A 42,020-nucleotide genomic window follows, 5' to 3' on the forward strand; every position below is an offset into this window, starting at 1 on the left:
CGGGTCACCGGCCAGCGCCGCCTCCGCCACCTCGGCCGCGGCCGCCACGTCGGCCGCGGCGTCCGCGCCGTCCACGTGGATGGCCGCCACCGCGGCGAGCGGCACGGGACCGGTCAGCCGCACGGCGCTGTCGCCCAGCTCGCCTCCGGCCGGGCGGGCCGCGCCGGGCGGCAGGTCGGCCGAGATGACCACCCGACGGCGGGGCGCGCCGGGATCGGCCCGCAGCAGCCGCAGCGCCTCCTGGGCGGCCCGGGTGAAGGCGACGTACTCGAGCTCCTCCTCGTCGCCCTCGGCGTACCACTCGCGCAGCCCGGGCGTGACGGCGTGGCCGGCCGACACCGCCAGCTGCCCGCCGCGCAGCGTGACCAGCAACGGCACCGTGGCCGGCACGTACACCCGGACGGGTTGATCCGTCATCGCCATCGTCTCCGCTCGCCATCTCGGGCGGCCGGGCCGGCCGCACGCCGATCATGCCCGGCCTCGCTCCCGTCATACACCCCGGGGCACCGGAGGGCCCGACCGGCGCGCCGGGGCCGCCATCGCGCCGGTGCCGACATCGCGCCGGGCGCCCGGCGGCGGGCGGCGGTGCTGCGGCGCGCCCGGCGGCTTCCGGTCGGGCCGTGTCATCATCGGAGGCGAACGGTGGCAAACTGAGCCAACGACCACCACCGGGAGAGCGCCAGTGGAGCCGAGGTTCCTGTTGTTGTCCGACGTCGCGGCCGAACTGAACGTCTCGGACTCGCAGGTGTACCACATGGTACGCAGCGGCGAGCTGCCCGCCATCAAGATCGGTGGCCGTGGTCAGTGGCGGGTGGAACGGGCGCGGCTGGAGGAGTACATCCAGCACAAGTACGCCGAGACGGCCGACTGGGTGCGGCACAACCCGCTCACGGAGCGCGAGTCCGAGTAGGCCCCGAACCCCACCCACTCCCCGGCGACGACGGACCGCCGCGCGCAGGGACGAACACGCGACGTCTCCGCCCGCCCGCCGGCCCGCGCCGGGGCATTGACCTAACCGGATCCCCGGGCGAAACTTGATGCTGTCGGAGGCAAACGAAAGCAAACGCAAGATCATGGCTGAGGTGGTCGAGATGGCGCCGGCACGGACGACGACCCGAACCCGAGCGGCCGTACGGGTGCGCCCGGTCCCGCCGCTCGACCCGCCCTTCGAGGACGAGTCCCTGCCGTACGCCTGGTGGCGCGAACCGCCCGGCCAGCTCGCCCTGGACCTCGGCGCGGCCGGACGGAACGCCGGCCCGCGGCCGGGAGCCGGGCGGCCGCGCAACACCGCGTCCGGACAACGGGTCGGCGCGGCCGGTCACCGGGGCGCGACTGCGGCCTCCGCTGGCACGCCGCCGCCGGCAGGCGCGGTGAGCGTCCGCGGGGCCGGGGCGGGGGTCACGACATCCCTGGCCCCCGCCCCCGCCACTGCGGGTGGACCGGCCGCTGCGGGCGGGACGCCCGGCACGGGCGGGTCGCCCGGCGCGGGCACCATGGGGGCGAGCCAGGAGGCGCGCCGGGCGGCCCGGCACGTGCTCGGTTCCTGCCTGGAGATCCTCGACGGCCACCGACCGATCGGGCACGTGCGCCGGCTCTGCGCCCCCACGGCCGTGCTCACCCTGACCGACTGCCTCACCGCGGCGACCCGACGGCTGGCCCACCCGGCCAACCCGTCGGGCCGCCGGTACGCTCCGCTGCGGATTCGCGCGGTACGGGTCTGCGAGCCGGCGCCCGGCGTCGCGGAGGTGGCCGCCGTGCTGGGCCGGGGCGACCGCAGCTGGGCCATGGCCCTGCGGCTGGAGCGGCGCGCCGGGCGGTGGCTCAGCGCCACCATCGACCTGCTCTGAGTCCGGCCGGGATCCTGGCAGCTCCGGTAGCCGGGCCGGCCGAATCGAAGGCGACGCCCCCCGTCCAGCCAGGCCGGCACCGCGGGCCGGACCGGGCCCTCACCCCGGTCCGACACGAAACGGCCCCGGCCCGCTCAAGCCGACACCGGGGGGCCGGATCGTGCCCTCCCGGCCCGGACACCGGAACGGCCCCGGCCCGCTCAAGCCGGCACCGTGGGGCCGGATCGCGCCTTCCCGGCCCGGACCACCAGGACGGCCCCGGCCCGCTCAAGCCGGCACCGTGGGGCCGGATCGTGCGCTCCCGGCCCGGACACCGGAACGGCCCCGGCCCGCTCAGGCGGGTCGGGGCCGTATCGGGGCGTGCGTCAGTTGGGGGTCGGCGCCCCGTGGCAGCGCTTGTACTTGCGGCCGGACCCGCAGGGGCACGGCGCGTTGCGGGACGGGCCGTTGCTGGCCGCGGCCGTACCCACCGGCGCGGGCTGGACGGCCCGCCGGTTGGTGGGCGGCGGCACGGGCGCATCGCCGCCGAGCCCGAGCGCCGGGGCCTGGGGCTGCGGCTCGGCGCGGCGGACACCCGCCCCACCGGGCCCGCCGGCCGGCGCCTCGGGGCCGTCGAGGGTGGGCGCCGAGTATTGCAGGCCCTGGCTGCGCGGGGCCTGGTTCAGGCCCTTGGCCCGGATCTCCACCGGCTGGTCGAGGAGCTTGACCTCCTCGGCCGGCGCCGGCTCCGGCTCCTCCACCTGGACCTCGAGGTTGTAGAGGAAACCGACGGTCTCCTCCTTGATCCCGTCCATCATGGTGGCGAACATGTCGAAGCCCTCGCGCTGGTACTCGACCACCGGGTCGCGCTGGGCGTACGCCCGCAGGCTGATGCCCTCCTGGAGGTAGTCCATCTCGTACAGGTGCTCGCGCCACTTCCGGTCGATCACCTGGAGCAGGACCATCCGCTCGAGCTGGCGCATGGCCTCGCTGCCCAGCTCCTCCTCCCGTCGCGCGTACGCGGCGTGCGCGTCCTCCTTGATGCGCTCCAGCAGGAAGTCGGCGTCCATGCTGTTGCGCTCGCCGCCGGCCTCCTCCTCGACGTCCTCGATGGTCACGCCGATCGGGTACAGCTGCTTGAGGCTGGACCAGAGCTGCTCGAGGTCCCAATCCTCCGGGTATCCCTCCGAGGTGGCGCCGGTGACGTACGCGCCGACCACGTCGTCGATCATGTCCTGGACCTGCCCGTGCAGGTCCTCGCCGTCGAGCACCCGCTTGCGCTCGGCGTAGATCACCTTGCGCTGCTTGTTCATGACCTCGTCGTATTTGAGGACGTTCTTGCGGATCTCGGCGTTCTGGCCCTCGATCTGGGCCTGGGCGCTCTTGATCTGCCGGGTCACCATCTTGGACTCGATGGGGACGTCCTCGGGGATGTTGAACCGCTCCATCACGGCCTCGACGGCGCCGGCCCGGAACCGCCGCATCAGCTCGTCCTGGAGCGACAGGTAGAACCGCGACTCGCCGGGGTCACCCTGCCGGCCGGACCGGCCGCGCAGCTGGTTGTCGATCCGGCGCGACTCGTGCCGCTCGGTGCCCAGCACGTAGAGGCCGCCGACCTCGGTGACCTCGTCGGCCTCGGCGTCGCAGGCCTCCTTCCACTTGGGCAGGACCTCCTCGAGCGCCTTGACGTAGTCGTCGCCGTGCTCGATCGGGTCCAGCCCGCGCTGCCGCAGCTCGCTGGCGGCCAGGAACTCCGGGTTGCCGCCCAGCAGGATGTCCGTACCGCGGCCGGCCATGTTGGTCGCCACCGTGACCGCGCCCTTGCGGCCGGCCTGCGCGACGATCTCGGCCTCCTTGGCGTGGAACTTGGCGTTCAGCACCGAGTGCGGGATGCCGCGGCGGCGCAGCAGCTGCGAGAGCACCTCGGAGTTCTCCACCGACACGGTGCCGACCAGCACCGGCTGGCCCAGGTTGTGCCGCTCGGCGATGTCCTCGACGACCGCGTTGAACTTGGCCTTCTCGGTCTTGTAGATCACGTCGGGCCGGTCGGCCCGGACCATCGGCCGGTGCGTCGGGATGGTCACGACGCCGACGTTGTAGACCTTGTTGAACTCGCCGGCCTCGGTCTGCGCCGTACCGGTCATTCCGGAAAGCTTCTCGTAGAGCCGGAAGTAGTTCTGCAGGGTGATCGTGGCAAGAGTCTGGTTCTCCTGCTTGATCTCCACGCCCTCCTTGGCCTCGATGGCCTGGTGCATGCCCTCGTTGTAGCGGCGGCCGTGCAGGATGCGCCCGGTGAACTCGTCGACGATCAGGACCTCGCCCTCGTTGACGATGTAGTCCTTGTCGCGCTTGTAGAGCTCCTTGGCCTTGATGGCGTTGTTGAGGTAGCCCACCAGCGGGGTGTTCACCGACTCGTAGAGGTTGTCGATGCCCAACCGGTCCTCGACCTTGGTCACGCCGCGTTCGGTGATCGCCACGGTCCGCTTGGAGTAGTCGACCTCGTAGTCGCCCTCGCCGTCCTTGCCGGGCTGGAGCCGGTCGACCACGCGGGCGAACTCGCTGTACCACCGCGCGGAGTGCTCGGCCGGACCGGAGATGATCAGCGGGGTCCGGGCCTCGTCGATGAGGATGGAGTCGACCTCGTCGACCACCGCGAAGTTGTGGCCCCGCTGGACCAGGTCGTCGGCCGACCAGGCCATGTTGTCGCGCAGGTAGTCGAAGCCGAACTCGTTGTTCGTCCCGTAGGTGATGTCGCACTCGTAGGCGGCCCGGTGCTCGGCGGCGGGCCGGTTGGGCAGGATCACCCCGACCGTGAGGCCGAGGAACTCGTGCACCCGGCCCATCCACTCGGCATCGCGCTGGGCCAGGTAGTCGTTGACGGTGACCACGTGCACGCCGTTGCCGGAGAGCGCGTTGAGGTAGACCGCCATGACCGAGGTCAGCGTCTTGCCCTCACCGGTCTTCATCTCGGCGATGTTGCCGAAGTGCAGCGCCGCGCCGCCCATCACCTGGACGTCGTACGGGCGCTGGCCGAGCACCCGGGAGGCCGCCTCGCGGGTCACCGCGAACGCCTCGGGCAGCAGGTCGTCGAGGGTCTCGCCGTCGGCCAGCCGCGCACGGAACTGGTCGGTCATCCCCCGCAGCTCGGCGTCGGTCAGGTCGACATAGTCGTCCTCGATCGAGTTGACGGCAGCCGCGATGGCCTTGAGCCGACGCAACATCCGACCCTCGCCGGCGCGAAGGACCTTTTCCAGAATCGACACGGATCAACGCTCCCTAGAGTCTCTGCCAATCCATCGTAGGCGCTCCGCCGGGGCGGCGGTCAGCCCCGCCGGGCAGTCGGATCCGGCGAACCCGACATTCCGCCCCGATCGGCGCCCCGCACCGGACCATTCGGGTTACGCCCAGCGCGAATCCGCCCCGGTTGATCATCAAGTTGACCGGACGGATGATCTCCATTCCGCCGGTTGACTTCATGATCAACACGGCGACTGGGAATCCGGTACGGGCCGGCGGCGGGTGTGGGTGAGGATGGGCGGATGGAGCCCCCGGAGATCATCGAGGCCGGGCTGACGCTGCGCGGTTGGCTGCCCACGGATGCCCCGGACGTGCTGCGGGCCTGCCAGGATCCGCAGATCCAGCGCTGGACCACCGTTCCTGCGCCGTACCGGCCGGAGGATGCCCACGGGTTCGTCGCCGAGTCCGCGCCCGCGGCCTGGGCGGGCGGGACGGGAGCGCCGTTCGCGGTCTGCGCTGCGGACACCGGCGAATTGCTCGGCGCCTGCTCGATGATGAGCATCAGCCGGCGTGGGCGCTCCGCCGAAGTCGGCTACTGGACCGCGCCCTGGGCGCGGGGTCGGGGCGTGGCGGTCCGGGCCACCCGGGCAATCTCCCGGTGGGCCTTCGAGACGCTCGGCGTCCGTCGGCTGGTCTGGCAGGCCGAGGTGGGCAACCACGCGTCCCGGCTGGTGGCGCTGCGGTCCGGGTTCCGGGTCGACGGCCGGCTCCGGCTGGTGGCGCCGCACGCGGGCGGCACCGACGACGGCTGGGTGGGCTCGCTGCTCCCCGGCGAGGTGCCGCCGCCCGACGCGCCGGCCGACGGCCGGGACGGCCCGTACGGGCCGGGCTCACTGACCGCCCGCCGCGCGGCCGTGTTCGGCCGCTCGCAGCCGGAGCTGTTCGCCGCGGCCCCGGGCGGCGAACTGCGCCTGCGACAGCTCGCCGAGCAGGACCTGGACGGAATCGTTGCCGCCTGCCGGGATGCGGAGACGATCCGCTGGACGACGGTGCCCGATCCATACAGCCGGGCACACGCCGAGGACTTCGTACGTCGAAAGGCTGTTGCCGCCTGGCGCGACGGCACGGCCGCCTACTTCGCGGTGACCGACCGGTGGAACGACTATCTGGGTTCCATCGACCTACGGATCCGCCCGACCGATCCGCAGACGGGCACGGTGGGCTTCATGATGCGGCCCGAGGCGCGCGGCCGGGGCCACCTGCCGGCCGCGCTGGCCGCGCTCGCGGCCTGGGGCTTCACCTCGCTCGACCTGGCCCGCATCGAGTGGCAGGCACACGTCGGGAACGCGGCGTCGCGCCGCGCGGCCGAGAAGGTGGGCTTCCGGTTCGAGGGCACCCAGCGGGCCGCGCTGGCCCACCGGGGACACCGGGTCGACGCCTGGACCGCCAGCCTCCTTCCCGAGGACCTGCTCGACGGGCCGTCCTAGTTAAGAAGGGCCCCTTCCTATACAGAAAGCGATAAGAAGGGGCCCTTCCTTGCACGTCAGGAGGCGAGGGCGATGATGCCGTAGTCGTAGGCCCGGCGCCGGTAGACGACCTTGGGCAGGCCCGATTCCTTGTCCAGGAACAGGTAGAAGTTGTGGCCGACGAGCTCCATGTTGTGCAGCGCGTCGTCGACGGTCATCGGCTCGGCCGGATGCACCTTTTCCCGGGCGATGTGCCACGGCTGGTCGTCGTACTCGTAGTCGGATCCCGGCTCGGCCTCGGCCGTGAGGGTGGCGGTCCCGCCGGACCGGCCGTTGCCGTTCGCCGCGACCGGCGTCGACGTGTCGAAGTCGGCGACCCGCAGGCCGGCCGTGGCGGCCGCGACCGAGACCGGCGCGCGGCGGCCGCGGTGCACCCGCCGCCGATCGGCGGCGCGGCGCAGGCGGGCATCGAGCTTGGCGATGGCGCAGTCCAGCGCCGCGTAGAAGTCCTTGGCGCACGCCTCGGCGCGCACGACGGGGCCGCGGGAGACGCAGGTTATCTCCACGCGCTGGCAGTTGTCCGACTGTCGCGGATTGCGTTCGTGAAAGAGCTCGACATCGATCCGGATGAGCTTGTGGTCGTAACGTTCAATCTTCGCGAGCTTCTCGGCGACGTGCGTCCGGTAGTGATCCGGCACTTCGACGTTGCGACCCTTGACCACGATATCCACGCGTGACCTCCAGACGTGCGGATGGTCTGCAAAGAGAAAATCCGGTCGCCAGAAGACCCCCTGGGCTTCCCATTCGGCGGCGACCGGTCAACTGCGGTTGCGCCTCCTCCCAGCCCCGGGGATGTGGGTTGGGCTCGTCCTTCCCCGGTTGAAAAGACGCTAACCTCTGTTCGCCCCCCAGTCACCCCCAGTTGCCAAGACCCTTTCGAGAACTTTTGCGGGAAGCGCACGATTAGGTGAAATGGGCAGCACGCAGAGTCACGCTCGGCCCCGTCGGACCGTCGCGGCGAGCACCGCCGCGGCATCTACTGTCACGTCGCAATCGTTGAGCAACTTGGCAATTGCCGCGATACTCGACCCGGTGGTGACGATGTCGTCCACCACTACCACGGCGTGACCGGCCACCACCCTCGGTAACCGACTGACGCTCATCGGACGGAGCCGGAAGCCCGCCGCGGCGGCCTCGGCCCGCCCGGCCGCGTCCAGCTCCGCGGAGTCCGGCCGGGGCAGCGCGCGCACCGGCCGGGCCACCGTCACCGGCCAGCCGGCCGCGCGCAGCCGACGCACGGCGGGCCGGACGATCCGGGTCAGGTGGTCGCCGTGCCGGGCCCGCGCCGCGCGCATCGTCGTGGGGACCGGCACCAGCACCGTCGGGCGCGGGCTCCGGACCGCCGCGGCCACCACCTCGGCCAGCAGGAACCCGAGCGGTCTGCCCAGACCGTGCCGCCCCCGTTCCTTGTACGCCAGCAGCACCTCCCGGAGCGCGCCGGCGTACCCGCCCAGCGCCGTGCAGGGCGGCAGGCCGGCCGGCGCCGGGCTGGGACGCACCGGTCCCGGGCGCAGCCCGTCCAGCAGGGCCGCGCAGCCGGCGCAGACGCCGGACCTCAGCGGGGCGCCGGCGGCCCGGCAGCCCGCGCACGCGGCCGGCAGGACGAGATCGGTCAGCGCGCCCAGCAGCTGGTCCGTGCGCATCGGTCCTCCGGGCGGGCGGTCGTGACGCTGGTCGGCGGAAGGGGTCGCCAGCGGCGGTCAGTAGAGGAAGAACGGCGCCCGCGGGACGGCGCCCGCGATGGCGTCGCCCACGACGTCGCCGGCCGGGATGCGGACGTTGTTGGAGAACCGGTTGGCCCAGCCCTGCCCGTTCACCTCGTACATGTACCGGCTCACCAGGGACGAGGACAGCGGGTTCTCCGGGTATGCGGTCATCCGGGTCACCGGGGCGCCGGCCGTGAGCAGCTGGCCGATGCTCACCGCGCCGTCGATCGAAATCTGGTCGATGGTCCCGCTCTGTCCGGCCCGGGTGCCGGCCACCACCAGGTCGTTCTCGCCCACCCAGTCGAGCGCGGTCGGCGAGCTGAGCGAGCTGGGGACCTGGCGGGCGTCGCCGAGGGTCAGCGCGGCGCCGTCGACGGTGAGCGGCACGACGGACACCGCGCCGCCCACGATCACGGCGAGCCGGCGGCCGTCCAGCGCGGCGGCCACCGCGGTCACCGCGCCGCTCGTGGCCGGCACCGGGACGGCGGTGAGCCGCCCGTCGACGCCAAACCGGTACAGCCTGCCGGCCGCCACCACGAGCCCGAGCGGGTGGGCCGGGTCCGGGCCCTTGAGCCAGACCGGGCGGCTCATCGAGGCGTACGTGCTCTGGCTGGTGTGCTTCAGCTCGACCTGACCCGGCCCGAGCCCGGTGGCCAGCCGGTACCGCCCGGCGGTGCCGGTGACCACGGCCACCGCCACCCCGGCGCCGACCCGCAGCACGCCGGCCGAGTCGATGCCCCGGTTCTGCTCGGGCCGAACCGGCACGGCCGGGGGCGGCTGTTCGGCGGGCGCCCCGGACAGCGCCCGGATCTGGCCGTTGTAGACGCAGAACCGCTGTTCGTGTCCGTCCAGGGCGTACAGCGGGAACAGCCGGCGCCGCTCGTCGGCCAGCACGGGCGGCCGGCTCGAGTTGCGGAGCCGGAGCTGGAACTGGCTGGCCCCGAGGTCCCGCATCGACCAGGCCAGCTGGGTCTCCAGCTGGCGCAGCTGGCCCTCCTGGGCGTCGCCGCCGGTGGTGGCCGAGATGTTGATGCTGAGCACGTCGTCGCTCTCGGCCACGTTGCCGGTCAGCCGCAGCCCGTCGGGAAGCGGTTGGGCCGCCGGGCGCAGCCAGTCCGCGGGCCCGTCGTTCAACCAGCCGGCCACCTCGGTGGCCCGCCGCTCGGCCGGGACGGTCCGGGGCAGGTAACGCTGTTCGGGCACCAGCGCGGCGCCGTCGGCGCTCCAGAAGTAGACCGACCGGGCCTGGTAGTAGTTGGACAGCGCCTCGGTGCTCATCACCAGGCCGGGCGGTGGGTTCTCGATGGCCAGTTGCGTCGCGTCGGCCCGGCTCGGATCGTCCCGGGCGACCCGGATGAGCGTGAAGGTGTACGACGTCGGCGCGCCGGCCGGAGGTGGCGCGATGGTCCCGTCGGCGTCCAGCACGCCGACCGGCAGCACCGGCACCTTCACCTGGATGCCGTTGGGGCCACCCTGCACGTCCTCGGGGATCAACTGGGTCGGCCGGACAACCATGATCTTGACCTCGCCGGGCGGCTTGCTGCGGTGCCTCCCCGGGGCCAGGTAACCGTTGACCCGGTCGTACACGGCCGTCGTGCCGGCCTCGCCCGCGGGGGCCAGCAGGAAGTTGTGGACGAACTCCCCCGGCACCGTCGTGTCCTTCGCGCCCGGCGGCTCCGCGTCGTCGCCGCCGGCCGTGCCGGCCAACGGGGGCGGACCCGGGCCGTCCACCTTGACGTCGGTGTCGGCGGGGATGCCGCAGCCCGCGATGCCGGCGCCGAGCGCCAGCGCGGCGACCAGGGCCACCAGCCGCCGGCGCGTCACGGCCGCGCCTCCGCCCGGTCGGGCCTGGGCGCCGGATCCGGCGCCGGGCCGATGGCCAGGGCGCCGCCGCTGCCCGGGCCGACGGCCAGCCGCTGGCTGCCCACCGGCGGCGGGGCCAGCACCTCGGCGTCCACCGGCACGAGCCGCAGCGGCGAGGAGGTCAGCCGGTCGCCGGCCCGGGCCGGCAGGGTGAGCCGGAACTGGGCGCCCTGCCCGGAGCCGCCCCACGCCTCCAGCCAGCCGCCGTGCAGCCGCGCGTCCTCCAGGCTGATCGACAGGCCGAGCCCGGTCCCGCCGGTCTGCCGGGCCCGGGACGGGTCGGCCCGCCAGAAGCGGTTGAAGACCAGCTTCTCCTCGCCGGGCTTCAGCCCGACCCCGCGGTCCCGGACGGTGACCGCCACAGCCGTCTCGTCGGCGCCGAGCACCACGTACACCGGCCGCCCCTCGCCGTGCTCGACCGCGTTGCCGACGAGATTGCGCAGCACCCGCTCCACCCGGCGCGGATCCACCTCGGCGATCACGGGCGCCTCCGGCACGCTCACCTCGACCGGTACGCCCACCCGCTCGGCCAGCCCGGTCAGCTGATCGACCACCCGCAGCACGATCGGGGCCAGATCGGTGGGCTCGACGTCCAGCACCGCGAAGCCGGCGTCGAACCGGCTGATCTCCAGCAGGTCGGTGAGCAGGCTCTCGAACCGGTCCAGCTCGGCCTGGAGCAGCTCGGCGCTGCGCGCCACGGCCGGATCGAACTCCTCGCGCTCGGAGAAGATCAGGTCGGCGGCCATCCGTACGGTGGTCAGCGGCGTCCGCAGCTCGTGCGAGACGTCCGAGGTGAACCGCCGCTGCAACCGGGACATCTCCTCGAGCCGGACGATCTGCCGTTGCAGGTTGGTGGCCATCTGGTTGAACGACGCCGCGAGCAGGGCGAGGTCGTCCTCGCCGTTCACCACCATCCGCTGGTCGAGCAGCCCGGCCGAGAGCCGCTGCGCCGTCCTGGCCGCCACCCGGACCGGCTTGACCACGAGCCGGGTGACCAGCGCGGCCAGCAGGCCGAGCAGCAGCACCAGGGCCGCGCCGGTGGCCAGCACCGTGGTGCGGGCCTGCCCGGCGATCTCGTCCTGCCGGGTCAGCGGGACCAGGTAGTAGAGCTCCAGCTGGCCGAAGCGGGTCCGCACCGGCGAGCCGTAGACGAGGTATTTGGTGGTCGGCCCGCCGCCCAGCGAGCCGGTGCGGATCTGCGACGCGACGTTGCCGGCGTCGACGCTGCGGCGCAGGTCCTGGCTCAGCATCGGCTCGAACCGCACCTGCGGCGAGGACTGCGCGACGATCAACGACGGGAAGCTGTCGGCGGTGATCACCACGACGACGCCGCTCGTACCCTGCGGTCCGCCGAAGGCCAGGTAGTCGACCGTCTCGGCGATCGTGGCGCTCAGCTTCGGCTCGTACGCGCGGGTGTGCACCCCGATCTGGCCGGTGGCGTAGTCCCGGCCGTTGGCCAGCCGGTCCCGTACGTCCGCCGTGGCGTTGTCCAGGAGGATGTTGGTGATCTTGTCGGCCACCAGGTAGGCGAAGCCGCCCACCAGCAGGCTGGACGCCACCAGGGTGATCGTCACCACCCGGAACTGCAACGACCGCCGCCACGTCCCGTGCAGCTGCCCGGCCACGGTCAGGCCGCGCCGCAGCACGCCGCGCCGGAACTCCCGGACGGCCGCCCGGGCTCGGGCGGCCGCCGGCGACATGGTGATCGAGGGCCTGGTCAGCACAGTGCTCCCAGGCTATCCGGTGCCCGCCTTGTAGCCCACGCCCCGAACGGTAAGGATGATCTCGGGTCGCTCGGGATCGGGTTCGATCTTGGCCCGCAGCCGCTGCACGTGCACGTTGACCAGCCGGGTGTCCGCGGCGTGCCGGTAGCCCCAGACCTGCTCGAGCAGCACCTCCCGGGTGAACACCTGCCGAGGCTTGCGGGCCAGCGCCACCAGCAGGTCGAACTCCAGCGGGGTGAGCTTGACCTCCTCGCCGTTGCGGCTCACCGTGTGCGCCGGAACGTCGATGGTGATCTGGTTGCCGGGCGGCCCGATGGCCAGCATCTCCGGCGCGGCGTCCTCGCCCCGGCGCAGCCGGGCGCGCATCCGGGCGACCAGTTCCTTGGGCTTGAACGGCTTGACCACATAGTCGTCGGCGCCGGACTCCAGCCCCAGGACCACGTCGACGGTGTCGCTCTTGGCGGTGAGCATCACGATCGGCACCCCGGACTCGGTGCGGATCGCCCTGGCCACGTCGATGCCGCTCATGCCGGGCAGCATCAGGTCGAGCAGCACGATGTCCGGCCGGCCCTCCCGGAAGGCGGCGAGGGCGCGCTCGCCGTCGGCCACGAACGAGGGTAGGAACCCCTCGCTGCGCAGCACGATGCCAAGCATCTCCGCCAACGCGGGATCATCATCGACCACCAGGACCCGGGCTCTCATGGCTCCAATATTTGCATCCCGGCCGGCCGACCCGCTGACCCGGACCACCGCCCCGCCGCCGCAAGCTCCGCCGAGCCGATCCGGCAGGTCAGCGGAAGAGCGCGGCGCCGAAGAAGTCCGCCGCGTCCCGGACGCCGGGCGGGCAGGCGAAGATGGCGCTGGAGACGTGCCGCAGGTACTCGTTCATGGCGTCATTGCGGGACAACCGGGTCTGGATGGGCACGAACTGCCGCCGCGGGTCCCGCTGGTACGCCATGAAGAACAGGCCGGCGTCGAGCCGCCCCAACCCGTCCGAGCCGTCCACGAAGTTGTAGCCCCGCCGCAGCAGCCGGGCCCCGCCGTTGGTGTCCGGGTGGGCCAGCCGGACGTGCGAGTCGACCGGGATCACCGGCTGCCCGTCGTCCCCGGTCGCCGCGAAGTCCGGCTCGTCGAACTCGGCGGTCCGCCCCAGCGGCGCGCCGGCGCCCTTCGTACGGCCGACCACCGCCTCCTGCTCGGCCAGCGAGCTGCGGTCCCAGGTCTCCACCGTCATCCGGATCTTGCGGGTGACCAGGTACGAGCCGCCGGTCATCCAGTCCGGCCCGTCGCCCGGCAAGACCCAGAGGTGGTCGCGGAGCAGGTCGGTGTCCTCGGCCTTGAGGTTGGCCGTGCCGTCCTTGAAGCCGAAGAGGTTGCGCGGGGTGGCCTGGTCCCGGGAGGTGGAGGAGGTGCGCCCGAAGCCCAGCTGGGACCAGCGCACCGAGACCACACCCATCCCGATCCGGGCCAGGTTGCGGATGGCGTGCACGGCCACCTGGGGGTCGTTGGCGCACGCCTGCACGCACAGGTCGCCGCCGGAGATCTCCGGCCGCAACGCGTCGCCGGCGAACCGGGGCAGCTCGGCCAGCGCCGCCGGCCGCCGGGCGGCGAGCCCGAACCGGTCCCGCCCGGACGCGTCCCGGAACAGGGTCGGCCCGAAGCCGACCGTGATGGTGAGCCCGGACGGCGGCAGGCCCAGCGCCTCCCCGGTGTCGTCCGGGGGCGCCTCGGGGATGCCGTTGACCGCGCCGATCGTTCCGGCGTCACGGCCGGCGGTCATCCGGGCCGCGGCGGCGGTCCACTGCCGCAACATCTCCACCAGCCGGTCGCGGTCCCTGGTCAGCACGTCGAACGCCACGAAGTGCAGCCGGTCCTGCGCCGGGGTCACGATGCCGGCCTGGTTGGCGCCGTGGAACGGCACCGCGCCGGTGGCCGCGCCGTCCTCCCGGTCGTGGGTCTGCGCGTACGCCATCGCGCCGACCCCGCCGGCCGCGCCGGCCACCCCGGCCGCGCCGACGCCGGCCAGGGCGATGGCCCGGCGCCGGGTGATCCTCCGGATGCCCATCCCGACCCTCCCGTCCGGCCCGCTACTTTCCGGCCACCGCGCCGGCGATCCGGCTGATCGGCTCGGCCAGCGCGTTCACCGCGTCGGAGAGATCCTTGAGCTCGGCCTGGGACAGCTTGTTCTGCGGCTGCCAGCCGTCGCCCACGCGGTGCTTGTCGAGCGCCGCGGCCACGTTCGCGAACTCCTGGTCCAGCGTCTTCACCAGCTCCGGAGCGCGCCGTTCCAGGGCGGGCCGGAGCGCCGCGACGGCCGCCTTGGACCCCTCGACGTTGGCGTGGAAGTCCCACAGGTCGGTGTGCGAGTAGCGCTCCTCCTCACCGGTGATCTTGCTGCTGGCCACCTCGTCGAGCAGCTCCTTGGCGCCGTTGGCCAGCTGCAGCGGGGTGAGCTTCTCGGCGTTGGCCCGGGCCACGATCTCCTTGACGTCCGCGAGCAGCCGGTCGGCGATCGGGCCGGCCTTGCTGATGTCCCCGGTGGTCCACAGGTCCTTCTCCAGCCGGTGGAAGCCGGTGAACTCCATCCCCTCATCCACCACGTCGGCCCGACCGTCGATCTTCGGGTCGAGGTCGCCGAAGACCTCCGCCACCGGCTCGATCCGCTCCCAGTAGGTGCGGGCCACCGGGTAGAGCGCCTTGGCCTTTGCCGCGTCGCCGGCCTTGACGGCGGCCACGAACTCGGCGGTCTTGTCGAGCAGGGCGGCCGTCTGGCTGCGCACGTACCGCTGGTAGTCCGCCGCGGCCCCGGCCAGCGCGGCGTCCGCCGCAACCGGCGCGGCCGAGCCGGTCACCGTGAAGGCCGCCCGGATGCCGTCGCCGGCCATCCCCGGCTTGCAGGCCGTCTGGTACGTCCCGGACGACAGCTCGACCTTGAGCTCGCGGCTCAGGCCCGGTGCCACGTTCTCCACCTCGCCCATCACCCGGTCGCCGGCGCCGTAGAGATAGAACTCGGTGACCTTGCCGCCGGAGTTGCGCACCGTGAAGGTGTGGGTGCCGGCCGGCACTTCGGTGCGGGACACCTCGCAGGCGGTGTCGCTGGCCTTGACCGTGATCGCGCTGCCCGACGACGAGCCGGCCTGCTCCGGCTTGTCGTCGGCGCAGCCGGTCAGGCCGGCCGCGGCCAGGGCGCCGGCCACGCCGAGCACGGTGATTCTCAGAGTACGCATCGAGTGGCTCCCGGGAGATCAGACGTTCTGCGGCGCGGAGGCCGGACGGTCGGTGGACGCGCTGTCGGTGGCCGGGCTGTCCGTCGCCGGACTCCCGGCGGCCGGGCTGTCGGTCGCCGGACTCCCGGCGGCCGGGCTGTCGGTCGCCGGACTCCCGGTGGCCGGGACGGTGGCGGCGGGCTGCGGCCGGCTGGGCCGGAGGAACAGGATCAGCACCGGGATCCCGTACGCGATCCAGGCGATCACCTCGAGCACGGTGGGCGCCGGCGTGATGTTGAACATCCCGGACAGCAGCGCCGCGTACCACGAGCTCGGGTCGAGCCAGGAGGAGGCGTCGTACGCCAGGTCGCGCAGCCCGGGCAGCACCCCGGCCTCCTGGAAGTCGTGCACGCCGTACTTGAAGATGCCCGCGGCCACCAGGATGAGCAGCGCCCCGGTCCAGGTGAAGAACGTGCTCAGGTTGATCCGCACGGCGCTGGCGTAGAGCAGCACGCCGAGCACCACGGCGGTCAGGATGCCGCCGACGAGGGCGAGCAGCGGGCCGAGGTCGCCGCCCACGGTCTGGGCGGCGGAGAAGAAGATCAGCGCGGTCTCCAGCCCCTCCCGGACGACCGCCAGGAAGGCCATGCCGAGCACGGCCCAGCCGCCGAGGGCGAGCGCGTCGGTCAGCCTGCCCCGCAGCTCCCCGGCGATCGAGCGGGCCGCCCGGCGCATCCAGAAGATCATCCAGGTGACGAACGCCACGGCCAGCACCGAGGTGACGGCGTCGAACAGCTCCCGCTGGGCCGAGGTCTGCAGCAGCGTGGTGCTGGTGTACGTCAGCAGCGCGCCGAACAGCACGGACAGCGCCACGGCCAGCCCCACCCCCAGCCAGACCTGCGGCAGCCGCTCCCGGCGCCGGGACTTGACCAGGAAGGCCACGAGAATGCTGACCACGAGCGTGGCCTCGAGGCCCTCGCGCAGGCCGATCAGGTAGGTGGCGAACATCCGCACTCCGCAGCTAAGTAGGTAAGGCATCCCTTAGTTAGGGCAGCCTACCTTCTGCCCGGCCCCGGCGCGCAAGCCCCCTCCCCCAGGAAAGGAAGGGCCCCCTGTTATCGCTTTTTGTATAGGAAGGGGCCCTTCCTAACGGGTGAGGCGGGCCGGGCCGGCGGATGAAAACGGGGGCCGGCTGGACGTCCAGCCGGCCCCCGTCACCCGGGTGTACGCGGATCAGTAGCGGTAGTGCTCCGACTTGTACGGGCCCTCCACCGGCACGCCCAGGTAGCCGGCCTGCTCCTTGGTGAGCTCGGTCAGCCGAGCGCCCAGCGCCCCCAGGTGCAGCCGGGCCACCTTCTCGTCCAGGTGCTTGGGCAGCACGTGCACGCCGAGCGGGTACTGGTCGCCCTTGGTGAACAGCTCGATCTGCGCGATCGTCTGGTTGGCAAAGGAGTTCGACATCACGAAGCTCGGGTGCCCGGTGGCGTTGCCGAGGTTCAGCAGCCGCCCCTCGGACAGCACGATGATGGCGTGGCCGTCCTCGAAGCGCCACAGGTCGACCTGCGGCTTGATGTTCTCCCGGGTCACGTCCGACCGCTTGGCCAGCCCGGCCATGTCGATCTCGTTGTCGAAGTGGCCGATGTTGCCGACGATCGCCTGGTGCTTCATCCGGGCCATGTGCTCGTTGGTGATCACGTTGAAGCAGCCGGTCGCCGTGACGAAGATGTCGGCCCGCTCCACCACGTCGTCCAGGGTGGCCACCTGGTAGCCGTCCATGGCCGCCTGCAGCGCGCAGATCGGGTCGACCTCGGTGACCACGACCCGGGCGCCCTGGCCGCGCAGCGACTCGGCGCAGCCCTTGCCCACGTCGCCGTAGCCCATGACGACCGCCATCTTGCCGCCGATCAGCACGTCGGTGGCCCGGTTGATGCCGTCGATGAGCGAGTGCCGGCAGCCGTACTTGTTGTCGAACTTGCTCTTCGTGACCGAGTCGTTGACGTTGATGGCCGGGAAGAGCAGGGTGCCGTCCCGCTGCATCTCGTACAGCCGGTGCACGCCCGTGGTGGTCTCCTCGGTGACCCCGCGGATGCCCGCGGCGATCCGGGTCCACCGCTGGTTGTCCTCGCCGATCGAGCGGTGCAGCACCTCGAGGATGACCGCGTACTCCTCGGAGTCGGCGCTCTCCACGGCCGGCACGGCGCCGGCCTTCTCGAACTGGGCGCCCTTGTGCACCAGCAGCGTGGCGTCGCCGCCGTCGTCCAGGATCATGTTGGGGCCGTCCCCGTCCGGCCAGGTCAGCACCTGCTCGGTGCACCACCAGTATTCCGGCAGCGACTCGCCCTTCCAGGCGTACACGGGAACGCCGGCCGGGGCCTCCGGGGTCCCCTCCGGGCCGACCACGATGGCCGCGGCCGCGTGGTCCTGGGTGGAGAAGATGTTGCAGGACGCCCACCGGACCTGCGCGCCGAGCGCCACCAGCGTCTCGATCAGCACGGCGGTCTGGATCGTCATGTGCAGCGAGCCGGTGATCCGGGCGCCGCGCAGCGGCTGCTGCTCGGCGAACTCCCGGCGGATGGCCATGAGGCCGGGCATCTCGTGCTCGGCGAGCTGGATCTCCTTGCGTCCGAACGCGGCGAGCGACAGATCCGCCACCTTGAAGTCGCCTTCGGCCACGGTGCTGGGCCGGGCGTTGGTCGGCGCGCCGCCGGACGGCGCCGGGAGGGTGCTGGTCATCGAAGCTCCTGTCGAACGGGTCTCGTTGCGCGACCCTCCACCTTACGCGCCGGCCTCGAGGGTCTCTGGAAAGGCTCGCCCGCGGCGACCGGCGCGGTCCTCAGGCCCATCATCCAGCACACGTAGCGCGCGGGGCGGCGAGCCGTGGGCATACTTTCCGCCCACCACGTCGCCGCCCCGCGCATCCCCCCGGTTTGGTCTCCCGCCGGCGAGCGGTCTGGCTGCTCACCTTGCGTACTCTCATAGTTACCCTGCGTATCCGGACTGTCAAGCGGAACCGGGAAACCGGCTCAGCGGCCCACGGTGGCCAGGTACGCCTCGCCGGTGCCGGCCAGCTCCACCGGCCCGGCGCCGGCCCGGCTCAGCACGCCGGTGCCGCAGGGCACCGGCACCGCGCCGTCATCGTCGCCGGCCGTGAGCGTGCCGGCCGTGCTGAGCACCACCCGGGGACCGGCGGGCGCCAGCCGGACCGGCGCGGCGCCGTCCAGCCGGATCCGGTACAGCGCGAAGTCGTCCACCGGCACCGGCCAGGTCACCACGCCGGGCTGCACCGGCACGGCCCGCAGCACCGGGTCGGCCAGCACCTCGAAGCGCAGCACCCGGAGCAGCTCGTCCACGTCCACCCGCTTGGGCGTGAAGCCACCGCGCAGCACGTTGTCGCTGGCGGCCATGATCTCCACCCCGCAGCCCCGCAGGTACGCGTGCAGGTTGCCGGCCGGCATCCAGATGGCCTCGCCGGGCGCGAGCGACACGTGGTTGAGCAGCAGCGCCAGCAGCACGCCCGGGTCGCCCGGGTAGTCGGCCGCCAGCCGGGGCACCAGGTCGGCCCGGCCCTGCGCCGCGCCGGCGGCCTTGACCGCGGCGTCCACCAGGTCGGCCCGCCCGTCCGCCGGCCAGGTGAGCAGCAGCCGGACCGCATCCGCCAGGCCGGCCACCCCTCTGCGCAGCGCCGTCACCACCGGCGCCAGCTCGGCCAGGCCCAACCCGGCCAGCGCCTCGGCCGAGACCGCCGGGTCCCGGAACCCGCAGAGCGCCTCGAATGGCTGGAGCGCCACCAGCATCTCCGGCTTGTGGTACGGGTCCACGTAGTTGTGATGCGCGCCGGCCACCTCCTCGGCGTCGTACCCGGCGCGGGCCTGCTCGGGGTCGGGATGTGCCTGCAACGACAGCGGCTTCTCGGGCGCCAGCACCTTGAGCAGGAACGGCAGCCGCGGGCCGAACCGCGCCAGCACGTCGGCCCCGAGCCAGTGCTCCGATTCGGCCGCGAGCAGGTCCGGCAGCGGCACCGGCCCGCCGGGACGGTCCACCGCGGCCGGGGCGCCCGGGTGCGCGCCGAGCCACAGCTCGGCCTCGGGGCCGGGGCTGGGCGCCGGCCGGCACTGCAGCTCCGCCAGCACCGTGCGGGAACCCCAGGCGTAGTCCCGGATCGGTCCGTGCAACGACTCCACGATCAGCCTCCGGGCCGGTCCGCGGCCGGCTCGACCCCGCCGGACGCCGGGTCGGCGGCATCGACCGTCCGGTCGGCCTCGACCGCCGGGCGCGCGGCACCGGCCGACCGGTCCGACCTGGCGGCAGCCGGGTCCGCGGCGCCGGATGCCGGGTCCGAGGCGCCGGCCGCCGGCTCGGCGGGCGCGCCCGCCCGGTCCGACCCGGCCGCCCGGTCCCGCTCGGCCGCGCGCGCCGCCTGGGCGCTGTAGATGTCCGGCTCGAGGTAGATGACCCGGGCGATCGGTACGGCCGACCGGATCCGCGCCTCCACGGCGTCGATCCCGCGCGCCACGTCGCCGGCCAGCTCGCACGGCTGCACCGCGATCTTCGCGGCCACGAGCAGCTCCTCCGGGCCCAGGTGCAGCGTCTTCATGTGGATGATCCGCTCGACCTCGGGGCCGTCCACGATCGCCGACTCGATCCGCTGGATGTCGCGGGCCGACGCGGCCTCACCGAGCAGCAGGCTCTTGGTCTCGATGGCGAGCGTGACGGCGATGGCCACGAGCAGTACGCCGATCATGGCCGTGCCCAGCGCGTCCCACCGACCGTTGCCGGTGGCCAGCGTCATGCCGACGCCGAAGAGCGCGAACACCAGGCCGACCAGCGCGCCCGAGTCCTCCAGCAGCACGACCGGCAGCTCCGGCGCCTTGGCCCGGCGGATGAACCGGGCCCAGGACACCTTGCCGCGAATCTGGTTCGACTCCTTGATGGCGGTGCGGAACGAGTAGCCCTCCATGATGATCGCGGCCACCAGCACGAGCACCGGAACCCACTTCCAGCTGTGGATCGGCTCGGGGTGGGCGAACTTGTGCCAGGCCTCGTAGAGCGCGAAGAGGCCGCCCAGGCTGAACAGGATGATCGAGACGATGAACGCGTAGATGTAGCGCTCCCGCCCGTACCCGAACGGGTGCGCCGGGGTGGCGGCGCGCCGGGACCGGCGGTTGCCGATCAGCAGCAGCGCCTGGTTGCCCGAGTCGGCCACCGAGTGCAGCGACTCGGCGAGCATCGACGACGAACCGGTGAGCAGCCACGCGACGAACTTCGTCAGGGCGATGCCCAGGTTCGCGGCGAGGGCCGCGATGATGGCCCGGGTGCCACCCTCGGCGCTCATCGTCGGGCTCCCGGGGAATTGGGCGGGGTCACTGGTTCGACAGCTCCTTCATCTCGGTGATGGCGGGTACCGCCATCGGGTCCAGGCGGTGTGCCAGGGCCAGATAGACCGACGCGAAGTCCGGCACCGCGATCAGCGAGGCCAACCGCTCCAACGCCGAACCGCCCTCGGCCGTCACGACGTCGCAGCGCACCCCGCGCCGCTCGGCCAGGGTCTGTACGGCGTCGGCGCGCCGCTCCTCCACGGCGAGCGGCTCGGCGGTGTCCTCGCCGGCGTTCAACCCGCCGTCGCGCAGCAGCACCAGGCGCAGCCGGGTGCCCTCGGCCTCCTCCTCGGGGTCGGCGAAGATGTCCCGGGACGCCTCGCCGAGGCCGCCGAACACGCCGTCGAGCAGGCCCACCCGGCCCCGGCCGGCCTCGCCGAGGGCCCCGGCCACCACCGGATAGCGGGCGTTCGCCGAGAGCGTGTCGCCGAACCGCCGGGCCGCGACCGTGGCCAGCGGCGAGGAGCCCCAGACGATCGGGATGGAGCCGGCCAGGCCGAGCGCCAGCGACTTGGCGGGGTTGACGAAGGACTCGGCCGACGGCCGGCAGCGGTCGGCGTCCGCGTCGAGCCGGGCCGCCGTCTCGGCCAGGTCCGCCTCGTTGACGTTCACCAGGCCGAGCGCCCGGGCCGCCAGCAGCACCGGCACGGTCAGCGCCCAGAGGCTCGCCCGGGCCGGCGCCCGGCGCGGCACCGGGATGAACGGCGCGCGTACCCGGTCGGCCACCGACTGCAGCTCCGAGTCGGGCGCGCCGATCGCGACCAGCCGGGCGCCGCGGCGCGCCGCCGCGTCCGCCGCCCCGAGCGCCTCCGGGCTGCGCCCCGAGGCGCTCACCGCGATCACCACGTCGGCCGCGCCCACCCAGCCCGGCACGCCGGTGCCGCCGTGCGGGATCACCGGCACCGGACAGCGCGGGCCGGCGACCGTGGCCAGCACGTCACCGGTACGACCGGCCGTGCCCACCCCGGCGATCACCACGGCCCGGGGCCGGCCCTCCTCACCTAGGTCGGTCAGGTTCGCCTCGGCGGTCAGCGCGGCCGACTCCCGCACCTGCGCGCCGGCCGAGGCGGTGTGCCGGAGCATCCCGTTCGGGTCGAACTCGCTCAGCGCGTCGACGTTGTCCAGCAGCGCCTCGTCGGCCGCTCGCTGCCCGCTCACCCCGGCGGTGCCGTCCATCAGGCTCGTCCTCCAGCCGAAGTCGACATCTACCGGCTCGCCCCCGCGCCCCCGGCGGAGCCCGGCCCGTCCGCGGCGGACCCCGGCCCGTCCGCGGCGGAGCCGGCGGCGGCCGGTCCACCCCTGGCCTCGTCCAGCAGCAGCACCGGCACGTCGTCCCGGACCTCGAAGATCCGGCCGCACTCGGTGCAGGTCAGCGTCTGAGCGGCCGCATCATAGTCAAGCGGGGCGTGGTGCGTGTCCGGGCAGGCGAGAATCTCCAGCAGCTGCGGGTCGAGGGCCACGGCGGGCTCCTTCCACGATCGTCGGCGGCGGGACGGTCGGCAGTGTCCCCCGGCGCAGAGGATCCTAATCGCGCCGGAACCGATCGACCCGGCCGCCGGCTCCCGGCCACCCGCCGCTCCCGTCGACCGCCGCCTCCCGGCGGCCGCCGGTCAGGCCCGGACCAGGGCCAACACCTCGTCCCGCAGCGCGGCCATCCGCTCGGCCGTCGGGGCCTCCACGTTCAGCCGCAGCAGCGGCTCGGTGTTGGACGGCCGCAGGTTGATCCAGGCGCCGTCGGCGAACCGCAGCGTCAGCCCGTCCAGCTCGTCGACCTCGGCGTCCGGGTATGCCGCGCGCACCTGCGCGGTGCGACCCGCCTGATCGGCCACGGTGGAGTTGATCTCACCCGAGGCGACGTACCGCTCGAACTCCCCGGCCAGCTCGGACAGCGGCCGGTCCTGACCGCCCAGCGCCGCGAGCACGTGCATGGCGGCCAGCATGCCGGTGTCGGCGAACCAGAAGTCCCGGAAGTAGTAGTGCGCCGAGTGCTCGCCGCCGAAGATCGCGTTGGTCCGGGCCATGTCGGCCTTGATGAACGAGTGCCCGACCCGGCTGCGCACCGGCTCGCCGCCGGCCTCCCGGACGATCTCGGGGACGGCGCTGGAGGTGATCAGGTTGTGGATCACCGTGCCGCCCGGATGCTTGGCCAGCTCGCGGCTGGCCACCAGCGCGGTGATGGCCGAGGGCGACACCGGCTCCCCCCGCTCGTCCACCACGAAGCACCGGTCGGCATCGCCGTCGAAGGCCAGCCCCAGGTCGGCGCCGTGTTCGCGGACGGCTGCCTGCAGGTCGACGAGGTTGGCCGGGTCCAGCGGGTTGGCCTCGTGGTTGGGGAACGAGCCGTCCAGCTCGAAATACAGCGGGACGATCGTCAGCGGCAGGGCCGGCAGCGCCGCGTCGCCGAGCACCGCGGGCACGGTGTAGCCACCCATCCCGTTGCCGGCGTCCACCACCACCTTCAGCGGCCGGATCCGGGACAGGTCGACCAGGCCGCGCAGGTGGGCGGCGTACTCCGGCAGCAGGTCCCGGCGCTCCTCGCTCGCGGCCGGCGCGTCGCCCGCGGCGCCGCCCGGCCGGCCCGGCTCGGCCTTGTCGAGCAGCGCCTGGGCCCGGTCCCGGATCTCGGCCAGGCCGCTCTGCTGGCCGATCGGCCGGGCGCCGGCCCGGCACATCTTGATGCCGTTGTACCGCGCCGGATTGTGACTGGCCGTGAACATCGCGCCGGGCAGGCCGAGGATGCCGGAGGCGAAGTAGAGCATGTCGGTGGAGCCGAGGCCCGTGGAGAGCACCGAGAGTCCCTCGGCGCGTACCCCGGCCGAGAACGCGGCGGCCAGACCGGGCGAGGAGTCCCGCATGTCGTGAGCGATGACGACGGTGTCCGGCGCGTCGGTGGAGCCGGCCAGCACCTGCGCGAAGGCGGCGCCGAGCGCCTCGGCCGCCCGCTCGTCCCACTGGTCCGGGACGACCCCCCGTACGTCGTAGGCCTTCACGATCTGGGACAGATCAGACAACGGTCTCGCTCCCCTTCGACACGGCGGTCAATCGCCTGAGCGTAACCGAGCGCGATCTCCCGCCCCGCGGCAACCGGCCGGCGGCAACCGGCCCGCGGCACTCAGTCCTGTTCGGGCAGCCGAGGCATGATCATCGTCGCCTCACCGGATCCGGGCGGGACCGGGCCGCCCGGCTCGGGCGGGACCGGGCCGGGTCGCCCGGGCGGGACCGGGCCGGGTCGCCCGGGCGGGACCGGGCCGGGTCGCCCGGGCGGGACCGGGCCGTGCTGCCGCGGCAGCACGCCGGTGGGCGCGCTGTCCGCGGGGGCCGACCAGCCGGGTCGCGGGGGCGGCGCCGGCCAGGCCGGGGCCGCGGGCGGCGGGCTACCGGGCCGGTCCGGGCCCGCCCACGCCGGCGCGCCACCGTACGTTCCGGACGGGTAGCCGCCGCCCGCGGCCGTGACCGGGGCGGGCTCGTCGGCCCCGGCCCGGTTGCGCCGCAGCAGCACCACCAGCAGGGCGACCCCGACCCCCACCATGCCGATGCCCAGCACCATGACCAGGCCGCCCAGGCCCAGCCCGCCGCCGGGGGCCGCGGCGGCCGGCGCCGTCGATGGTCCGGCGGGCGCCGCCGCGACCGCCTGCTGGTCGCTGGCCGCGACCGTCGGCTCCGGGCTCGGCGTGGCGCTGGCACGGCTTGGCCTCGGCGTGGGGCTCGCGGTGGCCCGAGCCGTTCCCACCACCCGGCTGGCATGCTCGGCCTGGCCCAGCACCTCGCCGGCCGCCGTGATCACCTGGCCCGCCAGGACCGCCGTACCGGCCGGCGCGTCGGCCAGGAAGGTGAGCCGGTAGCGGACCGTCACGCTCTTCTTGTTGCACAGCACCGGGTCGGTCGGGGCCACGGCCGCGGTGGCCACGGTTCCGCCGCCGCCGGAGACCGCGAGGGGCCGCCACTGGCCGTCCCGGGCCACCTCCGCCCGGACCTGGCTGGCCGCCAGGCCGCTCAACCGGATGGCCAGCTGGGAGCGGACGATCGCGCACCCCTTGCTGCGCTTCGCCGCCCCGACGTTCACCGCGCCGGGCGAACCGCCGGCCTCGAAGCTGCTCGGTGCCCGCACCGCGACCTTGTCGCGGCCCGCGTCGGGCGCGGCGGCCACGGGCGCGGCGGCGAGCGCGACGACTCCCGCGGCCGCGGCGCCCGCAAGCAGCGCGGCGGCCGTCCGCCGGCCGGCGTCGAGTCGTCGGTCCATGATCCACCTCACCTTGCGGGAACAAGACTGCCGGGCAGCGTAACCCGTCGCGGTCCCCCGGCACGGCAGCAGCGTGGCCCGGGGGTGCGGCCGGTCACTGAGCCACCGCTCGGCGCCCGCCTGGCGGGTGGGCGTGATCCGGGTCACGATGGGCGGAGGAGGTCGCCGATGGCTGATCCGTGGCTCGCCCTGGAAGTAGGCGCCGATCCGGCCGAGCGGATGGCGCAGATCGGCGCGGCGCACGAGGCGTTCCTCACCGGCGGCGCCCGCCGCCGGGCGGTGCGCGACGTGGTCGCGGCGTCCTGGCGCCGCTCGGCGGGCGCCCGGTTGGATCCGGAGGGCACGCCGCCGATCGAGCTGGTCGACGACACGCTGGAGACCTACCGGTCCGGCCACCCGCTGGCCCGGGTCCTGCCGCTGTTCCGGGACCTGCTGGGGGGCATCGCCCAGGACGGCGCGCACCTGATGGCGGTCTGCGACGCGTACGGGCGGCTGCTCTGGGTCGAGGGGCACCCCGGGGTGCTGCGCCGGGCCGAGCGGATGAACTTCGTCGCCGGCGCGCGGTGGGACGAGACCCACGCCGGCACCAACGCCCCGGGCACCGCGTTGGCCGTCGACCACGACGTGCAGATCTTCGCCACCGAACACTTCAGCCGGCACGTGCAGCGCTGGACCTGCGCGGCCGCGCCGATCCACGAGCCGGGCACCGGACGCCTGCTGGGCGCCGTCGACATCACCGGCGGCGACCACCTGGCCACCCCGCAGAGCCTCGCGCTGGTCCGTGCCACCGCCCGGGCGGCCGAGGCGTACCTGGCCCGGGCCGTCGAGCCGGAGGCGGTGACGATCACCGCGCTCGGCCGGGACGAGGCGGAGCTGCGCGCCGGCGGGCGCCGGCTCCGGCTGGGCCGCCGGCACAGCGAGCTGCTGGTGCTGCTCGCGGACCACCCGGAGGGACGCACCGGCGAGCAGCTCGGCCTCGACCTGTACGGCGACGACCGGCTGCGCCCGGTGACGCTGCGGGCCGAGCTGTCCCGACTGCGGCGCATCCTCGGCGAGCGGCTGCTCGACTCCCGCCCCTACCGGCTGCGCGTCCCGGTCCGCACGGACTTCCGGACCGTCACCGAACGGCTGGACCGGGGCGACCCGGCCGGCGCGCTGGAGGCGTACCGGGGATCCCTGCTGCCCGCCTCCGACGCGCCGGGCGTGGCGCGACTGCGCCGGCTGATCGACGGCGACCTGCGGGCGGCCGTGCTGGCCAGCGCGGACCCCGCGCTGCTCGCGGCCTGGACCGGCACGCCGGCCGGCGCCGACGACCTGGTGGCCTGGGAGGCGCTGGCCGCCGGCCTACCGCCGGGCGCGCCCCGCCGGCCACTCGCGGTCGCCCGGGCCCGCGAGCTGGCTTTGGAGTACGGCGTGGCCGCGCCCGCCGCGGCCCGGCGCGGAGCCGCCGCCCCCGCCGCGGCCCGGCGCGGAGCCGCCACGCCCGCCGCGGCCCGGCGCGGGGAGGCCAAGCCCGGTGCGGCCGGGCCCCGGTCCGCCGGGCGCGCAACGTTGCTGCAACCCCCCGGAAACTAGCCTCGCCGCCGTCACCTGCAACGGCGGAGGTCCCCATGACGCGGTACGACGCACCCGACACCTACCAGTCCCGCTACGACCACTGGATCGGCGGCGAGTACGTCGCCCCGGCGCGCGGACAGTACTTCGAGAACCCCACCCCGATCACCGGCCAGCCGTTCACCGAGATCGCCCGCGGCACGGCCGACGACGTCGAGCGGGCGCTGGACGCGGCGCACGGCGCGGCCGACGCGTGGGGCCGCACCCCGGTGGCCGAACGGGCCATGATCCTCAACCGGATCGCCGACCGGATGGAGGAAAACCTCGAGTCCCTGGCCGTGGCCGAGACCTGGGAGAACGGCAAGCCCGTCCGGGAGACGCTGGCCGCCGACATCCCGCTCGCCATCGACCACTTCCGGTACTTCGCGGGCGTGATCCGGGCCCAGGAGGGCTCGCTCGGCGAGATCGACGACGACACGGTGGCGTACCACTTCCACGAGCCGCTCGGGGTGGTCGGCCAGATCATCCCGTGGAACTTCCCGATCCTCATGGCGACCTGGAAGCTGGCGCCGGCGCTCGCGGCCGGCAACGCGGTCGTGCTCAAGCCGGCCGAGCAGACCCCGGCGTCCATCCACTACTGGCTGTCGCTGGTGGCCGACCTGCTGCCGCCGGGCGTGGTCAACGTGGTGAACGGGTTCGGGGTCGAGGCCGGCAAGCCCCTGGCGTCCTCGCCGCGGGTGGCCAAGGTGGCGTTCACCGGCGAGACCACCACCGGGCGGCTGATCATGCAGTACGCCAGCGAGAACATCAAGCCGGTCACCCTCGAACTCGGCGGCAAGAGCCCGAACATCTTCTTCGACGACGTGAGCGCGGCCCGGGACGACTTCCACGACAAGGCGCTGGAGGGCTTCACCATGTTCGCCCTCAACCAGGGCGAGGTGTGCACCTGCCCATCCCGGGCGCTGATCCAGCAGGGACACTACGCGGACTTCCTGGCCGCGGCCGTGGAGCGCACCCGGGCCATCGTGGCCGGGCACCCGCTGGACACCGACACCATGGTGGGCGCGCAGGCGTCCAACGACCAGCTCGAGAAGATCCTGTCCTACCTGGACATCGGTCGGCAGGAGGGCGCGCGCGTCCTGGTCGGCGGTTCCCGCGCGGACCTCGGCGGCGACCTGTCCGGGGGCTACTACGTGGAGCCGACCATCTTCGAGGGCGACAACTCGATGCGGATCTTCCAGGAGGAGATCTTCGGGCCGGTGGTCTCGGTGACCTCGTTCGCCGACCTGGCCGACGCCGTGAAGATCGCCAACGACACGCTGTACGGGCTGGGCGCCGGCGTGTGGACCCGGGACATGAACACGGCGTACCGGGCCGGACGGGCCATTCAGGCCGGTCGGGTGTGGACGAACTGCTACCACGCGTACCCGGCGCACGCGGCCTTCGGCGGCTACAAGCAGTCCGGCGTGGGCCGGGAGAACCACAAGATGATGCTGGAGCACTACCAGCAGACCAAGAACCTGCTGGTCAGCTACTCGCCCAAGAAGCTCGGGCTGTTCTGATGCGGCCCTCGCCGGTGAGCGTCACCCCCGCAGCGGCCGACCTGCTCCGGTCGCTGCGGGAGGCGCACGGGCCGCTGATGTTCCACCAGTCCGGCGGCTGCTGCGACGGCAGCGCGCCGATGTGCTTCCCGGCGGGCGAGTTTCGCACCGGCGCCTCAGACGTGCTGCTCGCCGCGCTGGCCATCGAGGGCGTGCCCGAGCCGGTCGAGTTCTGGATGTCGGCGTCCCAGTGGGAGCGCTGGCAGCACACGACGCTCACGGTCGACGTGGTCCCCGGCCGCGGCAGCGGCTTCTCCCTGGAGGCCCCCGAGGGCGTCCGCTTCCTCATCCGCTCCCACCTCTCCCCGCCCCCCGCCCCGTAACCCCCCTCGCCCCCACCCCCTCGCGATCTTGCACTTTTGGTTGGCGACTTGCCTAGATTGCTCACTTTTGTCCCCACAGATAGTGCAAGATCGCGGCGGAGAGGCGGGGGGCGGGGTTATCCACAGGGGTGGAGTTGTCCACAGGGGAGCTGGTCGGGGCTTTCGGTGCGCTGGGACCGTCAGCAGCCTGTATGCGTGGCGGAGCGACTGTGGCGCGGCGGCGATCTGGTCAGGACGATGGGCTGGCAGGGGGTGCGGACCCGGGTCGACCGGCGCGAACTCATCAGGGCCCGTCGCGGCGTGTACGCCGATCGCGAGCTGGATGAGGAGGGCAACCTGCGGGCTTTGTTCCTGCGGCTCCCGCCGCAGGCCATCCTGACGAGGCAGAGCGCCGCGCGGCGGTACGGCGTGGACGTCCACCAGGACGGCAACGTGCACATCCAGCTCCCACCCGGGGTTGCCCGACCGCGCCTCCCGGGCCTGGTCGTGCATCACGCCGCGCTTGCGGTGCGCGAGCCTGTCATTGTCGGTGGAATCCCGTGCGTGCCCGCGGCCCGGTGCGCCGTCGACCTGGCCAGGGTCTCCTCTCGGATGAACGCGCTACCCGTTCTTGACGCCATGCTTCGGCTCGGCGTGATCGATCACGACGGCCTCTGTACGGAACTCGCGCAGCACCGAGCGCTGAAGGGCATCCGGCAGGCCCGCGAGCTGGTACGGCTCTCCGATGGCAGGGCAGAGTGCCGGCAGGAAAGCCAGCTCAGGTTGACCCTGGTGGATGGCCGGCTGCCGCCCCCGGAACCGCAGGTTTGGGTGTACGACGCTGACGGCATTGCCAGGTATCGCCTCGATCTCGGCTACCGGAAGCGGCGGGTGGGCGTCGAGTACGACGGTAGCTCCCATCTCGACCGGGACCGCCTGAGATGGGATCGGGAACGGACAAACTGGCTGGATGCCCACGGCTGGACGATGCGTTACTTCACGGACCGGGACCTCTACCGCCGCCCCGCCTACATCATCGCAACGGTCCGCGCCGCCCTCACCTGACCCCAACCCCACCCCACCCCACCCGCCCCCCACCCGACCCCCCGACACGGCGATCTTGCACTTTTGGTGCGGACAAAAGCAGCATTCTCCGCGAGTCGCCAACCAAAAGTGCAAGATCGCGAGAGAAGGGGTCGGGGAGGGAGGGATTCAGCGGTTGGGGGGGATTACGCGGAGGTGGCCGCGGCGGCCGGTGGGGTGGTCGCCGTTGATCTCGGCCTCCAGCTCGGCCGGGCGGGGTGGGGCCGGGCGGGCCGCCTCGCGTACCGCCTCGGCCAGCGCCACCAGGTCGTCGGTGGTGGGTGGCGGCGGCTCGAACTCACCCTCGTGCCGGACCACCTCCCAGCCCCGGGGCGCGGTCAGGCTGCGGGCATGCTGCTCACAGAGGTCGTAGGTGTGCGGCTCGGCGAATGCGGCCAGCGGCCCCACCACGGCGGTCGACTCGTTGTAGATATAGGTCAACGTGGCGACGGCCTGTCTCGGGCAGCCGTTGCGGGAGCAACGCCGTGGTGACCTCACGGCCGCACGGTATCTCCATTACCCGGTCCGCCGCACCGGATGCGGATCCGACACGCCGGCCTTGGAGATCACAGTTCGGGCATGCCGCAGAGACCCGGCGGGCGTGCCGGCGGAGATCGCAGTTCGGGCATGCGGCCAATCCGGCGGCACGCCCCGGGGCGCGGCTCACCCGACCGGCATTACCCTTGCCCCACCGGCCCCGCACGGCTCGCCGCCCGACCGACGCGGGCCCTGCCGGGATCACTCCGGCTCAGCACCATGGGGGGTTGCAGATGACCAGTCCGGACAACCGCCGGCCGGGCACCGGGCGACGGCCGAAGCGGGACCGGCGCGGCCGCGGCCTGCGCGGCCGCCTCGTACCGGCCACGGTGCCGCTGGCCCGCACCAAGGCGGAGATCTTCGATGATCTCGTGCTGGACACCGTGGAGACCCTGGAGCGGCGGTTCGCCAAGGAACTCACCGGCGTCGAGTTCGCGGTCGAGGACGTCCCCCCGGAACTGAACGTGTACGACTCGGACGTCCTGGAGGACGGCGAGGTCCCGCTGGCCCGACTGCTGCCTGGGCGCCCGGGCCGGCAGGAGATGCCGCCCCGGATCGTGCTGTACCGCCGGCCGCTCGAGTTCCGCGCCATGGACAACGAGGACCTCGCCGACCTGGTCCACGACGTGATCATCGAGCAGGTGGCGAACCTGCTGGGCGTGGACCCCGACGAACTGGCCTGAGCCGGCGGCGGCCCCCACCGCCACCGAACTCCGACCACCGACGTTTCGGTCCCGCTCCGGTCAGGCCACCCGCCGCTTCAGCTTGCGCCGCTCGCGTTCGGACAGGCCTCCCCAGATGCCGAAACGTTCGTCGTGCCCGAGCGCGTACTCCAGGCACTCGGTCTTGACCTCACAGCGCGAGCAGATCCGCTTCGCCTCGCGGGTCGAACCGCCCTTCTCGGGAAAAAACGCCTCCGGGTCGGTCTGCGAGCACAGTGCCCGCTCCTGCCACTCCGGTGCGTTCCCGAGCAGGTCGGCCACCTCGAGTCGGCCGTCCATCCAACTGCCTCCTTTTCGTGCAACGGCAGCGCCGCTGCAACCCCCCACGCGGAAGGCGTGTTTTGTCCGTCGGATGCCGGTTCGATGCGCTCCGTACGAACGACCCCTCCGGAATTACACGCGTGTTGTACGTGCGTCGTCAAGCGGAACCTGGTAGGTGCAAACGCCGGTCCGGACCGCCGTACGGCCGCTTCCGACCCGGACACCCTGGCCTATCGGTCGAGGGCCGCCGCGAGTAACGCCCGAGACGGAAACTCGACGGAATTTCGGCGTGGCGCCCGGCGTGTCGATGCCGGTCCACGTCACCCGATGTGCCCGTACACCGTGGACCGTCGCCGGGCCGGCCGCCCGGCGGCGGCGGCGATCGCCACCAACTGCTCCTCGCTGCGCGCCGATCCGTGCTCGGCGCCGGCCATCCGGGAGATGGTCTCCTCCATCAGCGTCCCGCCCAGGTCGTTGGCCCCGCCGCGCAGCACGGCGGCGGTCCCGGCGTCGCCGAGCTTGACCCAGGAACACTGGATGTTCGGGATCCGCCCGTGCAGCAGCAGCCGGGCCATCGCGTGCACCACCCGGTTCTCCCGCCAGGTGGGCCCCGGCCGGGCGATCCCGGCCAGGTAGATCGGGGCGTTGGTGTGCACGAACGGCAATCCGACGAACTCGGTGAAGCCGCCGGTCGCGTCCTGCACCCCGGCCAGCACCCGGAAGTGCGCCAGCCACTGCCCGGGATGGTCGACATGCCCGTACATCATGGTGGAGCTGGACCGGATGCCCAGCTCGTGGGCCGTGGTCACCACCTCGACCCAGGCGGCGGCCGGCAGCTTGCCCTTGGTGAGCACCCACCGCACGTCGTCGTCCAGGATCTCCGCGGCGGTCCCGGGGATGGTGTCCAGCCCGGCCTCGCGGAGCCGGACCAGCCACTCCCGGATCGACACCCCTGCCTTGGCCGCGGCCGTGACGATCTCCATGGGCGAGAACGCGTGCACGTGCAGGCCCGGCACCCGGTCCTTGATCGCCCGGACCAGGTCGACGTACGTGCCGACCGGCAGCTTGGGGTCGATGCCGCCCTGCAGGCACACCTCGGTGGCGCCGGCCCGCCACGCCTGCTCGGCCCGGTCGGCCACCTGCGCCACCGACAGCCGGTACGCGTCGGTGTCCCGCTCCCGCTGCGCGAAGGCGCAGAACCGGCACCCCACATAGCAGACGTTCGAGAAGTTGATGTTGCGGTTCGCCACGTACGTGACGTCGTCGCCCACGGCGTCCCGGCGGACGTCGTCGGCGATCCGGCACAGCTCCTCCAGCGCCGGCCCGTCCGCCCCGAACAGCGCGAGCGCCGCGTCGGTGTGCCGCGGCGCCAGCAGCGCCGCCGGGTCGGCGGCGGCCAGCCGCAGCGCCGCGCGCAACCCGGCGTCCGCGCCGGCCACCGAGCCACCGGTCCGCGCCGGCGCGTCGTCCGGCTCCTCCCCGGTACGCGCCGCGGCGACCGCGCCGGCGGCCTCGGACACCCGGCCGGCCACCTCCGCCCAGTCCCCGTACACGCTGTCGAAGTCCCCGCGCCGGTCCCCCGACCGGCCGACGGTGTCGATCGTGGCGTGCAGGTCGGTGCGGCCGGTGGACTCGATGCCCTCCTCCGGCTCCTGCCAGGGCCGGCCGACCGGCACGGCGCCCTCGACCGCCAGCCCGGTCTGCGGATCGGCCAGCGCCCGAACGTGCGGCTCGACCCGGGGATCGAGCCAGCCCTCGGCGCGCAGCACGTACTCCGGATAGATGGTGAGGCGTTCCCGCAGGGTGAAGCCTGCGGCCGCCGACCGGGCGGCCAGCCGGTCGAGCTGGGGCCAGGGCCGCTCCGGGTTCACGTGGTCGGGAGTGACCGGCGAGACGCCGCCCCAGTCGTCGATGCCGGCCCGCAGCAGCAGATCGTACTCGTCGTCGATCAGGTTGGGCGGCGCCTGCACCCGGGCCCGGGGACCGAGCAGGATCCGCGTCACCGCCACGGTGGCGGCCAGGTCGTGCAGCTCGGCGTCGGGCATGCCCCGCATGGCGGTGTCGGGTTTGGCCCGGAAGTTCTGCACGATCACCTCCTGGACGTGCCCGTACTCCCGCTGCGCCCGGCGGATCTCGAAGATGGTGTCGGCGCGTTCGGCGAGCGTCTCCCCGATCCCGATCAGCAGGCCGGTGGTGAATGGCACGCCGACCCGACCGGCGTCGGCCAGCACCCGGAGCCGGACGGCCGGCTCCTTGTCCGGCGAGCCGTGGTGCGGGCCGCCGGGCTCGGACCACAGCCGGGTGGCCGTGGTCTCCAGCATCATGCCCATGCTCGGCGCCACCGGCTTGAGGCGCTGCAGCTCGGCCCAGGACAGCACCCCCGGGTTCAGGTGGGGCAGCAGCCCGGTCTCCTCCAGCACGGCGACCGCGCAGGCCCGCAGGTAGTCGAGCGTCGAGTCGTAGCCGCGCTCGTCCAGCCAGCGGCGGGCGGCCGGCCAACGCGCCTCGGGCCGGTCGCCGAGGGTGAACAGCGCCTCCTTGCAACCCTGGGCCGCGCCGGCCCGGGCGATGGCCAGCACCTCGTCCCGGTCCAGGTACGGCGCCGGGAGCCGGTGCGGCACGGTGGCGAAGGTGCAGTAGTGGCACCGGTCCCGGCACAGCCGGGTGAGCGGCACGAACACCTTGCGGGAGTACGTGACCACACCCGGTCGCCCCGCGTCGCGCAGCCCGGCGTCGCGGATGGCCCCGGCGACGCCGAGAAGCTCGTCCAGCGCCGAGCCGCGGGCGGCGAGCAGGACGGCCGCCTCGTCCACGTCGAGGGAGCGCCCGTCGGCGGCCCGCCGCAGCGCCCGCCGGAGGCCCGCCGCCGGTGCATGTGAATCGGCCATCCGCAGAGCTTAGGGGCCTTTTGCCCGCAGCGCCCGGATGTCTCAGCGGCTCACTGCGGGCCGGCGTCCCGATCGGGCCGCTGAGCGCCCCGGTCCGACGGGATGATCATCTGCGTGGCGTCGTTGTTACCGGGTTCTCCCGGATTGGCCGCGGGCGGGATCACCATGGTGCGGTCCGCGTCACGCTCCGCGGCACCGGCCGCGCCGGACCGCTCCGCCGGGGAAGCTTCCGCGCCGGACCGCTCCGACCGGGGCGATTCGGCGCCGGTCCGATCCGGCCGGGGCGCTTCCGCGCCGGAGCGCTCCACTCCGGACGGTCCGGCACCCGACGGCGCCGGCGACCCGGACGGCACCGCCGAGCCGTGCCCCGGCTCGCCGGCCGGGCTCGATGACATACTCCGCGCCGGCTCCGCCGGGCCCGGCAGCACCTCGGTGCGGTCCGCCTCGGGCTCGGCGGCGGGCCGGGGAATGACCTGGGTGCGTTCCGCCGATCCCGTCCCCGGCTGCGACGCCGGGTCACCGGCGCCGAACGCCGGCGGGGCGGACGTCGGTGCCGGCTGTCCCGGGACCGGCCGGCCGGCCGGACCGCCCGGCTGCCCGAATTCGCCCAGCTGGCCGGATCCACCCGGCTGGCCGAACCCATCCGGTTGGCCCGGACCGCCCGGTTGGCCGAACCCGCTCGGATCGCCGGGCTGACCGAACCCGCCCGGACCCCCGGGCTGGCCGAACCCGGCCGGACCCCCGGGCTGGCCGAACCCGCCCGGACCGCCCGGAGCGGCCGGACCGCCCGGCTGGGGCCGTCCGTACAGGCCCGGCTCACGCTTGGCCCGGGGCGTGTAGTAGAGCGTGCGCCAGACGCGGAAGACCGCGAGGGCGGCCACCGCGAAGATGGCCAGGAACGCGATCCGGGTCAGGAAACCGGTGAAGACGCCCCGGATCATCCCGTTGGCCAGGCTCCCGATCAGCCAGCCGAAGAAGGACACCACGCCGAAGAACGCCGAGAACGCGTACTCGCCGACCGCCGCCTGGGTGATCAGCCTGGCCCGGCCCACCACGGGTGTGATGTGCGTCGCGAGCAGCACGGCCAGCAACGGCAGCACGATCGCGGTGATCCCCATGAAGTCGAAGAATCCGCTGGCCGCTCGGCTGGTGAACCGCGGCCCGTTGTCGGCCGGGATCAGCAGGTCGAGCAGCGCGACGAGGAGCAGCAGGGCGTTCGCACCGACCAGGACGAGCGCGGCGAGCTCGCGCAGTGGCCTGGTCAGCTGGCTGGCCGTGGGCGCCGACTGGGGCGTCTGGCCGGGCTGGCTGGTCACGGATCCTCCATCGGGTGGGTGGGCCTGGCGACGGTGAGCCTAGTCTCCCGGCCCGACAACCGCCGGACGGAAGCCGGTGCGCAAGGATGGTCGGTATGCAGATCGTGGTACTGGCGGGCGGCATCGGCGGGGCCCGATTCCTGGCCGGCGTCCGGGCGTACGCGCGGGGAGCCGGCGCACAGGTCACGGCCGTGGTGAACGTCGGCGACGACATCCGGCTGCACGGCCTGCGGATCTGCCCCGATCTGGACAGCGTGATGTATCACCTGGGCGGCGCGGCGGATCCGGAGCGGGGCTGGGGCCGGGCCGGTGAGACCTGGGCGGTCAAGGACGAGCTCGCGGCGTACGGCGCCGAGCCCACCTGGTTCGGGCTGGGCGATCGGGACATCGCCACCCACCTGGTCCGGACCACGATGCTGGACGCCGGTTACCCGCTCTCGGCGGTCACCGAGGCGCTCTGCGCGCGCTGGCAGCCCGGCGTACGGCTGCTGCCGGCCACCGACGACCGGATGGAGACGCACGTCGTGGTCGACCTCGACGGCGAGCGCCGGGCCGTCCACTTCCAGGAGTGGTGGGTACGCTACCGCGGCGACCTGCCCACGCACCGGTTCGTCTTCGTCGGCGCCGAGTCGGCGAAGCCGGCGGCGGGGGTGCTCAAGGCGATCGGCTCGGCCGACGCGGTCCTGGTGGCGCCGAGCAACCCGGTGGTGAGCATCGCGCCGATCCTCGCCGTACCGGAAATTCGGGACGCCCTGGTCGGCGGCCCGGCGCCCGTGGTCGGCGTCGCTCCGATCATCGGCGGCCGGCCGGTACGCGGGATGGCGGACCGCTGCCTGGCCGCGCTCGACGTGCCGTGCACGGCCGAGGCGGTCGGTGGCATGTACGGCGCCCGCTCGGGTAGCGGCATCCTCGACGGGTGGCTGGTGGACGACACCGACGCGGGCGCCGAGGTGCCGGGCGTCCGGGTCGGTTCGGCGCCGCTCTGGATGACGGACGAGAAGGCGACGGCCGAGATGGCGCGTGCGGCGTTGGAGTTGATGTGAAGATGGAGATCCTGCCGGTCCTCGGCATCGGGGAGGTCGCCGAGGGCGATGACCTGGCCGAGCTGATCGCGCACGCCGCACCCTGGTTGCGGGACGGGGACGTCCTGGTGGTGACCAGCAAGATCGTCTCAAAGGCCGAGGGGCGGCTGGTCGACGTACCGGTGGCGGAGCCGGACCGGTCGGCGGCGCGCGAGGAGGTCCTCGCGGCCGAGACCGCCCGGGTGGTGGCCCGGCGCGGCGCCACCCGGATCGTGCAGACCCACCACGGCTTCGTGATGGCCTCCGCCGGGATCGATGCCTCCAATGTGGACCCCAAGCGGCTGGTGCTGCTGCCCAAGGATCCGGACGCGTCGGCCCGGTCGCTGCGAGCCGCGCTGCGGGAGCGGCACGGCGCCGACGTGGCCGTGATCGTCTCGGACACCATGGGGCGGCCCTGGCGCAACGGCCTGACCGACGTGGCGCTCGGCGCCGCCGGCATCGGCGCGGTGCGCGACCACCGGGGGGCGGTCGACCCGTACGGCAACCAGCTCAGCATCACCCAGATGGCCGTGGTGGACGAGCTGGCGGGCGCCGGCGAGCTGGTCAAGGGCAAGATCGACCAGGTGCCGGTGGCGGTGGTCCGGGGCTATCTGTCCCGCCCCGAGCCGACCGACGGCGCGGGGGCGGCCGCCCTGGTCCGGGACGCCGAGCTGGATCTGTTCGCGCTCGGCACGGCCGAGGCCCGCGCGGACGGCCTGCGCGCCGCGGCCATCCTGCCGGAGTCGGCCGGCGCACCGGACGGCCCGGACCCGACCGCGGTGCGCCGGGCGATCGCCGCGGTGGCCGGGGTGGTGGCGCCCGGCACGGAGCTCGAGCCGGTCACCGACCCGGTCGTACGCGCCGAACTGGCCGGCGCCGTTCCGGGCTGGCCGGCGGAGGCCACGGCCGCGATCGTGGCCACCCTGCGCGGCGAGCCGACCGCGGCCACCCTGGTGAGGTTCGGCGCCGACCTGCACCGGCTGCGCGCCGCGCTGGCGGCCGAGGGCCTCGGCTCGACCCTCCTGCTCCCCCCCGACGGCCCGGCCCTGCTGGCACTCTGAGCCGAAAGGAAGGGCCCCTTCTTATCGCTTTCTGTATAGGCGGGGCCCCTTGTTAACGGCTCGGGCGAGTCACTGGCGCAGCATGGCCCGGCCCAGCGGGGTGAGGGTGTGCAGCACGGTGTTGCGGTCCCGGTGGCTGACCAGCAGCCCGGCGTTGCGCAGCACCGAGGCGTGCTGGCTGGCCGCGGCCGGCGAGATGCGCAGCCGGCGCGCCACCTCCCCGGTCGAGCACCCCTCGTCGATCACCGCAAGCACGCTGGCCCGGGTGCGGCCGAGCAGGGCGGCGAGGGCCTCCCGGCCGCCGGCGCCGGCCATGGCCGGGTCCACCCCGCCGGCCGCGCCCGGCCCGGCCGGCGGGACGAGCCCACCGAGCCGGTCCACCGGGTAGACCAGCACCGGCGGCAGGGTGGGGTCGAGCAGCGCCACCGGCGCCCGCGAGCAGAAGAAGGACGGCACCAGCAGCAGGCCGCGGCCGCGCAGGTGCAGCTCCCGGTCCGCCGGATAGTCCGGCACCTCCAGCACGCCGGGCCGCCACCGGGCCACCGGGCGCAGGCTCTCCAGCAGCGCGTCCGTGCCGCCATCGAGGAGCGCCCGCGCCCGCCGGCCCCGGTCGGCCTCGACCGCGGAGGCCACCCGGGGCCAGTACGGGGTGATGGCCAGCGCCCGGTAGTGCTCCATCGATGCGGTGAGCTGGCGCAGCGCCTCCGGCTCGCCCCGGGCCAGCGCGGTGGCCGGACTGGGCAGCCGGTTGTCGGCGGCCAGCACGGTGAGGTCCCGGTGCAGCCGCGGCACCGGTGTGGAGCGGACCGCGTCGAGTCCCGCCTCCACGCTCTGCCGACTCTCCTGCGGGGTGAGGAAGTCGGGAAAGTATCCGCGCGGCGGGTTGAGCGCGAACAGCAGCCGGAACCGGGCGGCCGCCCGATCCCGGCGGAGCCCCTCGGTGACCTCCCGCCGCCAGCTGACCACGGCCGGGTCGGGGTTGCGGCTCTGCAACAGGTGCAGGCTGAGCACCAGCTCCCAGAGCGGGTCGGCGGCAGCCGCGACCCGGGTGCGGGCGACGTCTTCGCTGGAGAAGTGGATTCTCAGCACCGAACGCTCCTGGCGGTCGTGGGGCTCCTTACCCGACGGCACCTCGCACTGTACCGAACCGCAACTTTCCATCCATGTTTCAGCGAGGACTGAAAAACCTCGACGTGCCGCCGAGCCAGCCGGCATGCTCGCTGTGCCGCGGTCGGGGGTTCGCGGAGAACTGGGGAGGTGCACCGCCGCGGGCGGCCGCCACGAGGGTCCACGGACCGTTTCCGTGGAGGTGGCCGCCCGCCTGGTGCGGTCGGACGGCGACCCCGGAGTCCGTGCTCACCTCCGCCACACCCGGCTCCGGCTGCGCTCAGACGAGCCCGTCCTCGCCGCGGTCCTTCAGGTCGTCGACCAGCTTCTTCACGTCCTGCGCCCGGTCCCGCGGGCACACCAGCACGGCGTCCTCGGTGTCCACCACGATCAGGTCGTGCACCCCGAGGGCCGCGACGAGCCGCCCGGACCGGGGTACGACGATCATCCCCGTGCTGTCCCGCAGCAGCACGCCCGGCTTCTCGGCCACCGTGTCCGCGCCCAGCACCACGTTGCGCGAGTCGTCGGCCGGCAGCACGTCGCCGAGGGTGTGGAAGTCGCCCACGTCGGTCCAGCCGAAGTCACCGGAGACGGTCGCCACCTTGCCGGCCGCCGCCGCCCCCTCCATCACCGCGTAGTCCACCGAGATCTTGGGCAGCGTCGGCCACACCGCGCCCAGCACCTCGTCCTGCCGGTCGGTGCCCCAGGCGCCGGCGATGGACATGATCCCGTCGTGCAGCTCGGGCTGCTGCCGGGCCAGCTCGGCCAGGAAGGCGTCCACCCGCCAGACGAACATGCCGGCGTTCCACAGGTGCCGCCCGGACACCACGTATGTCTCGGCCACCGCGGCGACAGGCTTCTCCTTGAACTCCGCCACCCGGCGCAGCGGGCCGCCGTCCAGCGGCTCGCCGCACTCGAGGTAGCCGTAGCCGGTCTCCGGGCGGCTCGGCCGGATCCCCACGGTCATCAGCAGGCCCCGCTCGGCGCCCAAGACCGCCGCCCGGATCGTGTCGGCGAACCGGTCCGGCTGCACCACCAGGTGATCCGCGGCGAACGAGCCCATCACCCCGGCCGGGTCACGGCGGGCGATCACGGCGGCCGCCAGCGCGACGGCGGCACACGAGTCCCGCGGCGAGGGCTCGACCAGGATGTTCTGCTCCGGCAGCGTGGGCAGTTGGCGGGCCACGGCGGCCGCGTGCGCCACCCCGGTCACCACCATGCTCCGCTCCGGCTCGGCCAGCGGGGCCAGCCGTTCGGCCGTCACCTGCAGCAGCGAGGCCTCGGTGCCGGTCAGCGGATGCAGGAACTTGGGGTGCCCCGCCCGGGACAGCGGCCAGAGCCGGGTACCGGTCCCGCCGGCGAGGATGACTGCGTAGAGCATCCGCCCATCATGCCGGACGGTGTCCCGCCGCAAGGCCCCGACGCCCCTCGCCGAGCGCGGCGGGCGGCCGCCGGACCCGTCAGGAACGCACCCGGCTCCACGCGGCCACGTGCACCTCGGCGCTGGACTCCCAGGTGAACTCCTTGGCCCGGTCGAAGCCGGCCTTGGCCAGGGTGAGCCGGCGCGGCTCGTCGTCGAGCAGGGCGGCCAGGTCGGCCCCGATCTGCTCGGGCGCCTCGCTCGTGTAGGCAACCGCGTCGCCGCCGACCTCGGGCAGCGACAGCCGCGGCGTGGTGAGCACCGGCGCCGCGCAGGCCATGGCCTCCAGGATCGGCAGGCCGAAACCCTCGCCGTACGACGGGTACGCCGCGACCAGCGCACCGCCGAGGAAGCCGGGCAGGTCGGCGTACCGCAGGTAGCCGGGGCGGAGCAGCCGCAGGTGGGCCGGCACCTCGGCCACGGCCCGGTCGATCTCGTCGTCGTGCCCCTGACCACCGGCGATCACCAGGGCCGGCGGCTTCTCCCGGTCGGCCACCGCCAGCACCCAGCCGCGGATGAGGTTGGGCACGTTCTTCCGCGGCTCCTTGGCGCCGAGGAACGCCACGTAGCTGCCGCCGCCCAGGCCAAGCCGGGCGCGTACCCGGGCCTTCTCCTCCTCGGTCGGCGCGTGGAAGGCCGCGTGGTCGACGCCGTGGTAGGCCACGTCGATCCGGGTGGGGTCGGCGTCGAGCAGCCGGATGAGCTCGTCCCGGGTCGCCTTGCTGGGCACGATCACCCGGTCGGCCCGGCGGAGCGAGGTCTTGATCGCGCTGCGGAAGAACGTCCGGCGCGATTTGTCGTAATGCTCCGGCTCGGTGAAGAAGGTGGCGTCGTGCACGGTCACCGTCACCGGAGAACCGGCCCGCAGCGGGCAGGTGTAGAACGGCGAGTGCAGGACGTCCGCCCCCACCTGCTGGGCCAGCAGCGGCAGTCCGGTCTGCTCCCAGGCCAGCCGGGCCGGACGGTGCGCCACCGCCGCCGGCGCCGGCAGCACCTCGGCCTCGGGCAGCATCCGCGCGTACCGCTCGGCGTCGGTCCGCAGGCTCACCACCGCCAGCTCGACGGCCGACCGCGGGGTCCGACCAAGGGCGCCCAACAGCCCGTCGACATATCTGCCCACCCCGCCCCGGTCGGCGGGGACGCTCGTGGCGTCGATGAGGACACGCGGTGGTCGACCGGCGGTCACGGGGCAACTCCTCGGTGGCGGACTTCTATGTGCTCACGGCCGGCGAGGGGGGCTCCGCAGCGCCGGGCGTCGACTGTGGGCAACGACACTGGGCCAAGCCTACGCCGGACGTCCCGCCGGCCGCCGACCGCGACCCGACAGCTGGCGCGTCCATCACCTGACGCAAATAGCTCCGTGACTGAGCGCGTAAGGAAGGGCCCCTTGTTATCGCTTCTGGTATAGGAAGGGCCCCTTGTTATCGCGTACGACGGGATCCACGCCGACCCGCGCGGCGCCGCCGGCCGCGGTCGGCCGCCGGCGGCCGGTATCGTTCGCGCGGTGGCCGACAACCCCGCCCAGATCCTCGCCGCGGCCGTCGCGGCCGACCCCGCCCGCCCGCTGCTGACCTGGTACGACGATGTCACCGGCGAGCGCACCGAGCTGTCCGGCGCGACGCTGGCCAACTGGGTGGCCAAGACCGCCAATCTGCTGGTCGACGACGCCGGGCTGGCGCCGGGAGACCGGGCCGCCGCGCTGCTGCCGCCGCACTGGCAGACCGCGGCAGTGCTGTTCGGCTGCTGGTCGGCGGGGGTGCCGGTGATCGTCGGGCCGCCGGAGCCGGTCGAGGTGCTCTTCGCCGCGGCCGACCGGCTCAGCGAGGCCGCCGACTGGCCGGCCGGGGACCGGTACGCCCTGGCCCTGGCGCCGCTGGCCGCCCCGCTGCGCGAGGTCCCCGCCGGCTTCGCCGACTACGTGCTCGAGGTGCGCGGCCAGGGTGACCACTTCACCCCGCCGCCCGGGGCCGGCGCGCCGGACGCCCAGCTGACCGAGCGGGCCACCGAACGGGCGGCCGCGCTGGGGCTCACCGCCGGCGACCGGGTGCTGGTCGACGCCGACCGGCACCCCGACCCGGTGGACTGGCTGCTGGCCCCGCTGGCCGCCGGGGCCAGCGTGGTGCTCTGCGCCGGCCTCGACCCGGCCCGGCGGGACGCCCGGCTGACCACCGAGCGGGTCACCCGGATCCTCGACTGAGCGGCAGCGCCACCCGATGCGCCCGGCGCGCGCGACGCACCCGGCGCGCCCGGCGCGACACAGCTGTTAATAGGGGGCCCTTCCTATACAAAAAGCGGGTCTACTGACGTTGTCGTGGGTTCATGGTCGTCCGGGTAGGGGTGGGCAGAGGCCTCCTCGGCGGAGCATGGCCATGGTGATGAGGGCTTGTGGGTTGTGGTAGCCGTA

Annotated in this window: 32 protein-coding genes and 3 pseudogenes (1 of these 35 running past the window's edge); 11 read left to right on the forward strand and 24 right to left on the reverse strand. The window is 73.7% G+C overall.

Annotated features, from left to right (window positions below):
• On the reverse strand, window positions 1-417 hold the 5' portion of the coding sequence (locus tag ACFFHU_RS08825; RefSeq protein WP_377337212.1) for a DUF6912 family protein. Its footprint begins 81 nt before the window's first position; only the first 417 of its 498 coding nucleotides appear in the window; the start codon lies at window positions 415-417; its stop codon lies beyond the left edge, outside the window.
• A gap of 265 nt (window positions 418-682) precedes the next feature.
• Here ACFFHU_RS08825 and ACFFHU_RS08830 point away from each other — a divergent pair, with 265 nt between their 5' ends.
• Together ACFFHU_RS08830 and ACFFHU_RS08835 are read left to right on the forward strand one after the other, a co-directional pair.
• Complete coding sequence (locus ACFFHU_RS08830) at window positions 683-910, forward strand: helix-turn-helix transcriptional regulator (protein WP_377337213.1); 228 nt, start codon at window positions 683-685, stop codon at window positions 908-910.
• 163 nt (window positions 911-1,073) lie between these two features.
• A complete protein-coding gene (locus tag ACFFHU_RS08835; protein ID WP_377337214.1) occupies window positions 1,074-1,847 on the forward strand; it encodes an Rv3235 family protein in 774 nt (257 codons plus the stop codon).
• 365 nt (window positions 1,848-2,212) lie between these two features.
• Here the strand turns inward: ACFFHU_RS08835 and secA are convergent, their stop codons facing one another.
• The gene (gene secA, locus ACFFHU_RS08840; protein ID WP_377337215.1) at window positions 2,213-5,089 is read right to left on the reverse strand and encodes a preprotein translocase subunit SecA; all 2,877 of its coding nucleotides are present in this window, start codon (window positions 5,087-5,089) and stop codon (window positions 2,213-2,215) included.
• Window positions 5,090-5,365: 276 nt separating this feature from the next.
• On the opposite strand from secA, the gene ACFFHU_RS08845 reads away from it, so the two are divergent.
• Window positions 5,366-6,550, forward strand: coding sequence for a GNAT family N-acetyltransferase (locus ACFFHU_RS08845; protein ID WP_377337216.1), 1,185 nt, complete (start codon window positions 5,366-5,368; stop codon window positions 6,548-6,550).
• Window positions 6,551-6,606: 56 nt separating this feature from the next.
• Here the strand turns inward: ACFFHU_RS08845 and hpf are convergent, their stop codons facing one another.
• From hpf to ACFFHU_RS08920, 15 genes and pseudogenes are all read right to left on the reverse strand, one after another.
• A complete protein-coding gene (gene hpf, locus ACFFHU_RS08850) occupies window positions 6,607-7,260 on the reverse strand; it encodes a ribosome hibernation-promoting factor, HPF/YfiA family (protein ID WP_377337217.1) in 654 nt (217 codons plus the stop codon).
• Window positions 7,261-7,518: 258 nt separating this feature from the next.
• Complete coding sequence (locus ACFFHU_RS08855; RefSeq protein WP_377337218.1) at window positions 7,519-8,232, reverse strand: phosphoribosyltransferase family protein; 714 nt, start codon at window positions 8,230-8,232, stop codon at window positions 7,519-7,521.
• A gap of 57 nt (window positions 8,233-8,289) precedes the next feature.
• Entirely contained in the window at window positions 8,290-10,119 is a 1,830-nt protein-coding gene (locus tag ACFFHU_RS08860) for an LpqB family beta-propeller domain-containing protein (RefSeq protein WP_377337219.1), read from the reverse strand.
• Window positions 10,116-11,858, reverse strand: a complete 1,743-nt coding sequence (gene mtrB / locus ACFFHU_RS08865; RefSeq protein ID WP_377337287.1) for an MtrAB system histidine kinase MtrB — start codon at window positions 11,856-11,858, stop codon at window positions 10,116-10,118. Before mtrB ends, ACFFHU_RS08860 begins: the two co-directional genes overlap by 4 nt.
• A gap of 36 nt (window positions 11,859-11,894) precedes the next feature.
• Complete coding sequence (gene mtrA, locus ACFFHU_RS08870; protein WP_377337220.1) at window positions 11,895-12,584, reverse strand: MtrAB system response regulator MtrA; 690 nt, start codon at window positions 12,582-12,584, stop codon at window positions 11,895-11,897.
• Window positions 12,585-12,672: 88 nt separating this feature from the next.
• Window positions 12,673-13,947, reverse strand: a complete 1,275-nt coding sequence (gene efeB, locus ACFFHU_RS08875; protein ID WP_377337221.1) for an iron uptake transporter deferrochelatase/peroxidase subunit — start codon at window positions 13,945-13,947, stop codon at window positions 12,673-12,675.
• Window positions 13,948-13,969: 22 nt separating this feature from the next.
• Window positions 13,970-15,109 (reverse strand): iron uptake system protein EfeO, encoded by a 1,140-nt coding sequence (gene efeO, locus ACFFHU_RS08880; protein ID WP_377337222.1) that lies wholly within the window; start codon window positions 15,107-15,109, stop codon window positions 13,970-13,972.
• Between the two features lie 18 nt (window positions 15,110-15,127).
• Window positions 15,128-16,096, reverse strand: a complete 969-nt coding sequence (gene efeU / locus ACFFHU_RS08885; RefSeq protein WP_377337223.1) for an iron uptake transporter permease EfeU — start codon at window positions 16,094-16,096, stop codon at window positions 15,128-15,130.
• Between the two features lie 225 nt (window positions 16,097-16,321).
• Window positions 16,322-17,821 carry an adenosylhomocysteinase gene (ahcY, locus tag ACFFHU_RS08890; protein WP_377337224.1) on the reverse strand — a complete coding sequence of 500 codons (1,500 nt, stop codon included), beginning with the start codon at window positions 17,819-17,821 and terminating at the stop codon, window positions 16,322-16,324.
• Window positions 17,822-18,111: 290 nt separating this feature from the next.
• Complete coding sequence (gene manA, locus ACFFHU_RS08895; protein WP_377337225.1) at window positions 18,112-19,269, reverse strand: mannose-6-phosphate isomerase, class I; 1,158 nt, start codon at window positions 19,267-19,269, stop codon at window positions 18,112-18,114.
• Window positions 19,270-19,492: 223 nt separating this feature from the next.
• Window positions 19,493-20,420 (reverse strand): annotated as a pseudogene (locus ACFFHU_RS08900) (cation diffusion facilitator family transporter); the annotation flags it as partial.
• A gap of 28 nt (window positions 20,421-20,448) precedes the next feature.
• Window positions 20,449-21,642 (reverse strand): SIS domain-containing protein, encoded by a 1,194-nt coding sequence (locus ACFFHU_RS08905; RefSeq protein ID WP_377337288.1) that lies wholly within the window; start codon window positions 21,640-21,642, stop codon window positions 20,449-20,451.
• A gap of 107 nt (window positions 21,643-21,749) precedes the next feature.
• Window positions 21,750-21,923: pseudogene (locus ACFFHU_RS08910) on the reverse strand (Trm112 family protein); the annotation flags it as partial.
• 150 nt (window positions 21,924-22,073) lie between these two features.
• Complete coding sequence (locus ACFFHU_RS08915; RefSeq protein ID WP_377337226.1) at window positions 22,074-23,474, reverse strand: phosphomannomutase/phosphoglucomutase; 1,401 nt, start codon at window positions 23,472-23,474, stop codon at window positions 22,074-22,076.
• A 101-nt stretch (window positions 23,475-23,575) separates the two neighbouring features.
• Window positions 23,576-24,703: a hypothetical protein gene (locus tag ACFFHU_RS08920; RefSeq protein ID WP_377337227.1), complete on the reverse strand. Its 1,128-nt coding sequence runs from the start codon at window positions 24,701-24,703 to the stop codon at window positions 23,576-23,578.
• A 168-nt stretch (window positions 24,704-24,871) separates the two neighbouring features.
• On the opposite strand from ACFFHU_RS08920, the pseudogene ACFFHU_RS08925 reads away from it, so the two are divergent.
• The 4 genes and pseudogenes from ACFFHU_RS08925 to ACFFHU_RS08940 form a co-directional block, all read left to right on the forward strand.
• Window positions 24,872-26,143, forward strand: a pseudogene (locus ACFFHU_RS08925) (GAF domain-containing protein); the annotation flags it as partial.
• Between the two features lie 170 nt (window positions 26,144-26,313).
• Window positions 26,314-27,819 (forward strand): aldehyde dehydrogenase, encoded by a 1,506-nt coding sequence (gene adh / locus ACFFHU_RS08930; RefSeq protein WP_377337228.1) that lies wholly within the window; start codon window positions 26,314-26,316, stop codon window positions 27,817-27,819.
• The gene (locus tag ACFFHU_RS08935; RefSeq protein WP_377337229.1) at window positions 27,819-28,181 is read left to right on the forward strand and encodes a DUF779 domain-containing protein; all 363 of its coding nucleotides are present in this window, start codon (window positions 27,819-27,821) and stop codon (window positions 28,179-28,181) included. The genes adh and ACFFHU_RS08935 overlap by 1 nt, the downstream gene beginning before the upstream one ends.
• Before the next feature lie 195 nt (window positions 28,182-28,376).
• Window positions 28,377-29,225 (forward strand): type IV toxin-antitoxin system AbiEi family antitoxin, encoded by an 849-nt coding sequence (locus ACFFHU_RS08940; protein WP_377337230.1) that lies wholly within the window; start codon window positions 28,377-28,379, stop codon window positions 29,223-29,225.
• Between the two features lie 147 nt (window positions 29,226-29,372).
• Here the strand turns inward: ACFFHU_RS08940 and ACFFHU_RS08945 are convergent, their stop codons facing one another.
• A complete protein-coding gene (locus tag ACFFHU_RS08945; protein ID WP_377337231.1) occupies window positions 29,373-29,741 on the reverse strand; it encodes a DUF3499 domain-containing protein in 369 nt (122 codons plus the stop codon).
• 272 nt (window positions 29,742-30,013) lie between these two features.
• Here ACFFHU_RS08945 and ACFFHU_RS08950 point away from each other — a divergent pair, with 272 nt between their 5' ends.
• A complete protein-coding gene (locus ACFFHU_RS08950) occupies window positions 30,014-30,463 on the forward strand; it encodes a metallopeptidase family protein (RefSeq protein WP_377337232.1) in 450 nt (149 codons plus the stop codon).
• 60 nt (window positions 30,464-30,523) lie between these two features.
• On the opposite strand, the gene ACFFHU_RS08955 is transcribed toward ACFFHU_RS08950, so the two are convergent.
• The 3 genes from ACFFHU_RS08955 to ACFFHU_RS08965 form a co-directional block, all read right to left on the reverse strand.
• A complete protein-coding gene (locus ACFFHU_RS08955) occupies window positions 30,524-30,781 on the reverse strand; it encodes a WhiB family transcriptional regulator (protein ID WP_192765159.1) in 258 nt (85 codons plus the stop codon).
• A gap of 302 nt (window positions 30,782-31,083) precedes the next feature.
• Entirely contained in the window at window positions 31,084-33,651 is a 2,568-nt protein-coding gene (locus tag ACFFHU_RS08960) for a bifunctional FO biosynthesis protein CofGH (protein WP_377337233.1), read from the reverse strand.
• A 50-nt stretch (window positions 33,652-33,701) separates the two neighbouring features.
• A complete protein-coding gene (locus tag ACFFHU_RS08965) occupies window positions 33,702-34,967 on the reverse strand; it encodes a hypothetical protein (RefSeq protein WP_377337234.1) in 1,266 nt (421 codons plus the stop codon).
• Window positions 34,968-35,062: 95 nt separating this feature from the next.
• Between ACFFHU_RS08965 and cofD the strand changes: the two genes are divergently transcribed.
• Together cofD and ACFFHU_RS08975 are read left to right on the forward strand one after the other, a co-directional pair.
• On the forward strand, window positions 35,063-36,010 hold the full coding sequence (cofD, locus tag ACFFHU_RS08970) for a 2-phospho-L-lactate transferase (RefSeq protein WP_377337235.1): 948 nt from the start codon (window positions 35,063-35,065) through the stop codon (window positions 36,008-36,010).
• A complete protein-coding gene (locus tag ACFFHU_RS08975) occupies window positions 36,007-37,089 on the forward strand; it encodes a coenzyme F420-0:L-glutamate ligase (protein ID WP_377337236.1) in 1,083 nt (360 codons plus the stop codon). Before cofD ends, ACFFHU_RS08975 begins: the two co-directional genes overlap by 4 nt.
• 69 nt (window positions 37,090-37,158) lie before the next feature.
• Here the strand turns inward: ACFFHU_RS08975 and ACFFHU_RS08980 are convergent, their stop codons facing one another.
• The 3 genes from ACFFHU_RS08980 to ACFFHU_RS08990 form a co-directional block, all read right to left on the reverse strand.
• Window positions 37,159-38,178, reverse strand: coding sequence for a winged helix-turn-helix domain-containing protein (locus tag ACFFHU_RS08980; protein ID WP_377337237.1), 1,020 nt, complete (start codon window positions 38,176-38,178; stop codon window positions 37,159-37,161).
• A gap of 298 nt (window positions 38,179-38,476) precedes the next feature.
• A complete protein-coding gene (locus tag ACFFHU_RS08985) occupies window positions 38,477-39,577 on the reverse strand; it encodes a mannose-1-phosphate guanylyltransferase (protein WP_377337238.1) in 1,101 nt (366 codons plus the stop codon).
• A gap of 79 nt (window positions 39,578-39,656) precedes the next feature.
• On the reverse strand, window positions 39,657-40,802 hold the full coding sequence (locus ACFFHU_RS08990; RefSeq protein WP_377337239.1) for a glycosyltransferase family 4 protein: 1,146 nt from the start codon (window positions 40,800-40,802) through the stop codon (window positions 39,657-39,659).
• Between the two features lie 318 nt (window positions 40,803-41,120).
• Here ACFFHU_RS08990 and ACFFHU_RS08995 point away from each other — a divergent pair, with 318 nt between their 5' ends.
• Window positions 41,121-41,813 (forward strand): TIGR03089 family protein, encoded by a 693-nt coding sequence (locus ACFFHU_RS08995; RefSeq protein WP_377337240.1) that lies wholly within the window; start codon window positions 41,121-41,123, stop codon window positions 41,811-41,813.
• The last annotated feature ends 207 nt before the right edge of the window (window positions 41,814-42,020 follow it).

Origin of the sequence: Plantactinospora siamensis (assembly GCF_042434095.1) — a bacterium.
Taxonomy (GTDB): domain Bacteria; phylum Actinomycetota; class Actinomycetes; order Mycobacteriales; family Micromonosporaceae; genus KBS50.

Bases quoted from the DNA above. Each gene is read 5' to 3' on its own strand.
- efeO (WP_377337222.1), bottom strand. From the start codon at position 15,109: ATGCGTACTCTGAGAATCACCGTGCTCGGCGTGGCCGGCGCCCTGGCC.
- adh (WP_377337228.1), top strand. From the start codon at position 26,314: ATGACGCGGTACGACGCACCCGACACCTACCAGTCCCGCTACGACCAC.
- ACFFHU_RS08955 (WP_192765159.1), bottom strand. From the start codon at position 30,781: ATGGACGGCCGACTCGAGGTGGCCGACCTGCTCGGGAACGCACCGGAG.
- ACFFHU_RS08950 (WP_377337232.1), top strand. From the start codon at position 30,014: ATGACCAGTCCGGACAACCGCCGGCCGGGCACCGGGCGACGGCCGAAG.
- efeU (WP_377337223.1), bottom strand. From the start codon at position 16,096: ATGTTCGCCACCTACCTGATCGGCCTGCGCGAGGGCCTCGAGGCCACG.
- mtrB (WP_377337287.1), bottom strand. From the start codon at position 11,858: ATGTCGCCGGCGGCCGCCCGAGCCCGGGCGGCCGTCCGGGAGTTCCGG.
- ahcY (WP_377337224.1), bottom strand. From the start codon at position 17,821: ATGACCAGCACCCTCCCGGCGCCGTCCGGCGGCGCGCCGACCAACGCC.
- ACFFHU_RS08855 (WP_377337218.1), bottom strand. From the start codon at position 8,232: ATGCGCACGGACCAGCTGCTGGGCGCGCTGACCGATCTCGTCCTGCCG.
- ACFFHU_RS08835 (WP_377337214.1), top strand. From the start codon at position 1,074: ATGGCTGAGGTGGTCGAGATGGCGCCGGCACGGACGACGACCCGAACC.
- ACFFHU_RS08935 (WP_377337229.1), top strand. From the start codon at position 27,819: ATGCGGCCCTCGCCGGTGAGCGTCACCCCCGCAGCGGCCGACCTGCTC.
- ACFFHU_RS08920 (WP_377337227.1), bottom strand. From the start codon at position 24,703: ATGGACCGACGACTCGACGCCGGCCGGCGGACGGCCGCCGCGCTGCTT.
- mtrA (WP_377337220.1), bottom strand. From the start codon at position 12,584: ATGAGAGCCCGGGTCCTGGTGGTCGATGATGATCCCGCGTTGGCGGAG.
- ACFFHU_RS08985 (WP_377337238.1), bottom strand. From the start codon at position 39,577: ATGCTCTACGCAGTCATCCTCGCCGGCGGGACCGGTACCCGGCTCTGG.
- efeB (WP_377337221.1), bottom strand. From the start codon at position 13,947: ATGGGCATCCGGAGGATCACCCGGCGCCGGGCCATCGCCCTGGCCGGC.
- cofD (WP_377337235.1), top strand. From the start codon at position 35,063: ATGCAGATCGTGGTACTGGCGGGCGGCATCGGCGGGGCCCGATTCCTG.
- ACFFHU_RS08845 (WP_377337216.1), top strand. From the start codon at position 5,366: ATGGAGCCCCCGGAGATCATCGAGGCCGGGCTGACGCTGCGCGGTTGG.
- ACFFHU_RS08960 (WP_377337233.1), bottom strand. From the start codon at position 33,651: ATGGCCGATTCACATGCACCGGCGGCGGGCCTCCGGCGGGCGCTGCGG.